This window comes from Streptomyces sp. NPDC045968 (assembly GCF_056430475.1).
This window is the reverse complement of the sequence record NZ_JBWKLF010000005.1, coordinates 390,589-446,527: the sequence shown is the minus strand read 5'-3', so window position 1 is coordinate 446,527 and position 55,939 is coordinate 390,589. Positions and strand designations below refer to the sequence as shown.

Here is a 55,939-nt window from a genome sequence, read left to right as displayed (position 1 = left end):
GTGAGCGACGTGCCTGAGAACGACCGGCCTGAGAACAACCGCTCTCGCAACGACCACCCTGCCGGCGACGGGTCCCGGCACGTGCTCCCCGAGATCACCGCCGCCGTGATCTGTGTCTGCCGGATGGGCATCTGAACCCCGCGGCCGTCGGCTGGACCCGGCGGCCCCTGCACCGTGCCGGCCTGCACGGCTGGGGCCGTACCAAACGCTGGGAGTACTGGGGGATCGTCACCCCCCGGCACATCGTGGGCCTGGACGCCTCGTCCCTGGACTACGCGGCCGTGAACGGCGTCTACGTCCTGGACCGGGAGACCGGCGTCGAGTACGCGATGGACGTCGTGGTGCCGTTCGCCCGTGGCGTGGTACTGCCGGATCGCTGCGGTTCGGGAACCGCGTCGGTGCACGGTGCCGGGGTGGACATCGTCATCGAGCAGCGGTCCGACGGCACCACGATCCGCGCGGAAGCGGCGTCCATCGGCGTCGGAATGGACCTGGAGATCCCGCTTCCTGAGGGGCACGAGTCGCTCGGTGTAGTGGTGCCGTGGTCGGCGAAGCAGTTCCAGTACACCGTCAAGGACCTCGGGCGGCCGGTGAGCGGGATCCTGCGTCTTGGCGGCTCCGGCGAGTTCGACCTCGACCCGGCCGACTCGTTCGCGGTCCTCGACCACGGCCGCGGCAGGCGGCCGTACCGGACCTCCTGGAACTGGGGCGCGGGTGCCGGCCCCGGCCGGGCGATCCAGCTCGGCGGGAAGTGGACGGACGGCACCGGCTCCACGGAGAACGGGCTGTTCGTCGACGGCCGGCTCCACAAGATCCACGAGGAGCTCGACTGGTCGTACGACCCCGCCGACTGGTTCCGTCCCTGGCGGATCACCGGACCGCGCGTCGAGGCGGACTTCCATCCCTTCCACGTGAAGACCGGCCGCACGGAACTCGGCCTGCTCGGCAACCGCACACGTCAGTGCTTCGGCGCATTCACCGGCCGCGCCCGTACGGACGACGGCCGGTGGATCACCCTGGACGGCCTGACCGGCTGGGCCGAGGAAGTGCACAACCGCTGGTGAGGCCTCTTTCATCGCCGGAGTGAGACGTTGTGGGACCGGTTCGCCAAGACGTTCGCCCCGCCCGCAGACGGACACCCTGACGGCGGACATCGAACGCCTCAAGAAGCCCGACCGGACGCTGCGTTCGCGACACGCGGCCGAGCAACGGGAGGCGCGCGCAACCATCGCCGCCTACGCCAACCACATCCAGGCTCTGTGCCTGCGAAACGCCGAACTCGAAGCGGAGAATGCCACCCTGCGCGAAGCCCTCCACCGCGGCGGCTCCGTGGCCTCCCTCCCCGTGACGCCTCGAATGCTGCCGCCGGAATGACTGCCGCGCCTCTACTTCCTGCGAGGGCTTCTATGCCCTTGATCAGGGAAAATAGGGCTGCCTTGAGGCCGGGTGCCGGGCAGTAGGCTGAAAGCTGATGTGCTGGCGATCTTCCGCTTCTACTCAGACGAGGAGATCGATTTCGACGTTGATCTGCGCGAGTTGCAGAGGCAGGAGCGACTTGAACTGTTCTGCGGCTTCTTGCGGGAGATCGGGCGGCGGTTGGGTAAGCCGGTGCTGATGCGCCCGGAGGGTGCCCATGGTCATCCGGTGCTCGGATCCGATGTCGAAGCAGATCGAGTCGTCCTCCTTGCGGAGCCACTGGTCAAGTGACTGCGGCTGAGGGCCGGAGTTCGTGGAGAGTGCGGAACAGCACCCGGTTCAGCCTCCGAGGCGGTGTGCAAGGTTGAGTAGATCTGGCGCGTGCAGCACCCGTCCGTCGAATCCTGGGAGAGGGACACGGAGCGGTTGGGTCCAGCGGGCGGGGATTGCATCCAGCCCGTAGTACGCCCCCGCGAGGCCTCCGGTCACCGCGGCGACGGTGTCCGTGTCACCACCGAGGTCGATCGCCGCGCGTATCGCGTCTTCGAAGCTGGCGGTGGTGCGCAAGGCCCAGACGGCTGAGCCCAGACAGGGCCAGACGGCACCGTTGAACTCGGTCGCCTGATCGGGGTGCCAGTCGGGCGCGAGGACGGTGGCGTAGCGGCCGCGGTGGTCGGGGTGGACAAGAGCCAGGACGTCCGCAAGCGCGGCGAGGGGGTCAATGTCCTCGAACGTGACACGGATGAGCTCGTGGAAGATCGCGGTGCCTTCCCAGGCCGCGCGGTCCCCGTGGGTGAGGGCAGCGATACGGCGGGCCGCCTCCATGGTGGCTTCTTGGCCGGCGGCCGCGAAGTGGACTGCGGAGGTCGACGCCCGCATCAAGGAGCCGTTTCCCGCCGCTCGTTGGTTGACCTGGAAGTGGATCGCGGCGGCGAGGTCCCAGGGCATGCCGTTGGTCAGGACGTCTTCGGTCTGCAAGCCGATGTCCTTCGGCTCTGATGCCGCCCACCGCTGGAAGCGGGCGAAGATGTCCGGCAGATCCAGCCCGCCCCGCTCCAGCAGCGACTCCGCGACCAAGACGGCCATCTGCGTGTCGTCAGTGGCCTCGCCGGGGTCCCAGCCACCACCTCCGCACATCTCGCCCCCGGCACCAGGCGCGGGAAACCGCGCAGAGAACGCTCCCTGGGGGCCAAACTCGAAGGGAGCGCCCAGAGCGTCGCCCACCGCTGAGCCGACGACCGCGCCGGCCGCTCGCTGAATCCGCTTCATTCGCGCAGGTTATCCGGGCCGTACCGACGGCCGCACGGCCCGATTGCCTTCCTCGGCTTCCCGAACCAACGGAGGTGAACGCGTCTCGTCTACGGAGGTGCACCGCCTGAGACACCTTGGGTCTGAGACACCCGTACAGGTCACATCACACCATCGAGCACCGTGCCGGCAGGCAGTGCCATTCCGGCAGACGCGAGATCCATCCAGTGGGAGGTGACGACGCGTCCGGACCGGGCGTACAGCACCCCGGTGTCCTCGGTGCGGCGCATCACCGTTCTGTGGCCGTACGCCTTCACTCGAACCACCAGCCCTTACCTTCGGGCAGCGTGGGGACGGCGCGGGCCAGGGCGACGTCGACAGGGAAATCCACACCCCGATTCTGTGGCCCGGGGGACGGCAGGGCACGCTCACATCGGCCGTACAGCCCACTGTCAGGGAGTGCTGCCCCGGGGCTATCGCAGGCTCTGGTCCGTGCCGCACTGGATGCAGCCCCGCGCGCCCGGCTGGGCCATCGCGGCCCGCCTCCTGCTCGGTCTCCACCTCAATGCCTCCGCCCTGCTGGGTGGCCTGCCAGCAGTCGGCTCGATGCACCGCCGTCCGGCGGATCTGTGAGTCGTACGCGTAGCGGTCGGGTACGACGACCCACTGCGTAGCTGGGCACAAGGGGCTGAGATACGTTTCCGCCCCACGGAGCCCTGGGGCCGCCGCCGCGTCGGCGGCTCCGACACTCCCGGCACGGCAACGGCCTACTGCGGCTCGGTCGCGATCTGGATCAGGTTGCCGCAGGTGTCGTCGAAGACGGCAGTGGTGACAGGGCCCATCTCCAGCGGCTCCTGGGTGAAGCGGACGCCTAGGCCGTGCAGGCGCCGGAACTCCGCGTTCACGTCGTCGACGGCGAACTGGGCGAGAGGGATGCCGTCCGCGACCAGCGCGTCGCGGTAGGTCTTGACGGCCGGGTGGCCCGCGGGCTCGAGGAGCAGTTCGGTGCCCGCGGGCTCGTCGGGCGAGACGACGGTCAGCCACCGGTCCTTCTCACCCAGCGGGACATCGTGCTTCTTCACGAAGCCGAGGATCTCCGTGTAGAAGTGCTCGGCCTTGGCCTGGTCGTCGACGAAGACGCTGGTCAGGTGGATCTTCATGGGGTGCTCTTCTCTGGTCGGGGCGCGTCGGGATGGAGCCATCGTTCAGCGATCCGCCGCAGCGGGGCCGTGTTCAGGTCGTGGAACTTGTAGCGACCCTCCCGCCTGGTCTCTATGAGCCCGGCGGCCTCCAGCACGGCGAGGTGCTGGGAGGCGGCCCGACGCGAGATGCCGAGCTGGTGCTTCATGCTCAGTCGGGAGCAGATCTCGAACAGTGTCTGTCCGGACCTCTCCGTGAGCTCGTCGAGGATCGTGCGACGGGTGGGGTCGGCCAGGGCTTTGAAAAGGTCGTCGGCCACGACCAAGGGATAGGCAACTATTCACTTGCCTATCAAGTCGAGTGCGTCGTGCCCCGGGCCGAACCCCCGTCCGGCCCCCTCCTGCATGGTGAGTACCCATGTAAATGCCGAGGGGCTCGTGGCTCGCGAAGCCACCGAGACCGGCGCCTCACTATGACCGCACAGGAGCGGCAGGCCCATGTACACAGGGTGCGGATCGCCCTCGTCCGGTTTGCGGTGATCCTCGAACTACGTGTCCCACAGACTGCCCGGACCGGCTCCGCCCCCTCCGCCGACGGAGCGGAGCCGGCCCTGGTCGCGCCACGCCCTCAGTTCGCAGCGTCGCTGTTGTCCTGGCCCAGGGCCGCGACTTCGTCGATCCAGCGTCGGACAACCTCCGCGAAGTCCACCCGGCCGACGTCGTGGTAGGCGGCGACATAGCGCAGGGCAGGCGGCTTGTCGTCCCAATGCCTCTGATGGATCGCGGCCCGGCGGACGTAGATCTCGCAGCCGACGGAGTTGCTGTGGAAGGTCAGTTCCAACTCCTGCGGCCCTTCATGGCCGTTCCGTCGGGTGAGCAGGAAGCTCTGCCGCAGATAGAGGAAGTACTCCGTGTCCGGGATCGTGGAGTCGACGATCCGCGTGGTCGTGCAGTCGTAGCCCTCGGCAGTGAAGGCGTCGAAGACGGCCGTGTGCAGGGGCCGCGCGGCAACACGCACAGGGTCGGCGTCCGTCCGGGTACTGATCCCCTCGGCCTCGACCTTGGTGTGCAAGGTCAGGGACACCCCGTGGAACTGCTGCCCGTTCACCTCGGACACCGGGGTCTCCCACCTGAGCCGCTGGCGGAACGGCGACCGCCGCTCGTCACCCTTCTTCAGGGTGAACCAGCCGCTCGCGGCGGTGGACGTGAACGAGTGGCCCTTGCCCTCGTCGCCGTCGTCCTTGCGGACGCCCGACGCATCGACGAATCCCTCCAGGTGGATCGACTGCACCTCCACATCACGATCGGGCGCGCGCAGCACCACCTCACCGGTGAGCATCCCTCCCGGTTCAACGGGATCGGACAGGATCACCGTGTCCACCTCGAGCGGCATCTCGCCCTTGTCGCCCCATAGACGTCTGAAAACCATGCGCGCAGGCTAACCTCACTGGCTCTCCCCCGGAAGGATCTTCCGGTACTCCGCTGCCTCTCTCCTGTAGCCGACTACCCCGCCGCCCCGCCATGCCGACAAGGTCCACATCTACGGCGGCCTCGTGACCACGCCTCAGCGGTGGCTGACCACGGGGCGCATCGTCCGCGCCCGTACCTGTCAGGACGAGGCGAGCAGCGTGAGGCGGGTCCACCTCACTCGAAGAGGAAGAAAGCTTCGCCCACCCCTCGGGCGGCGATCTGTGCACGTCCATCAGCGTGACACCGACGTTGTGGTACTCCCTCGCCGGGGGCACTGCCCCGTACCGGCCCACCAGACCGTCTACGTCGATCCGGGCCTCGACCTGACCCACCGCCGCGTGCTCAGCGCCGCACGCGCGCAGGACATCGACTACGCGCTCTGCGAGGAACTGCTGGCCGTCCTCTCGACCGCCATCCGCCGCACCACGACCGGGCCGAGCCGGCGCACAGGCCGTTCCCGGCATCCAGGACCGGTACTCCCCGGGCCCGGCATGTTCCTCATACTGGTGAAGAGGCATTGTTTGAGGTGTGCGGTATCAGGTGTCTGGCCTTGTTTATGAGAACGGGTTCTGGCCCAACTTCTGTGGACGGTGACTGTAAGTCAGCTCTTTCTTGCCGGATGGAAGGTGTGCGGGTGTGTCATGTGGTCCCGGAACAAGGGCGAGGTAACTGCCAAGGCTCTGTTGTCGAGGCCGGCGGCCACGTGATCGAGCCAGCGTTCATACCAAGCGAGAAAGTCTGGGGCTGAGGAGACGTTCGGGCCCCAGAAGCCGTCCGCGTTCCCGATGAGCATGCGTCCGGTGAGAGGGCCAGTCATGCCAATGAGGACGAGGTCGCTGCAGCCGCGTTCGATGACGTGCAGAAACAGGTCGCCGTGGCGTGTGGGGCGGTGTGCCCGAGTGAACCCTCTCGGGGCCCCGGAGGCGTCCTTGGGGTTCATAGTGAAGAGCTGGCAGTTCTCCAACGGAATCAGCCCGTAGTACGGAGAGGCCCCGCTATTGCCCAGGTTCGTAAGAAAGTCTCGATAGGGCTTGGGGAGCTCCACGTCGTGCTCGGTCTCGAAGGTGTCGATCCGGGCCTGAGGCAGGCATGGGCCGAGCCGGAATTCATGCCGTTCCTCACCGAAGGAATGGCTTCGGTTGAATGCGTAGGGGATGCGTGCCAGCTTGCGTCGCAGCCGCGGGATGCGGGAGTCCATGGACGCTCTTCTCTCGTCACCCGCAACCTACCGCACATGGAGGGGCGTCATCCGGCGAGAAGAACACGCTTCCGGAGCAGCTTGAAGCCGGCGCGTCCGTACATCTGCCGCTTGATCATTTTGATGCGGTTGACGTGGCCCTCGACGACACCTGAGCTCCAGGGCAGAGTGTGGTGTCGCTGAGGCAGCGTCGTAGCTGCTGGTCGTACTCGTTGGCTGTCTCAAAGTTCACCGCGTATGTACGTCCCCGCTTGGGTAGTTCGAGCGGGCTGGTCAGACGCCGGGTTGCAGTCCGGCGGATGAAGGAGCCAATCGCGACTCGCTGGGTCGGGTAGCTGGTGAACCAGTAGTCGAATTCCTCCTGGTTCAAGGAGCCCAATTGCTGTTCGCGCTCGTCGAGCCAGGTCAGAAACCTGATGGCGGCTTGGATGTCCTTGATGTCACCGGAGGCGGCGCCGTTCGAGTAGCGGTCTCGGGCCGCGCGGCGACGGGCGGCGCGGACCACATGCCACTCTGCGAACGGCCGGATGACTAGGGCCTGGTGGCCGGGCAGCACCGGGAGTGTGTGGGTCACCCATCGTTCCAGTCGGGCGAGGTGTTCATTGTGTTCGGGCAGGACGCTGGCGACGACCAGGAGGGAGCGGACGTGTCGGGCGGTGGTGCTCTGGGGGAAGGCGTCGAGCAGTTCGTGGGTGAGTGGCTCGGCCCGGCCGGCGAGCTGGGCGAGTGCCTTGGCGGAAGGGCTGCGGCGCAGCCAGCCCAGCGCTGACCAGGGCGTCAGCCATCGCCTGCAGGTGATCCGGGACGGCATCGTGGTCTCCGCTGAGGAGATCACGGACCCGCTCGGCCAGGACGCAGCGGGGGCACTGGCCATCGTCGAAGAGATCACCGGTCTGGCCGCACCCGGCGCAGCGTGTGGCGAGGTCATCGGTTTCGCAGCAGGTGGCGCATAGTCCGCTGCCGTCGGCGTGCGGCCGATCATGATGCGCCGGTCACCACATGAGGAGCAGGCCGCCGGCGTCGCACGCCGGGCCTGGTAGCAGCCCGAGCAGACGGGTCCAAGAGGCCAGATGGTCTTGGTGCGCCGGTCGTGGCCGCACATCCCGCAAGTACGGACTGGCCGCGGCCAGCAGGAGCGGCAGTGAAAGGCTCCGCTCCGCTGACTGACCTGCCCACCGTGACGCCACCGGCCGCAGACGCTGCACTCGCCCTTCAGGCCGCGGTAGCAGCGGATGCAGATTCCCGACTGCCCGTCGGTGGTACGCACCGCAATCTGCTCGGCCTCACCGCACACGCCGCACTGGCGCTTCGGCCCCTCGTAGCAGGCGCCGCAGACCGGGCCCGCTGGGGTCCGGGCGTTGACTTGCGCACCCGGCCGCAGCCGACGCACTTCTTCTTGGTCCTCGGCGCGCAATTGCAGCACAGCGCTGTCCCGTCCTCGCACCTGTGTCCGGGACGCCGCATCCGGTGGCACCCCGCGCACTCCGTGACGACCAGCGGATCAGTGCGGTGGCAGTGCCGGCAGATCGGCCCGTCCTGGCGGCGGGTGACGATCTGGTCGACCCGCCCGCAGCGCCCGCACGGGCGGAAGTTCGTCCGGGCATAGCACCAGCCGCAACAGCAGACCCCGAGCCTGTTGTTGGGGCCCATCAGAGGACGCTTCTCTTGCCCGCTGCCATCTATGCCGGTTTTTGGACCGACCGGCAAATGGAGGGGCTGCGGCGCCTGGCGGCGGCGGACGACGGGGGCTGATTATTCACCCGCCCACCGGTTGCGGTCATGCTCTAATCGCCGGATGACGAAGATCGAATCAGAGCTGATACGACGTTGGCTGAACGGCTGGACCGTGGCTCGCTCCCTGCCCGAGGCCGAGCCGGTCGAGTCCGCCGGGGACGGCCTGCGGTCCAAGTGCGACCAACCCGGCCGCGAGGTCGAGGTGTTCGCGCTCCGTGCGGACGAGGAGCCCGAGTCCTTGGCACGGCTGGCGGCGGCCGTCGCCGCCGCGAGGCAGACCACCTGGCTCACGGTACCTACGCTGTGCCCAGGCACCGTCGAAGCCGTCGTCGGCGCCGCCGGACTGGAGTTGCTCCACCGGTCCGAGTGGTTCATGACGACCGATCTGACCGAGCACCCGCAGCACGCGCCCGCCGCGCCGTACGAGCGTGAGGTCCGCACGGAGGGACCAGTCACGGTCGTCTCCCTCCATTACTCCTCCGGAGAGGTGGCGGCGCGCGGCACCATCGCCGTGGTCGGCGCCGATGCGATCGCCGATCGCATCGAGACGGACGCGGCGCACCGCCGACGCGGCCTGGGCCGCGCCATGATGAGCGCTCTAGCGGAGGCCGCCGTGGCCCAGGGCGCCCGTACCGGTCTTCTCATCGCCAGTGAGGAAGGCCAGCGCCTCTACTCCTCCCTCGGCTGGCACCACGAAGCCGACGTCCTGATCGCCCGGGGGCCGGCGGTTCCCTCCAACCGGTAGGACTGGCTCACACTGGCCGATCCGCCCTTACGCACAGCGCACTCCTGCGGATCCCACCGAGCTAATATCTCCGGATTTACTGCGATTGCCTGTTCCGGCTGTATTCCGGTTGGCCGCCAATCTCGGCTGCCCCTGTCAGAGACCATCCGCGGGAAGGCGAAACGCGCTGTCGTACGGGCCGGGCGGTATGTGGAGGGTGGCGGTGTCGTAGTCGCCGAAGCGGAGCACGTTGTCCCTACGGTGCGGGCTGAGCGCGGCGATGTCGTCGGGGTTCACCTCCCGGCCTTGGGCGGCCATTTGGCGCAGTGTGTCGGTCATGTCGACGGTGGTGGAGAAGATGATGCTGTTGGCCATCAGGTCGAGGAACTTGACGGCTTTCTCCTGGAGTTCGGGATCGCGGGAGCGCAGGTAGCCGCCTCCGCCGAAGTGCAGCCATTTCGTGTACCCGTTGTATGCCTCGGCCTTGTTCGTCGCCCTGGTGATCTGCTCCCGCAGCTGCGGGTCCGACAGGTAGCGGAGTAGGACGATCGTCCGGATGGCGCGGCCGACCTCGCGGAAGACCCGGTAGACCTGGTTCTTGCGGGAGTGGTTGTTCAGGCGCCGCAGGAGGGTGACGGAGGACACGGTGCCTTCGCGTACCGACAGGCCGACCTGTATGAGGTCCTTCCAGCCGCTCTCGATGAGCTGCCAGTCGATGCAGGTGCGCGGATCAGCGGAGAACAGCGCGTCGATATGCCGGTAGCACACCTGGGGATCGGGGCGGTGGAAGGTGAGGTCCTGGAAGTTCCGGATCCGCGGCAGCAGGTCGATGCCGAGCAGGTGGGCGAGCCCGAAGACCGGGAAGGACTGGTCCTGGGTGTCGGCGTGTACGGTGTCCGGCTTGACCTCCGACTCGTTCGCAAGGAGCGAGTCGATGAGGTAGACGGCCTCCCACACCCCGCAGGGGATGAACCGGGAGAAGAGCGCAACGTAGGTGTCGGAGACGAGATGGTGGGCGATCCCGCCGTAGCGGATCGAGGTCTCGGCGAGGAAGTTGTCGATGACGGTGTCCATCATGGTGCCGTCCACCGCCGCCACCGATTCGTCACCCCACGCCGCCGTCAGGTCCAGGCCGGCGTGGGCGTTGACGACGTCGGCCCCGCACCGGTTGAGGACCGGGATGGTGAAGTGGCGCTTCGCGATCGCGCCGAGTTCATGCGCGGCCACGCTGCCTCGCATGTGGCGTACTGCCTGGGCGGGGCCAAGCCCGGATCCGTAGACGAACGCGGTGGTCACGTAGCGCGGCAGGGGTTCCTTCAGCTTCGGCTCGCTGCCCGAGCGTGGGCCGGGCCGTTTCCACCAGTCCGTCCGGTGCGCCGCCCGCGCCAGATGTTCCAGCACGCTGCGAGCGGGAAGACGCTCGGAATGATCTTGTTCCAGCTTCTCCGCGGAGGCGGTGCGCTCGCCTGCTCTGCGTACAGCGAGGGAGGGGACGCCGGTGACCGGCTCGATGGTGAGGTCCTTGTTGTCCGGATACCCGGCGTCCACGGTTTCGGCGATCGTGGTAAGCCGCTCGCGCAGCCGAACGGTGAACTCGCTCGCGTTGGCCGGGATACCGGCCTGCTCGCAGAAGCCGGCGAGCTTGGGCTCGCACTGCTCCCAGGGCAGGAGCATGCGGGTCCGGTCACCGTAGTCCTCGGCGCCGATCACGGCGACATCACCGCAGCGCAGCTCCTCCACGAGACAGGCGAACACCATCGCCTCGAAATGGCGGCGGACCATCATCCCCGGCTGCTCGCGGGAGTAGACAGTGTTCAGCCACATCTTCGGCGCGAACGACAGGTCCAGCCGTACCAACTCCCCGTTCTCGTCCTTGCGGGTCGGATGCGTGTCCGCCACGAGGGGCCGGGTGAGGTGCTGGTGAGCGAGGACGTGGTCCAGCGCTTCCAGCACGCTGCGGTCGGTCGAGGTCGCGGTGAACGACAGACGGTGGGTGATCTTGAACATGGTCGGCCGGTCCGGCTTGAAGAAGCGCTCAACCAGCGCCGTGTAGTTGCCGCCCCGGTAGGCGTCCAGGGCCTCCAGCTCCGCCAGCTGGGCCTCGAACCCGCCCGCCGTCTCGATCGCAGCCCGGGCGTTCTTCAACGCCAGCAGGTCATCCAGCGACGCCTCCCCCTCCCACCCACCGAGGGCGGTCTCGCCGCTGCCGCGAAGGGCGGTCAGCACGTCCCGGAAGGTGGCCAGGAGCTGCTCGGTGGTCTCCTTCTGCCGCTACTCGATCTCCAGCAGCTCTTCCTGGGCCCGCTTGAGGTGTCGGGACATGCGCTTGGAGAGCATGACCACGGTCTCGTCCCGCACCGCCGCCTGCACCTGCGCCAGCAGGCACACGGTCATCGCGGTGTGGCTGGGCTCGGCAATGTCCTTCATCTCGCCCACCGACAGCACCTTCGCCTGCTCTGCCAGCGCGGCCACCTTCGCCGACGGTGTCTTCCCCACCCAGTAGACGGCATCCCCCAGCCCGTCCACTCTCTCCATCCGCTCCGCATGCGCCCTAAACCGTGACCATGTCGCCCGCCGGGCGGGCTGCTTGATCCACGCGCACAGGCTCTGGTACTCGCCCTCGACGACCTCCAGCATGCCTGCGACCCGCTGCCGCGCCGCGTCGCTCATGCGCGCGACGATCGCCTCGCACTGCGAGGCTTCCACCTCTGAGCGGATACGGGCAGCCATCCGGTCCAGGGTGGAAAACGCCGGCAGCTCCAGCCGCTCCTTCTGCCGGACCAGCTCCTCCGGCGCCACGTTCACCAGGTCCGCGGTATGCGCCTTCACCGGCGCCGCCGCCCGCATCGCTGCCTCCGCAACCGCGCGGGCCTCGCCCGGCTTGTGCCTCAGCCACCCTGACCCGACCCCCGCAGTCTTGCACCCGCCTTGACTGCCGAGTACCGCATTCACGTAGGCCGGTGTGATGTCGTCCGCTCCACAGGTCAGGCACTCGCAACGCCACTGTTGCCAGGCATCCGTACAGCGCTCCAGCGGTCTTGCCCGCGCTCGGTCATCTGCTGGGCCGCTCGTTCCGGTCTGATGGCTCTACGCGCGCAGTACTTGCAGGCGGAGATGCGACTGTTGCGTGCGTCACTCAGGCGCGGCTGAATGTCGGCGGGATCGCCCATCCATAGTCCTGGGCACAAAGCGTTCAGACAGCGGCAGCGTCAGGGCGCGTCAACTCCGGGGAAAAGCTCCAGGGGCTCGACACCTGCGGATCATCACCTTCACGGCGTCGTCGTGCGACTGGCTGCGTAGGTTAGAAGCGAGAGCACTTGTCGGTGGGTTTCGGCATCGCTCGGTATCCGTAGAGCGGATGAATGTCGATGAGATAGGAGCACTCGCTGTGGTGCGGTGGACCCGCTCTCTTACGGGTCCGATGTCGGCACGTACGCTGCGATCATGGATGACCCCGTGCTCACCGCCCGCGAACTGGTGCGGGACCGATTTCCCGCTGCCCGGGCGGCCTTCCTCGCCGGCAGCGTGCTGACCGACCGCCGGACGCCCACGTCTGATCTGGACATCGTGGTCCTCTTGGACGGACCGCCCGCCCCCATTCGGGAGAACCTGATATATCGGGGCTGGCCGGTGGAGCTGTTCGTGCAAACAGAGGCCGCCTGGCACAGTTTCGCCGACCAGGAGACCGCGAACCGGCGTTCGCCGCTGCTCGCCATGTGTGCTGACGGCATGCTCCTGGTAGACACGGATGGGCTGGGCGCTTCGCTCCAGGACGAGGCGCGAAGGCGTTGGGCTGCGGGCCCGCCCCTGCTCTCGGACCGTGAGCGTGACTACCAGCGGTACGTCCTGACGGACTTGCTCGATGACCTGTGTGGCTGCGCGGACCCTGCGGAGCGGGTGTACTTGGTCTCGCGCATGTTGCAGTGTGCCTCGGAGCTGGTCCTGCTGGTCAGCGGGCACTGGCTCGGCGGCGGCAAGTGGTTGTCGCGGCGGCTGGCTGCGGCCGACCCCGGGGTCCACCGCGCGTTGTCCGAAGCTGCCGCGCAGGCGATCGCCGGGGACGCGAAGGTCTTCGCCGAGGTCGTGGCAGAGGTGCTGGACAAGTCTGGCGGCCCCCTGTGGGACGGGTATGCCATCCGGTGAGTCGGTGGGGCGCGATCACGGCCACCACAGGGGTATGGCCGCGGTCAGCCGGCTGAGGCCCGTTGTTCGGCGCGGGCGCGGGTGGTGACGAGTCGGTAGGAGTCAGTGCCGGTCTCGATGATGTTGCCGCCGAAAGTGAGGCGGTCGACGATGGCCGCGCAGAGGCGGGGGTCGGTGAAGGTGGAGGTCTTGGTCCAGCCGGAGAACGACTCGTTCGAGGCGATCGCCACGCTGTTCCCCTCCCCTGATCTGATCCGGCAGCGTTGCCAGCGGTCGCAGAGCGCGTGACGCCGGGCCCGCTCCGTCGTTGCACAGCGCGAACTCATACCGGGCCCCGTGGGCGTCGTGGCTGATCCCCCGGGGCCCATGGTGTGTCCGGATCCGGCCGGGTGAGTCCTCTTCGGCCGCCGTGGCGGCGAGCCAGTCGGCGGCTTCGGCGTCGGTCATCAACAGGACCTGCGTCGGGTGGGCGGTGCCCTCCTTCACGACGTGGGCGCGGCCCGGGTGCGCGCTGCTCTTGGGGGCGGGGCCGGCTATCGGGGCGAGCTGCCGCCAGATGCCCTCACTGAACCGCGAGAGGACGAGGGTGGCGAACTGTTCGCGGGTGGCCGGGGCGAGGCCGCCGACGACCCGGCCGTTGTAGAGGGCGTAGATGCGGGAGCGGTGTCCCGCGTGCAGGACGTCCTCGAGCGCGGTGATGGCCGGGGACTTCTTCGGGTCCTTCTGCCGGAAGTTCTCCCAGTAGCTGGCGAGCTGCCGCAGGGTGGTGTCGGCCCGGTCCAGGACGACCACCAGGCGGGGCGCGTCGTCGAGGATGTCGTACCGGGCGGGTGGGTCTGCGCCTCGATGGGCGCCTTGCCCGCCTCCACCGCGATCTGCAGCTTCCGGTCAGCAACATAGCGCCTGACCATCGGATACGACACGTTCGCGCCGTGTTCCTCGACCAGCCGGTACGGCTCCTGGACCTTCCCCAGCATTGCCGCTTGAGAGTAGGTCTGAGCGCTGCGTGTGTCGTTCACTCTGACGGTCGCCGAGGGCTCGCGCGTGGCCGTGGGCGGGGTTCTGCTGGCCTTTAACCCACAGCACGAGAAGGTCGAGCCATGCCGAACGGCGGATCAGCGGGTCCCGGCGGTGAACGACCTGACGCGTCGAGCCCCGGTGAACGCTCCGAGCTGGAGCGGCTACAGGCACGTATCACCGCTTTGGAGGCCGACAAGAAGGCTCGGGCTCCGCGTCACCGGTGGCGGTCCTTCTTCTCCGGGTTGCTCATCGTCATTGGTTGCATTCTTGCCCCACTGGCCGCTGTCGCAGCCTGGACAGGGGATGAGATCGGCGACAGGGACAGTTACGTTGACACGGTCGGCCCGCTCGCTTCCGACCCCGACATCCAGGCGGCCGCCGCGATCCGGGTCACCAACGCGGTGATGGAACACATCGATCTGCCGACCCTGCTGGAGGGAGTGGCGCCGGCTGACCGGCCGCTCGCTGAGAAGGCCCTGGGTAAACTCGGCGGCTCACTGGAGAGCGCCGTCCGGAGCTTCGTCCACGAGAAGTCGGAGGAGATCGTCTCCTCCGACACCTTCGAGGACTTCTGGACCGATGCCAACCGTCGGATCCATGCAGCCGTTGACAAAGCCCTGACGGGTAGCGGTGACGGCGCAGTGAAGATCAACAACGACTCGGTCACCGTCGACCTCAGCCCAGTCGTCGACCAGGTCAAGCAGCGCCTCATCGACGACGGATTGACCGCGGCCTCGAAGGTCCCGGACGTGCACACCGACTTCACGGTGCTGCAAGCCGACGACGTCGGCAAGGTCAAGACGTACTTCCGGATCCTGCAGATGGCCGGGTTCTGGCTGCCCGCCCTTTCCGTGCTGCTCATTGCCGCCGGGGTCCTGCTGTCCGTGCACCGTCGCCGCATTCTCGTGGTGGCCGCGCTCGCTTTGGCCTTCGTCATGCTGCTGCTCGGCGGAGCCCTGACCCTCTTCCGCGTGGCGTACCTGAACGCGCTGCCGGAGACCGTCTCTCAGCCTGCTGCCGCGTCCGTCTACGACACGCTTACGCGCTACATGCGCACCATGGTCCGCGCGGCCGTGACGCTCGGCGTCGTTGTCGCCCTGGCTGCCTGGCTGAGCGGGCACGGTCGATGGGCGACGCTCGTACGGCAATCGTGGCGCTCCGGCATCGGCTCCGTCCGCGCCACCGCCGACCGGGCGGGTATGCGCACCGGTCCGGTCGGGCCGTTCATCCGGCGCCACCGCACATGGATCACCTGGGTCCTGGTCGGTCTGGCAGTGCTGGCGGCCATCTTGTGGAGCTACCCGTCCGCGCTGGTCATCACCGGCATCGCACTGGTCTGGCTCCTCGCGGTGGCCGTGGTGGAGTTCCTGGCGGGGAACCCGGAGGAAGGACACGCACGGACGGCTGATGTTTCGTCGGGGCAGCCGACCAGCTGAGGACGGCCCGTCTCCAGGAAGTGCGAAGGTACGTGCGGGGTGCTGGACTGGCACAGAGGGCTTCCCGTCGCCGTGCTGACGGCCGCCACCGCCTGCCGTCAGTGACCGGGGCAGGCCCGGACCTCGATCCGCTCGTGAGGAGTGGCCGTGAGCGAAGACCTTGCTGATCTGGAAGAGATGGGGCCTGTCTACTACCTGGTCGTCGAGTTCCCCGGCAACACAAGATGACGGGTGAGGGCTTCCCTCTCCTGCTCGACCTCGTCGAGGGCATCATCCGCATCCTTGACCTCGTCTTCGTCCGGAGGGACAGCGACGGGTCGGTTGCCGCGACAGAGCTGAGGGATCTCGGCGACGGGACCGATTTCTCCGTCTTCGAGGGCGCTTCGTCCGGACTGCTGGACGAGGAAGACATCAACGAAGCCGGTACCGCTCTGGAACCGGGCAATTCGGCGAGGATCATCGTGTACGAGAACGTCTGGGCCCCCTTCACTCAGGCCATGCGGCGCAGCGGTGCTCGACTCGTGACCAACGGCCGTATCCCCGTCCAGGCCCTGCTGGCCTCCCTCGAAGCCGCCGAGGCCGCGGGCACGCAGTCTGGGAGTTGATCGATGTGGTGATCGCAGCTGGAGCCGCCTGCGTCAGGCGACCAGCTCGTAGATGCTCGCAGCCGTCAGCCACAGGCCGGCGAGGAGGGAGAGCGTGACAATCAGCTGCTCCTGGTGCTGGCCCAGCCAGCTCCGCAGGGCGTTCAGCCGGGCTTCCGCGGCCGCAGGTGCCCAGACCGCGTACATCTCCATGACGATGAGGCTGAGTGTGGCCAGCAGGCAGTAGCCGGTCAGCGCGATCCAGTCGCCGGCGGTGGAGAGGTTCGCCTCAAGGGCCGTCGCCGCACCGGCGCCGACCAGTCCCCAGGGCTGCAGTAGCCACGCCAGACTGGCTGCCGCAACCCAGGAGGCGTTGTCGATCCGGGCAGCCCAGTGCGGTGGGCCGTGCGGGCGAGGCGGGCGGTGCCGCCGGTGCGCGCCGTACAGCACCAGCGCCAGACCGATGGCGAGTTTCGCGGCGATCGCGGCGGTCGAGGGCGCGCTGTGACGGGCCGGGGGCTGACCGCCGGTCAGCAACACCACGACGGCAATCACGGCGATCAGGTTGGCCAGCCACGACACGAGGAATGCCAGCCCCTGACGGACGCCGCGACGCGAGGAAAGCAGCAGGATGAAGGCGCTGTTGTGCAAGGGCCCCAGGGTGATAGCCGTACCGATCACCACCAGGTCGAGGACCATCGGACCAGTCTCTCCTGGGTGTCATGGCCGTCCGCCACCCAAGCAGTAGGGACCGGCCGGCACAGGGACGCGGCGCTGCCGCGATGCCGCATCCCGACTGTGCAGGCGGCGGCCTGGCAGGTCAAGCAGGCCACGCCCATTAAGCCTGCCAGTCCATTTGGGAAATGCATCGCCGGCTTACGTCTGCCTCGGATTCAACGAGGCCACCGAGACGCGATCCTGGGCACCACCAGGCATCTCTTCACAGCCCGAACCGCCTTTGCCTGGGCCTGTAACCCGCTAGGCCGTGTATCGAAAGTGGATCTCGGGCTGTGAATGATCACGGCTCATGGGTCGGGGAGATCTCACGTACGAGCAGTGAGCAGTGCTGGAGCCGTTATTGCCAAAGGATGCCAGGACGGGGCGACCACCCGTCTGGCCTCGTCGGCGGCTGATCGACGGCATACGGTTCCGGGTCAGGACCGGTGTGCCATGGCGGGTCGTCCCCGTCGAGTACGGACCTTACGACATCCAGGTCGCCCACCACGCTGGCCTCGCGGACACCCAGGCCCTGCCCCGGCTCATCACCAAGTTCGGCTGGCCCGGCCGCCGTCTGGTGGGCGACGCGGGCTCCGAGGCGGCCCTCGCCATCGCGCTACAGGCCGATCACGACAACCGCCTTCCAGACCACCTTGCTGACGATGCTGGCCGAGGCCGCCCGCCCCGGGGACGCCACGTCGGCCCAGTGGGCTCACCTGCGCGACCGATGTCTCGTCCCCAGCGACCCGCAGGAGTACGGCACGCAGTACTGGCTGCGCGACGGGCGGATCAGGCTGCATTCCGTTGTCGACCCCGGCGGCCTGGACGAACGGCGGGCCGACGTCGGACTGCCCGGCCAGCTCGCCCGACTGTCGGGACTGCTGGAGATGGACGGCCACATCACCGTCCCGCGGCCGGGCAGCTCCAACGACAACGCCATCTTCGTCCCCCCGGCGACCGCTGGTGGGAGTACCCGCAGGCGTGGGCGCCCTGGCACGCGTCGACGAACATCGCCGTCCGGCTCCGCGACGCCGACGGCACCCTCAGCTTCCGGCAGCTCAGCGCCGCCAGCATGAAGACCTGCTACTGGTCAGCCGAGCACCGCCTGACTGAGGCCCGGTGGTGCACCACTCTCGCCGAGCCCGGATAGCCTAGTAGGCCGTGCAGGCGCGTATTGGAACCCTCGGAATGGGTGGGTCTATTCGTCGAGGTACTGGTGTCTGGTGTCGGCGGGCGAGATGACGAGCTGGCCTTCGCGTACCTGCCACTCAGTCGTCCCATCGACTTCGTGGCTGGCAAGGAACAGGCCCCGGATGAGGTCTCCGTCGTCGTCGGAGGCCGGGATCCGGGCGATCTCTTGGAGCTGGTCCGTGAACCAGTCCAGGGCTGATGCGCGAATGTCGGCGCCGTAGAAGATGTAGCTGGTCCAGTTGACCTGCTGTCGCGGTGTGCTCCATCCCCCGGAGTAGTGATCGTCCGCGTGGGACGAGATGATCTCCTGGACGGTGGTGAGTTGCGTGTTATCGCACTCCAGCCATCCTCTGACCGACACGTAAACGCCCATCTTGTATGTCCTTTCTGTCGTTGTCAGTCCTGGTGCGTGAGCCGTCGGCTGACGTTTGCCGCGTAGGTTCCCCAGTCGTCAGCTACGGCTCGCTGCCATTTGACGGCGACGGTGATGTCGATGCCGAGAGTTCGGGCGAGGACCGCGGCGGGCAGTTCGGTGGCGAGCTGGAACAGGCGGTCGAGCGGGTCTCGGCGAGTCGGATGCCGAGTTTGCGGAGGCGTTCGCCCATGGCCCAGACGCTGATGGGTCGGCCGGACTGGCCGCCGGGGAACAGCCAGGGCGAATCCGTGCGTCCGAGGACGGCGTGACTGCCTCGAACCGAGACCTGCCGAACGGCCAACTCGGCGACCAGTTCCGGCAGTTCCACCGGGACATCGCCGAGTCGGATGCGGATCGCTCCATCAGCCTGCTCGATGTCGTCGATGGTAAGACGGGAGATCGCTGCGGGCCACTGGGCATAAAGGAGAAACAGCAGGCCGGCGAGGCGGTCCTCGGTCCGGATGGTGTCGTCGTGCAGGAGTCGGCGGGCTGTGGCCCAGCGGGCCTCGTCGTCCATGGGCCGGGAGGGGCCGTTCCATCTCAGGGCCGGGAAGCTGAGGTCGCGGCATCAACGAGCAGACCACCACCGATGTCGACGAGATCCTCGGCTGGCTGTGCCGGACGCGGGACGCAGTCGCGGATCGATCGTCTTCGTCTTCAGGAAGCGAGCCGCCGGTTGACGAGCCCAGCCTTCCTGCATCCCCTTGAACACACGACCGCTGCCGGGTCGAGGTGCACCACATTCCGGGCCAGAACAAGCCGCGCTGACCCTGCTGCCTCGGCAGTCACAGAGCTGTTGTAGCCAACGCAACATTGTTGCGGCAGCTTCCTTGGCCCCAGGTCACCGCTAGGAGTGAACTTCCGGCGAAGGGGGCCTCATCGCGATCGACCAGCAGTACGGCGAGCTAGGTGGGCAGTCAGCCGACCGGACCTGTTTCGGCGGCGAACTTCTTCATGCACTTGTCCTCGAATGCCACCAGGGTGACCACTCCGTCTGGGAGCTTCGTCCACGTCCGTTGGTACTCCGTGACCAGGGTCCAGCCGCGCTGCTTGAGGATGACCCGGACTTCGGAGATCACTCCGTCCTTGCCCTTGCTCTCCTCCCGCTCGCCGCGCTGCCGCCAGTCGCGCTCGTGGAGCTCGCCCACCACCGCCTCATAGCGGGCTACGTCGACCGCGGTGGTCTCGGTGCCGAAGCCCTTGAAACCGACGCTGCACGAGCCCACCAATCCGTCCGAAGCCTTCCTGGTACGGGTGTATGCCGGGTCGTTCGCCGGAGCGCCCGCGTCCGCGGCCGAGGTGTCGAGGTCCGCGCGCACAACCTCCCTCGTGAGCGGCCCGGTGCCCTTGGGTCGGGGCGACGCCGGGGCGGCTGCCGCCCCGGCGTCGGCGTCGCTCGTGCCGCAGCCCGCGGCTCCGAGCGCGATGACCGTTATCGCTACGGCGGCCCAGTTCGTTCTTCGCACAGTCGTACCCTCCCAGGTCACGGAGGACATGCGCCCCTGTGATCAAGGCAGGAGTGTGTCACTGATAGAGCTGTCCCGTCATCGGGTCGCCTTCCGGGCGTGGAGCCGGTCGGCGATCTCTGCGTCCATCGAGAGGGCCTGATGCCGGTCCCCCGCGCGGGCCGCGATGTAGGAGGAGTCAGAACTACCCGTTCTTGTCCTGCTCTCTGCGGCACAGCGGGAGGCTGGTCTGGTTGACACTGACCAGGCCGGTGGCCACCCGATGGAGCCGGTCCGTCAGCATCACTCGCAAGGCTTTGACAGCGGACGCGCGATCCACTGCCGAAGATCGGACGGGTACGCAATGTGCCAGAGCGTCCTCAGATCTCTGCTGCGCCGCCGGCGACGACGGCCGCTCAGTTCGTGTCGGCCACCGAAAAGTCGGGGGCTGTCTTGGCCGGGCCGGTGTCTGCAGACGGCCAGGCACAACTGAGCGACTCACCCACCCGCTTGGCGGTCGCTGTGCGGACGAGACCGCCGCTCGAGTACACCGACTCTGATGCCGCGCCAGTAATCGCTTCGTAGATCCGCTGGCCACGGTCTTTAGACCTTGCCCGCCTGGCCGCGGAAACCGGGCTGGTCATCACGGTCTGCCACCTACCGCCGGGCACGTCGAAGCGGAACAAGATCGAGCACCGCCTCTTCTCCCACATCACGATGAACTGGCGCGGACGCCCCCTGACCAGCCACGAAGTCATCCTCGAATCGATCGCCGCGACCACCACCCGCACCGGACTGCGGGTGAAGGCCGAGCTGGACACCAACGCCTACCCCACCGGCATCGGTGTCGGCGACGCGGAAATGGCAGCCCTGCCCTGACCCGGCACACCTTCCACGGTGAGTGGAACTATGTCCTGCACCCCCAGCCGAGCCCGACCATCCCGGCAGCCCGCAGCGGCCGGCCACCGACATCTCAGTCGCATCCGGCGCTGCTGGCCGACCCCGCACTGACCGGCCTGGCTCCGCACCAACTGCAGCACCTCGTTCGCGCCCTGGCCACAAAGGGCGACACCCGCCGCGGACGCCCACCCCGGCTCACCTTCGCCGACCAGGTCCTGGCTACCGTGCTGCATCTGCGCGTCAATCTGGCCGCAGAACCTCTTGCTGTGCTGTTCAACAGCAGCCGCACGGCAATGCACCGCACCCTGCTGAAGATCAGGCAACTGCTTGAAGCGCAGGGCATCACCCCACCGACCGCCCTGGCAGCCCTTCGAGCCAGAGTGGCCGCCCAAAGCAGCAGCCCCAACAGCAAGATCAAGACGACAGGTTAATGATCGGCAGACCCTTGGTCGCCGGTCGTGCCGTCGAGCATCTCGCGCAGGATGTCCAGGTGGCCGTAGTGGGGGTCTCCTCGGTGAGATGGAGGAGGATCCACCCGGATGATCCGTCAGATCTGACTGCAGTCGTCGTAGCCAGGGGTGACGGGCTTGAAGTAGTGGATGAGCGCGTCGCGGGTGTTCGGGCCGTAGACGCCGTCACCCGTGACGCCCGACCTGTTCTGCGCCCGGATCAGGGCCAGGCGGGTGTTCTCGCCGAAGTCGTTGTCCACGCTGAGGTTCTCGCGGTAGCACTTGTTCAGAGTGCGCTGGAGCGCGCCCACGGCGGAGCTGTTGGAGCCCTTGCTCATCTGGCACGTCCTGGTGACGCTGTTGCTGGTGCGGTACACGGGAATCTGCGCCTCACCCAGCCACTCGCCGAAGTTCAGGCGGACGGCGGTCGTCGAGTTGCACCAGCCAATGGCGGCGGCGGGTGTGGCGGTCAGGAGGGTGCCGCCCATGCCGGCCAGCACCATCGTGCCGGAGATGAAGGCCGCTTTCGTGCGGGTCATCCGGGTCCTTGCCATGCTGTTTCTCCTCTGTCACGTGCTTCGGTGGGTGAAGTGGTTCAGGGGGTGGGTCAGCCGTTCCCTCGCTGGGCCTGCGCCAGCCGACGCGCCCGTTTCCGCCGTTCCGGGGTGGCCGGGTCGTCCGGTGCCCCGGGGTGCGGAGCGTCGTGGCGGGCCGGACCGCCGCCGAACGCCGCGGTGAGGCGCCCGAGGGTGCGGGAGTCCGGCTTCACGTCGATCTGGAAGTGGTCCGCGGTGGCCGGTGACAGATCGAGGCCCCAGCGCACGGTGCCGTCGCAGTCCGCGAGGATGTCGCGCACGATCGCCGTCTGGTGCGGCCACAGGCCGTCGCCCGCGCCGGGGAGGACCAGCGCGGTCCCGGAGAGGCGGTTCGACGCGTAGGCGGTCCGCACGGCGCGGTCGGTGGCGTGGCCCAGGACGTCCGAGGCGGCGTGGAGCGGCATGACCTCGTAGTGCCAGCGCCGCGCCACATGCAGCAGGACGGCGGCCGCGTCCGCGTGCAGACGAACGGTGGCCGGGGAGCCCTCGATGCGGTACGACTCGACGGCGTCCGGGTCAATGATCCAGCCGTTGTCACTGCGGCCCGCGTCCCAGAGCCTCGCACGGGCGGGTGCGGCTGGTGTGGTGCGGGGCGCGGCGGTGGCGGGTTGCTGCGGCAGGGCCAGCAAAGCGGTGGCCGCTCCCGTGGCCACCAGGAGTGTGCGGCGGTCGATGGTCACGATGCGCCTCCTTCGGCGTCGACGCGGTCGGTGAGCGCCCAGCGGAAGCCGAGCAGGAAGGAGTTCAGTTCGGATGCGGGGATCGCCGTGGGGTACTGCTCGATATCGAGCCCTTCCTTCTCCATGGCGATGATGTTCACGCCGTACTGCCACGTCTGGTCACCGGTCAGCGCCCGCCTGGCCAGATCCTCGACCCGTACGTAGTCGGCGCCAAACCGGTTCGCGTAGAAGTTGCGCCAGCGCTCCTCCGCGTTGATCCCACCGGTCGACACCTGTGTGTAGTACTCGGAGACGGCCTCCGACATCCGCTGCCCGGACTGCAGGCGGCGGCTCAGGTTGAACGCGTCGGCGTCCTCGATGAAGTCGCTGTAGCCGAAGGTGGAGTCCACGTCGGTGCGGCCCAGCCGGTCCTGGCAGAACGCCAGACCGGTCGGGTAGGCGTCCCGGTTCTTGCGCCACTCGATGTAGAAGGTCAGCAGGTCGCCGCCCCAGCCTGCCATGTCGGCGAGGTTCGGGCTGTCGATGGAGACAGGGCGGCGGAGGAAGCCCTCGGTGGAGGCCATGAGGTGTTGGGTGGCGATCGGCTGCTGGGAGACCGGGTCGGTGAACTCCAGGATGTCCTTGTCGGAGATGCCCTTGCCCTTCACGTACGAGATCCAGACGTCGTCGATCGGACGCAGCAGGGCATCCCACACCACACCGTCGTACTCCCCGTGCCGGAGGAACTGGGTGACCAGCTGATTGCGGCTGATTCCCTCCTCGTTCCCGTAGGTATCAGCCGCGGCTTCGAGTTGCCTCAGACGGGCGGCGAACGTGTCGAGTTCCGGTGCCGGGGAGTTGACCGAACCGGATCCGGGGTCAGTCGACCCACGCCAGACGTCGTGGTCGAGATCCCGCACCCCGTCCCCGTCGAAGTCGAACTCGCGGATCTGGTTGATGGACCAGTTGCGCGGCAGCGGGTAGCCGAGGTTTCCGGAGAAGCCCCAGGACATGCCGCTGACGAAAGACCAGCGGGCACCGGTGTTGCGGGACACCTGCTCGCACACGTTCCGCGAGCCGTACACGCCGAACTGGTAGTAGTTGCCGTACTGGGAAAGCTTCGAGCGGACCCCCTTGAAGTACGGGATGATGTACTGGTTGATCTCGGTGCCGATGGCGTCGTAGTCGACCGCGAAGTAGATGCACGTGCCCCGGTTGAATCCGAAGCTCCGGGCCTTCTGGTACGCGTTCCAGCCGTCCAGTTCACCTCGCGCGTACGTGAACTCGCTTGCTGCGCCGCCGTAGTACTGGGAGATCGGGAACACGCGCAGTCCCGCGTCGAAGATCGTCTGGAGTTCGCCCGGCTTGATGACCTTGTCGAGCCAGCCATTGTCGCCCTCCTGCGGTTTCTCGTCCAGGTAGCGGCCGACGAGGCGGTATCCGGCGTTGTACAGAGCCTGACCGCGCTGCGGGGTGATCGTGGTGATGCCGTCGCATCCGGCGGCGGGCCGGGTCGGATCACCGGAGGAAATCAGCAACTGCGCCCAGGTCCGGTAGGTACCCGTGGCGTTGACCGGCCCCAGCAGGGAGAAGCGCTTGAAGGCGCGGAGCCATTCGCCGTGTTCGGTCGCGGTGAAGGAGAAGTCGTAGGGGTATTCACCGTAGTCCTCGTCGTACGTCGGCGAGTTGAACAGGCAGGCGGCCTTGAAGAGGTAGCCCAGTGGCGTGTCCAGGTCATCGGGCTCGACGTTGTGGTTCAACAGGCCGGCGATGGTCCCCTCGCCGAAGTATCCGGTAATGCCCGCCGGAGCGATGCCGATCTCATACTGGATGGCCATCATCAGGCCCTGCTGGACATCGCGCGAGTACACGCCGTCGCAGGGCACCAGGCTCATGGCGGGGATGCTGATTCCGAGTACGTAACGAGAGTTGAGTTGGCGTTGGATGCCCTGGACCAGGGTGTCACCGCCGGGCACCAGGCGGAACTGGTCCATGCGCAGTAGTGCCTTGGTCACGCGCGGCCACATGTCGGCGCTGATCGGGATCTCGGGCGGGCAGCCCATGCCGGCCCACAGGTCCATGAGCGAGCTCTGGGCGGTGGAGTCCCAGGTTTCGGGGGTCGCCGAGCCGTAGTAACCCTTGCACCACAGGGCGTAGTTGTAGATCCGGACGATGTTCCTGTTCGTCTCGGATCCGGGCCGGAGATTGCGGGACCGCACCTTGGCGTACGTGCCGGGGCCGAAGTTCTGCACGAGGGGCGAGATCCCGAGCTCGTGCTGGAGGGCTTGGGTGAGGCTGAGTACGGTGCCCCAGCCGGTGCTGCCGTCCTCGTCGCAGTCGAGGTACCCGTTCACGCCGCCATAGGTCGCGTTCACCCACTTCTGGGCCGCGAGCACGTTCGGATCGTTCATCGTTCCTCTCCTGGAGGTTCGGTCGGTTCCTGGACGTTCGGTCATGTACGGGCGGGGGTCGGGGCGCAGGCCGGACCGGAATTCCCCCGACGGCTCCGGTCCGGCCGCGGCACGACGGAGCCGACGCCCCCGTCCTCCGTGCCGGACAGAGCATCCGATGCCGCGCGTGCCGGGCGCCAGAGCCTTCCGGACGGTGGGGCGATCACGGGACGGGACGGCCGCTGCCTGCGGCGATACGGACCCGGGTGGGGTAGGAACGGGACGGGTGCGCATCGGTGCCGGTGTTCTGGCATGCTGACGCCCGGCGCAGCCGAAGACAGTTATGGGGGGACTATGGCGCGGTGGAAGGGCCTTTCGGAATCGCTCGATCCGCACCTGCGGCAGCTGGTCGTGCTGCTGCGTGAGCACAAGGACCGCAAGGGGCTGAGCATCGCGGCGCTCGCGGCCAGGACCGGATTCGGCAAGTCCTCCTGGGACCGGTATCTGAACGGCCGGGTGCTGCCTCCCGAGGAGGCCGTCGAAGGGCTTGCCCGGGTCTGTGACACGGAGGCCGCTCCGCTGCTGGAGCTGCGGGAACTGGCTGCCGCGGCGCCGGCCCCCGACGGACCGTCCGAAGGGGAGAGCGCCCCGGTGTCCCGTCTGCCCGTGCCCTGGCTCGCGATGCTGCTGTCCAGTGTCACCACGGCCCTCGTGATGCTGCTCGGACTCCTGCTCGTCGCCCCCTGGGAGGGTGCCACGAAGGCTGGGGGCAATGCCGAGAGAACCCCGCTCCCCGGCCCCGTCCACCCGAGCCTCGGTGTCTTCACCTACAAGGCCGGCACGACGTACGAGTGTCAGGTAGCGCGGGACACGGAGGACGGGCTGCTGTACGCCGGGTACAGCCGTACCCGGTCCGAGCAGCTCCAGCGTGATGCCTCCGGCTGGTCGGTGGTGGAGGCCCAGTGCCTCCTGGAGCACCGTGCCTTTTCGGCCGGCAGCGTCGACGGTGCCTTCGGGAACAACACGGACCGCGCGGTGCGGCGGCTCCAGGAGGCGGCGAAGATCGCGGTGGACGGAATTGCCGGGCCGGACACCTGGAAGGTGCTGCGGAAGTGACCGGGCGGGACATGCTGCCCGAGTGGGCGGGACTGTGCCGGACCCTGCGGGAGCTGCGTGCCGGTACGGGGCTGAGTCTCGCCGCCCTCGCCGCCAAGACGCCGTACAGCAAGTCGTCCTGGGAGCGGTATCTCAACGGGCGCACGCTGCCGCCCCGGCAGGCGGTCGAGCAGCTGTGCGCGCTGGCCGGGGCCGATCCCCGGCGCCCGCTCGCCCAGTGGGAGCTGGCCGAGACGGTGTGGAGCGGCCGGGCGGGAGAGGGACGGCAGAGCCCGGCGTACGACGAGGTGGCCGCCGCGCCCGCCCGCCGACCGCGCCCCTGGGTCCTCGGCGCCGCGATCCTTGTCGTCGTCGCCACCGCCGCGACGCTGGCGGTCCTGTTGCGCCCGGGGCCGTCCCCGGACCCGCTTCCCGCTGTCGATGTCCGGGCCACGGTGCAAGGCCCCGGCTGTCACGGTACTAGCTGTACCGGCAAGGACGCCGAGGACCTGGAGTGCTCCAACTTCGCCGAACCGCCCACCACCCTCGGCGAACAGCGGCTTGACGGGACCGTGGTGAAGGTACGCCACTCCGCCGTGTGTGAAACGGTCTGGGCCCGTATCGACCGGGGCAAAGAGGGGGACCTGGTGGAGGTCCTGGTGCCGGCTGTCCCGGCTCAACGGGTCGCCGTCAAAGACCGGTTCGATGCGACGGGCTCGGTCTCCACGCCCATGGCGGCAGCATCCGGTGCCGCGCTGCTCCAGGTCAGGGCCTGCCTGGTCCGGGCGGGCGAACGGCACTGCTTTACGGCGGCCCCGAGCTGAGTGACACCCGCGCCGGTCAGCGGGGGCCCGGGTCGGTCAGTGGCCTCCCCGGTTCTCCACGCACGGCCCCGTTCCCGGCTGCGGTTCGGCGTAGGCGCCGTGCACCTGGATGGTCAGTTCCTTCGCCGTCAGGCGGCCGGACACGCACACGTCCCCTGTGTGAACGCTATAGAGCCCGTCCCAGATGTAGACGCCGTGCTCCTTCCCGCAGCCGAGGTGTGCCAGTGCCGCCGTGATCCGCTTCTCGCTGACGTCGCCCTCCTTCCGGGCCTTCTCCAACTCGTACCGGATGCGCTTCGCCGACGCCTCGCCCTCGGCGCGCTTGTCGGGGCTGAGCTCGCCCGCCATGCGGTAGGCGTGGTTGTCGCCGTAGTTGGGCGGCCGGTCGTCGCTGTTTCCCTCGTGCGGTGCTCCGTTCGCGGAGGTCGCGGTGGGCGTGGGAGCGGACGTCCGCTTCGAGGGCGCCTCGGTGGGCTGGGCGCACTTCGGCCGGGGAGCGAACGACGGCTGCAGAACGGCTGATTGGGCCTGCTGCTGCCCGGCGTGTTCGGTGCCGCACGCGGTCACGGCGAGCGCCATGAGGGCCACTGCTGCGGCTGAACATCTGAGGCGTGTTCCGAGGTGTGGGGTGAGAGGCATGGCATGAGTCTCCGGGGCCGGGACTGTGCTTGGCATGAGTAGGAGTACTCCTGTTACGGCCGGGGGCCCGCCGGCTAAGACCTGTCCCGGAATTCGTGCCGGGCTGGTACGCCACTCCCCCAGGGCGGGAGGGGTCGGCTACCGGCCTTGGCGCTTGCGTTCGACGCCCGCCCCGGGAAGAGTTCCGTCCTGCGGACGCCGTTCGGGCGATGTATTGGGAGCAGGGGCAGAGAGATGTGTGTGATGGATGCGGCGGTCAAAGAGGCTGCCGTCGCTCGGTTCCTCCGCGAGTATCCGCAGATAGAGCGAGCTGCATGCGACCACCCCGCGCTGCTGGGCTGCGCCGATGTCGACTGGTCACAGATTCCTGGGTGCCCTGTGGGGGTCCCGGTCCTGCTCCGCGGCCTCTTGGATGAGGTAGCCGGCCCCGAGGCCCTGCCTGTGCTGGGCAATGTCTTGATGAACAGTGTCTTCCACGTGAGTGCCGTGATGCCGGCTGTCCTGCCCTTCCTGATTCGCCTGGCAGCCGTCCCTGACATCGCGGTGCGGCCCGGCCTGGTTGACCTCTTGGTCGTCGCCGCGGAGCTGTCTTCGCCCGTCGACACCGACGATGAACGCCAGGTGTTGCTGTTCGGGAAGGACTGCGATCACCCGGAACGCGAGTGGTGCAGGGCCGCCTTTGCCGCACATGCTTCTGCCCTACGCGCGTTGTCGGAGGACGACTCTCTTCCGGACGGACTGATCAGCGCCGACGACCGCGAGTGCCTGCTCAAGGCTATGGAACCGCAGCCATAGCCGTCCTGACTATCCGTAGGCCAGCACTGCCGCCCGTGAAAAAATCTTGCGGTGTCTGGTGTGATTACGGCGTCGGAGTCTTCCTGGATAGCCCCGTTCACCGGGCTGAGCCCGCGGCAGTTCGGCAAGCTGATCACCGCGCTGCGCCGCGAAGGAGCGGATGCGGTCCGCAGAGGACGACCGTGGAGCCTGCCGTTGGAGGACCGGGTTCTCCTCGTCGTCGCGTACTGGCGTACGGACCTGACCTTGCGGCAGCTCGCCCCACTGTTCGGGGTCTCGAAGTCAGCCGCCGACCGCATCATCGCCCACCTTGGGGCAGCCTTCGCGCTCCAGCCTCGTAAACGGTTCCGCAAGGACACTGGGCTGATCGTGGACGGCACGCTGGTCCCCACCCGCGACCACAGCATCGCCGAGCAGTCGAAGAACTACCGGTACTCCACCAATCACCAGGCTGTCATCGACGCAGATACCCGGCTCATCGTGTACGGCTCCTTCTGCGCACCAGAAACAGCCATCAGCACAGCACAAGGCCCAGTTTTCCTACAGGTCTATGGGTTGACCCACTGGGGCGGGGCTCTTCCGTCCGTGTCAGCCGGTCTTGCCGCCAGTGAGGGCGATGTCCAGGTGCGCGAGCAGCGTGTCGAGTGTGGCCAACTGTTGTGGTTCGAGACGGCCGAAGCGCTGGCGAAGTACGTGCGTGCCCGCTTCTTCCGCGGCCCTTAGTGCCGTGCGGCCGGTGTCAGTGATGGAGACGGTCTTGCGGCGGCGGTCCTCGGGGTCGCCGGTTCGGGCGACCATGCCGAGGCGCTCCAGGCCCTCCACGATCTGGGTGACGGAGCGCGGTGCCTGGCCGAGGGAGGCGGCCAGCTGCGCTTGGTGGAGCGCGCCGCAGCCGACCAGTGCCTGAAGCACCTTGGTGCGGGACAGGGACAGGCCGGCGGTCGCCAGCATGTGCTGGTCGACCTGTTCGCGCAGGCTGTACGCGAGGGCCAGGAAGGACAGTCCCACCTGCTCCGGGGTGTTGCCCGCCGTTGTTGATTCGTGCTGCTCCATGGTTCGGGTATCCTCGCACAACATAATCATGAGGTACCTCACGAAAGGGGTTGTGGGATGGATCGTCCCGTCGCCGTGATCACCGGAGCTACCTCCGGACTGGGCCGCATCGCCGCCTTCGAGCTGGCCCGTCAGGGCTACCGCATCGGCACCGTGGCCCGCTCCCGCAGCAAGGCGCAAGCCCTCGTCGCCGACCTGAGGGCGGTGACCGACGAGCCCGTCGACGTCTTCCACGCCGACCTCGGTCTGCTCTCCGACGCCCGCCGCGCGGGCGAGGAGATCGCCGCGCGCTATCCGAGCCTGGACGTCCTGGTCAACAACGCCGGCTTGCACGCCTTCGCGCAGCGTGTCACCACCGAGGGCCTCGCGGAGATGACGGCGGTGAACTACCTCGGCCCGTTCGTCCTGACCGAGGCGCTGACGGCGAAGCTTGGCGCCTCGGCGCCGTCCCGGATCGTCAACGTCGCCTCCGAAGCGGCCCAGCAGGCGAAAACGATCGCCCCGGCCGAGGATCTGCGGCGCACTGAGCCCTACACCCGGCGGGAGTCGATGTCCCTGTACGGGCGCACCAAGTTGATGACCATCATGTGGACGCAGGAACTCGCCCGCCGCCTGGATGCGGACAAGGTGACCGTGAACTGCTGCGACCCCGGCTGCAACGCCACCGGCCTGGGCCGGGACCTGCCCGGCTCCGCAGTCCTGCAGCGGGTGCTGAACACCCTGAGGATCGGCGATCCGCGCAAGGGCGCCGGCATCATCGTGCGACTCGCCACCGACCCGGCGCTCGCGGGCACCACCGGCGGCTACTTCTCCGCCCGCGACGCCCGTCCCCTGCAGTGCCCCGAGCCCGGCCGGGAGCCGCGCGTGCAGCGGGAGCTGTGGGACGCGACCGTGGCGCTTCTCGCCGCCCACCTGGCCGCCTGAGACCCGGGACGTCCGCCTCAAGGAGGACACCGCCCGGTACGGGGGTACCGTCCCGGCCGCAGATTCGTCCTCGCGCAGCTAATTTCGGCCGCACGCGACTTCTACGTTCATGGGCAGAGCCTGTCGGGCTCGCCCTCACACATCCGTTTTTTCCCTCCTGGTGGGAGTAATTTTCGTGGCCACCTTTCTCTACCGGCTCGGCCGGCTCGCCTTCCGGCGGCGCAGGCTGGTGCTGCTGGCGTGGATCGCGGTGCTCGTCGCCGCGGTCATCGGCGTCAGCAGCGTGTCGGGCAGTACGACGGACGACTTCACGCTTCCCGGAACTCAGTCGCAGCAGGCCATTGACCTGCTGGAGAAGGAGTTCCCGCAGGCTTCGGCCGGCGGCGCTACGGCCCGTGTGGTCATCGAGGCTCCGGACGAGCAGAAGCTGACGTCCGCCGCGCACAAGCAGGAGGTGGAGTCCCTGGTCGCCGACCTGCGCAAGGCACCGCAGGTGGCAAACGTCACCGACCCTTTCACCGCCGGCCTGGTCAGCTCCTCGGGCAGCATCGCTTATGCCCAGGTGACCTACGCCGTCCCGCAGGCCGATATCACTCCCGCCGCATCGGACGCCCTGCACCAGGTGGCGGACAAGGGCGAGCAGGCAAACCTGAAGATCAGCCTCGGCGGCAACGCGGTGCTGGAGGAGGAGCAGAGCAACGCGGCCGAACTGATCGGCCTGCTGGTCGCCGCCTTCGTCCTGGTCATCACCTTCGGTTCACTGGTCGCGGCCGGACTGCCCCTGGTGTCCGCGATCGTCGGCGTCGGCATCGCCCTGTGCGCCATCACCGTCGCCTCGTCGTTCGTCGACATGGCCTCCAACGCGCAGACCCTGGCGCTCATGCTGGGTCTGGCGGTGGCCATCGACTACGCCCTGTTCATCGTCTCCCGCTACCGCACAGAGCTGCGTGAGGGGCACACGCCCGAGGAAGCCGCCGGGCGTGCCGTGGGCACCGCGGGCTCGGCGGTGGTCTTCGCCGGTCTGACCGTCGTCATCGCGCTCGCCGGTTTGAGCGTCATCGGCATCGCGATGCTCACCACCATGGGCCTGGCCGCAGCCTTCGCCATCACCGTCGCCGTGCTTGGTCGCGCTCACCCTCCTGCCGGCCACTCTGGGCTTCACCGGCACCCGCGTGGCCCACGGCCGCCTCACCACACGCCGCGTGCGTGCCGAGCAGCACGGCCGGCGCGTCACGATGGGCGTTCGCTGGGGTCGCTTCGTCACCCGCCACCCCTGGAAGATGCTGCTGGCGTCGGTTATCGGCCTGGGTGTACTGGCCATCCCGGCACTCTCGCTGCGGCTGACCCTGCCCGACGACAGCATGGCCGCTCCCGGCAGCACCCAGCGCGTGGCCTACGACACGCTCAGCAAGGGTTTCGGGCCGGGCTTCAGTGGCCCGCTGACCATCGTCGTCGACGCTCGGGACAGCGACGACGCCAAGACCGCGGCCACGGACACCTCCGCCATGCTGGAGGGCCTCGGCGACGTCGCCACCGTGCGGCCCCCGGTCTTCAACGAGGCAGGTGACGTGGCCCTGATCACCGCGGTGCCGAGCAGTCCGCCCACCAGCCAGGAGACCGTCGACCTGGTCGGCGACATCCGCGACCGCAGCGACGCGGTGAAGAAGGACAGCGGCACGCAGGTGATGGTGACCGGCACGACCGCGCTCAACATCGACGTCTCCGCCAAGCTCGGCGAGGCCATGGTGCCTTACCTGGCCATCGTCGTCGGCCTCGCGCTGGGCCTGCTGCTTCTCGTATTCCGCTCGGTCCTGATCCCGATCAAGGCTGCGGCCGGCTTCCTGCTCAGCGTCGTCGCCACCCTCGGCGTGCTGGTCGCCGTGTTCCAATGGGGCTGGCTTAAGGACATCTTCGGCGTCGACGAGACCGCACCCATCGTCAGCCTGCTGCCCATCCTGCTGATCGGCGTGGTCTTCGGCCTGGCCATGGACTACGAGGTGTTCCTCGTCTCCGGGATGCGCGAGGCATACGTCCACGGCGCCGGCCCCACCGAAGCGATCGTCACCGGGTTCCGCCATGGCGCCCGCGTGGTCACCGCCGCCGCCATCATCATGATCTCGGTATTCGCCGGGTTCCTCCTCGACGACATCGCCCTGGTGAAATCCATCGGCATGGGCCTTGCCACCGCAGTCCTCTTCGACGCTTTCGTCATCCGCATGACCCTCGTCCCCGCGGTGATGACCCTGCTCGGCGCACGGGCCTGGGCACTTCCCCGCTGGCTCGACCACCTCCTGCCCAACGTCGACGTGGAGGGCGAGAAGCTCCGCCAAGTCCTGGCCGAACGCGACCGCCAGACCCGCATCCCCGCGCAGAACGGCCAGGAGCCGACGGCGCCCGCGCCCCTCGGGTAGGCACAGCCCCGGCACACCCCGACCCCGCCTGCCGGCCCCCATCCCCCGAGGGGCGGCAGGCGGTCCCCGGGGCCCGGACAGCACACCGTGCACCGCACAGCGGCTGTCCGGGCCCCTTGGCCCCCGCCCGCCGGTTCATGCTCCCCGAGGAGCGGCGGACGGCCTGCCCGGACAGCGAAAAGGCGCCCATCCATGAGCGAGCCGACCACCCGAGAACCCGTACGCAACACCTCGCCCCATGCTTCCCGGCTTCCGCAGTCATTGACCAGCGACCCCGACCACCGCGTCACGGTGTCGATCATCAGCGGGCTGGCCGCCTGGCGGATGCTCGACCGCGACCACCCCCGGCTGCGGTTGTGGGCCGTGCCCGTCTTCTGCGCCGTCCTCGGACTGCCCTCCCTACTCAACCCGGCCAACCGCGCCCACCTGCCCAGCGAGATCGTCCTCACCCTCGCCTACACGGTTCCGCTGCTGTGGCGGGAACGACGGCCCGGCCTGGTGTTCGCGATCACCACAGCCGCCTCCGTCCTCGCGCTGCCGCTGAACGTCCTCAACGGCGCCGACGCGGCCCGGATCGTCGCGCTCTACAACGTCGGCCGCTACGGTAGCCACCGCCAGCTGGTCCTCGCCTGCACGGTCACCGCCGCCCAGCTCGTTCTCTGGGTCGCGGCATTCTGGGGAAGCGGCCAACTGCAACACGCCAAGCGCCCGGAAGTCCTCACACTGCTGGCCATGCTCGCCGTGACCGCCTGCGCCGCACTGGCCCTCACCGGACGCCTGGCGAAGGCCTACATCGTGGCATTGGAGACCGAGAGCGACCAGCACACCCGCCTGGCCGCAGCCTCGGAACGCACTCGCGTCTCCCGCGAGATGCACGACATCCTCGGCCACACCCTCGCCGTCATCATCGGGCTCGCCGACGGAGCTGCCGCCCTGGCCAGGTCCCGCTCGGAGAAATCCGCCGACACCCTCGACCTCATCGGCGACAGCAGCCGCGAGGCCCTCGCGGAACTACGCCGCCTGCTCATCGTGGTCGACAACCCCGCGACACCGCGGGACACCACCCCGCTCGCACCGCAGCCGAACCTTCAGGACCTGCCCGCGCTACTCCACCGCGTCCGCGCCGCCGGCCCCACCGCCGACCTGCACACCAACGGGGACCTGACACCGCTCAGTCCCGGCCTTCAGCTCACCGTTTACCGCATCGTGCAGGAAGCCCTCACCAACACCCTCAAACATGCCGCGGCCGACACCGCCGTGTCCGTCGACCTGTACACAGATGAGGAATTGGTGCACATCACGGTGGAGGACACCGGCCCGACCCGTGCGGCGGACAGCGAACGGCACGGCAGGCACAGCGGGCAAGGCCTGGTCGGCATGCGCCACCGCGCCGCCCTCTACCAGGGCCGCATCAGCGCAGGCCCAACCCTCGCCGGCGGCTGGCGCGTCCACACGGTCCTGAGCACCTCCCACACCCTGCCCAGCGCCGCCACGGAGAAGCACCGCATATGACCACTGTCCTCATCGTCGACGACCAGACCCTGCAACGACTGGGCTTTCGCATGCTCCTTGAAGCACAGCCGGATATCTCAGTCGTCGGCGAAGCCTCCCAGGGTCAGGAGGCTGTCCGCCTGACCGCGGAACTGCGTCCCGACGTCGTCCTGATGGACGTCCGGATGCCCGGCGTCAACGGCATCGAGGCCACCCGCCGCATCGTCGAGTCCGGCGGCCGCTCGCGGGTCCTGGTCCTGACCACCTTCGACCTCGACGAGTACGCCTACGAGGCCCTGCGAGCCGGAGCGGCCGGCTTCTTCCTCAAGGACGCACGCCCCGAGGAACTCGTCGTCGGCATCCGGGCCGTGGCGGCTGGCGATAGCGTCATCTCCCCGAGCCTGACCCGCAGACTCATCGACGCCTTCACCACCTCGCACCCCCAACGGACGCCCGGCGCTCCGGTGCTCAGCCCCGCACAGCGGCGCCAACTGGCCGCCCTGACCGAACGCGAACGCGAAGTTCTCGCCGCCGTCGCCACGGGATGGTCCAACACCGAGATAGCCGCCCACCTCCACCTGGCCGAGTCGACGGTCAAATCCCACGTCAGCCGCATCCTGGCAAAGATCGATGTCCGCGACCGCGTACAGGCCGTCATCTTCGCCTACGACGTGGGCCTGGCCCGCCCCCAGTGAATTCGCGCAAGCAGGCAGATGAACCCCAGATGCCGCCGTCCGACAGGGCCGTCCCTCCGGCCGGGCGCCGCCGGACCCCGGACCAATCAACTCCAACTGTTTCATCTGCTCCGAACATGATCGGCCGGACAAGTCCTAGTCGCCACGGCGCCAGTGGGTCTCAGTCATCGTGCGGGGTGAGGGTGATGACGACCTCTGAGCCAATGATCTGGCGCGTGAGCGTGCAGTCCTGGGCTCCCTCGTCGTCGCCAGGCGTGAAGGCGCCGATGAGGGAGCCGAACAGCTCCGGGTCGGCTGAGCCCGATAGCAGCAACTGCAGAGCCCGTTCCGCGGCGGGCTGGAGAGCGTGCGGGCCCAGGCGCAGGCAGACCTCGTGCAGGTCAGCCAGCTCTCGTACCTCGAAGCCGTGCCGGAAGGTGCTGTCTGAGTAGGCCCGCGCCAGCTGTCGAAAAGCCGGATCGCCGCGTTCCAGCATTTTCACGGGCAGGTCGTTGAAGGTGTCCACCACATGCATGCAGGCCCACAGGGCCAGGGCAGCCACCTGGCCCTGTGGGCCTTCCCAGTTGTTCCAGCATGTCCTCGCGGCAGACGTCGCGGCCGTCCCGGGATGCGCCGTACAACCGAGCCATCGCAGTGCGGTCCACGTTCAGGTTGCCGCCCTGCCCATTCAGCCAAGTCGGGTCGTAGGGGGCCGGGCTGACCAGTTCGGCGGCGATGTCACGCTCATGACGGTGGTCGAGTAGTGGATGACCGACGTCGCCGCCGTGATCACCGCAGTGCGCCGTGTACTGCGGCCCGGAGGCCGGTTCGTCTTCAACATCGGCGGCGCGTTCGCCGGCATCACCCATCCCGACGCACAGGTCCCGCCTACCGGGCCCTCCCTCAGCGCGTTGATCCAGCAGATCGCCGCCCGGGACTACGGCATCGCCCCACCAGCGACCGCCCTCCCTCCGAAGCTACCGCTCCCCCGCTGTTCCTCACCGACACCGAGGACGCCATCGCCCTGGCCACGGCTAACGCCATCCCCACCACCGGCACCCCGCTGCCCGAGCGCGTCCACCAGATCCGCGTGGACGGCGGGTCGTACACCTACCCGGGGGCCGCCTCCCCCGCGCTGCGGGACGTCAGCTTGCGGGTGCGCCGCGGTGAGGTGACCGCGCTGGTGGGCGCGAACGGCTCCGGCAAGACCACCCTGACCAAGGTGCTGTCCGGGCTCCTGCTGCCCCCCGACGGCCAGATCTGGTGGCAGGACGCCGGCGGCAGCGACGAGGTCGAGCTCCGGGACGCCAACCGGGCCGAGATCTTCGCCCAGGTCGGCCTCCTCCCCCAGGACTTCCCGCGCTGGGAGATGACTGCCGCCGCGAACGTGACGATCGGCGCCGGCGACCCCTGCTGAACGGCGAGGACGACGCGACGGGGCTGCACATGGCCGCCGTGACGGAAGTCGAAGGCGACGAGCCTGGAGTGCCACGACGGCACCCCCTGATGCCGATGACGGATGAGGTCTTCGACGGCGTCACGGACGAACGGAGCGGTGGGGCTGTGACCTTGCACCGGGACCCTCACGCGCCGGCCACGGACCCGTACTTCGGCGTCCGCCTGTGGCTGGAGGCGGAAACCCGGCACGGGTGGGTATGGGCCTACAACCTGGAGCACCTGAACCCGCAGCGGCCGGCGCGCAACGCAATTCCGTCGGTGGCCCTAGGGGATGACGAGTAGCTTGCCGGTGGTACGCCGAGCCTCCAGATCGCGGTGAGCTTGGGCGACCTCGGCGAGCGGGTAGCGGGCCGTCACGGTGGTCTCAAGCACCTTGGTGCGCACCAATTCAAGCACGTCGGCGGCGCGCCGGAGCAGCTCGGACCGATCGGCGATGAAGTGCCCGAGGCTTGGCCGGATCAGGGTCAGAGAACCGCCCTGGGCGAGCCGGATGGGGTCGAAGGGCGGCACTGCACCACTCGCGGCGCCGAAGAGCACCAGGTGGCCGCGGGTTCGCAGGCTGGCGAGGCTCGCATCGAAGGTGTCCCTGCCGACACCGTCGAAGACGACAGGCAGGCCCTGGCCGCCATGGAGCCGCTTCACCTCGGCCGCGAGATCGTCCACTGCAGAGTAGAGGATCACCTCGGCGGCCCCGGCGCGCCGGGCCAGCTGGGCCTTCTCCGGTGTCGAGGTTGTGCCGATCACTCTGCCGCCGAGATGGGTGATGAGCTGGGTCAGCACAAGCCCCATGCCGCCGGCAGCAGCGTGCACGAGCACCGTGTCGCCTGGCTGGACCGGGTAGGCGTCCTTGACGAGGTAGTGCGCCGTCATGCCCTGCAGCAGCACGGCGGCGGCGGCCTCGAAGTCGACGCCGTCGGGCAGGGGCACGAGCCGGGAGGAGTCCACGACGGCCTGCTCGGCATAGGTGCCGGGAATCTCCACCCAGCCGACCCGGTCTCCCACAGCGACGTGGGTGACGCCGGGTCCAACCTCGAGGACCGTGCCCGCGCCCTCAGTGCCCGGAGTGAAGGGCAGCGGGAGGGTGTACCGGCCCTGGCGGTGGTATACGTCGAGGAAGTTGACGCCGGACGCGGCGACCTCCACGACCGCCTGGCCCGGGCCCGGTATCGGTTGATCAATGTCGACCAGTCGCAGCACCTCGGGACCGCCCACTTCGGAAACCTGAATCGCTCGCATGACCCCTCCTGAAACGGCTAACTTCCCTCACCAACTCCGGTCGTGGCGATCCGATTCCCGCTCGCGGTGAGGTGTCGTAGCCGTCTCGTGCCCACGTGGGAGAAGGGTGCCACCGACGGAATGGGCCTGCCCAGGTGACGAAACGCGGTCGACGGTCGGCCGGGCATCACGGCTCTGCCTGCGCTCGCACCGCAGCTGGCTCCCGTTAGCGGTCATCACCCAGGATCGCGGACACAGCTGCGCGGGATCTACGCCTGGCGGAAGCCACGTTCCTGCAGGTCAGTCAACTTCGTCGGTGGCCCACAACTCGCAATGGGCGAGAGAACAGGAGGTCGCCACAGAGCATGCGGCCTCACAGAAATCCTTGCCCGCGAACTCCGCGCCCGCGGCCGCCAGGTCGAAGTCGAGCACCTCCTCGGCCACCTTCCGCGAGTCCTCACAACGCCCGCCGACACCCGCACCGTCAACCCCGAGCAGGAGACCGCCTGATGAGTCGTCGCATGTTCAGCCGCTGCGCCACCACGCCCGGCACCGTCCCACCCGAGGGCCAGGCCGTCGTCGATGAATTCCGCGCGATGCTCGCCGCCATCCGCAACCCCGAACCCTGGACACCTGACCTCGCCCAGGACATCGCCGTGCGGGTCGGTCCGTTCATCGAGCGCGCGCACCCCACCCCGGTTACGAGCACGGCACCGAGTTGATCGCCGTCGCCCTGGTCCACCCCGACACCGGCCACGCCGAGGAAGCTCTCAAGGACTCCGGGCCGCCGAGGCCCAGTCCCAGCATCGAGCGGAGCAGATGGCCCTCGCGGCAGCCGTTCTCATCCTCCGGCAACCCGATGGCTAAGACCAGCCTGTCCCCGACAACGTCATCCCGCTCCGCCCGTCCGGCGATTAAGGAGAGCAATCCGTCACGCGGCGACGCCGAGTTCCTTGCGGGTCCGGTGTCTGAACTCGCGCACGGCCGGCTCGCGCAGACAAGGGGCGAGGGCCGTGTTGAACTCGCGGACGTAGTCCTTGGCCCGGGAGGACTGGACGCGGGCGAGAATGTCGACGGACCGGTTGCCGAGCTCCAGGCCGCGCGCCTGTGACGCCGTTGCAACTGTGGTCGGCGAGCCACTGCACTGGTCAATGAGGCCGGTGTCGTCGAACCGATGCACGACCGCCTTATACAGATGGCTTCGCACCCCAGCACGCGACCGGATCCTGAACGGCCGAGCGGCTCAATGGCCTGTGTTGCTCGTTCGGGTGAGTGCCCGTGCCCGTGTGGCGGGGTGCCCGTTGTCTGGTTGATGCGCCATTTCGTGGAAGCCGGGGCTGACTCTAAAGGGTCGTGGCGAGGCGCAACCTTTTACTGAGAGGCGTGTGTGAGCACCATCGAGGACTGGCTGACCAGCGTTCCCATGGAGAAGTTCGGTGGGGCGCCGGAGACAATTCCTCCGGCCGGGGGCTTGCTGTGAGCGCCGCGCAGATCGCCGTCACCGGCGTGGGGATGATCACCCCCGCCGGGGCGGACGTGAACGAGACCTGGCACAGGGTCTGCGAAGGGGCTTCAACTGCCGCGGCCGTCAGTCCCGAGTTGGCCGGGCTCCCGGTTGAATTCTGTTGCTCGGTTCCCGAGTTGGATGTAGGCAGGTTAGGGCGTCGCAACGTCCTCCGGCTGGACCGGTTCACCCAGCTCGCGTTGCTGGCTGCGCGCGAGGCCGTGGACGACGCCGGGCTGGACACCGGGACGTGGGACGGGGCCCGGGTCGGTGTGGTCATCGGGTGCGGCATTGGCGGCGTGGGCACGTGGGAGAAGCAGCATGCCCGGCTGCGGGAGCACGGCGCGAGCACCGTCTCGCCGCTGTTCATTCCGATGCTGATCCCGAACATGGTGGCTGGGGAGATCGCCCTGGCCCACGGTGCGCGTGGTCCCAGCCTGGTGACGTCGACCGCATGCGCTTCGGGTGCGACGGCGATCGCCACCGCCCGCGACCTCCTGCTGGCCAACCGCTGCGACATCGTGATCGCCGGCGGGACCGAGGCACCGAACACCCCGTTGACGACGACCGGTTTCGCGAACCTGGGTGCCCTGTCCCGAGCTCAGGACCCCACCACAGCGTCCCGGCCCTTCGACGTCGACCGCGACGGTTTCGTGATGGCCGAGGCCGCCGGTGTCCTGGTCCTGGAACGCGTGGATGACGCGGCTGCACGCGGGCACCGGCCCCGCGCGCTGCTGGCGGGCTGCGGGATGACGACCGATGCCCACCATCCGACGTCCCCTCATCCCGAGGGACTCGGGGCGGTCCGGGCGATACGCGCGGCGCTGGACGACGCAGGACTCGCGCCGCGGGATGTGGAGCATGTCAACGCCCATGGCACCGCTACGCCCCTCAACGACGTTGTCGAGTCCCGGGTGATCAACCAGGTTCTGCCCCACCGGCCTCTGGTGACCTCCGCCAAGGGAGTTCTGGGCCACTCCTTGGGGGCCGCCGGTGCTGTCGAGGCCGTGCTGACCGTGCTGAGCGTGCAGCACTCCGTCGTCCCGCCCACCGCCAACCTCGACAGCCCTGACCCTGCCCTCGACCTCAACCTGGTCGGTAAGGCCGTCCGACAACAGCCCATCGGCGTTGCACTGAGTAATTCCTTCGGGTTTGGGGGACACAACGTGGTCCTGGCCTTCTGCAGACCATGACGTGCCCGGTGGCGCCGGATTTTCTCCCAACCCGCCGATTACCAAACATCCCGAGGATCGTTGCTCAGAGTGACGTATGAGCGGCCGTGGTGGCGTTCACAAACGGACGGCGAGCGGAGCGGCAGTGGGAACGAATGGTGTCGACGGAAGCGGCCCAGCCACCATGACGGAGCCGCACACGGCAACCAGGTCCCCGTCCACGGCACCTGTCTTGCCAGAGGCGGGTGCCGTGGACGGTGCGGGCGGGCTGGCGCCGGGCATGGACCGTGTGATGCTCGAATGGGAACGCCGTCACCCTCGCGATGGATACGTCATCGGGGCGCTGCTGCGGTTGCGGGGCCGCAGGCCCACACGGGAGCGTCTGCTGGCCTGGGCCGCGGCCCGGGTTCCGCTGGTGCCCGCTCTCGCCGAGCACCTGGACGGGCCGGTGCGCCGGGAGCGGTGGACCCCCTTCGGCAGCTTCGACATCGCCTCACACGTCCACGTCGCCGACGGCCCGGGGGCGCTGCCCGCCGGGGAGTGGGCGGTGAACCTGCCAGTCCCCGTGGACCGGCCGCGTTGGGGCCTGTGGCTGCTGCCCGACAGCGACGGCGAGGACGGATACTCGCTCGTTTACCGCGTCCATCACGCGGCCCAGGACGGCCTGGCGATGGTCCACACGCTGGAGTGTTTGTTCGGGGCGGCCGAGCCTGCCGGGACCGTGATCCCGCCGTCGAGCGGCCCGGGGACCGCAGCGGCGGCCGGAGCCAACCGAGTGATGGCCGTCGCGGATGTTCCGGCGGCGGCGCTGCGTGAGATCGCCCGCGAGGCGGGCTGCAGCGACCACGACGTGTATCTCGCTGCTCTCGCGGGCGCCTTGCGCGTGTGGCTCGGGGCAGGCGGATGCGACCGTCCCGTTGCGGTGCGCATGCCGTTCAGCGTGCGGATGCCCTCCGATCGCCGGGACCGGGGGAACCATGCGGGACATACCCGGATTCTGCTGCCGGTCGACGAACCCTCGGCCGGCCGGAGGCTTGCCCTGGTCGCCGGGAGAACCGCCGCCTGGAAGGGGCGCTCGGCCCGGGAGCGCACCCGCCGGGTCCAGGACCGTATGCCCGACCGCATGCTGCTGGAGGAGTTCTCAGCATTCTCCGACGCCGACGACTCCCTCGCCACAGCGACCTCCATCCGGTTTCGCCGTCCTTTGGTGTTCGACGGCGATCCGGTCACCGGCGTCACCGGACTGCCCCCGCTGCACGGCGACCACGTGTTCACCAGCGGGCTGTGCGTCCACGGGGCGCGGACGACTGTCTGCTTCACCGCCCGGGCACAGGACCGCCATGTCCTCGAATTGGCCGGCCTGTGGGAGAACGCGGTCGCCGAACTCGCCGCCGCCCGACCCTAACCGTCGCCGCCTCGAGAGAGACCACCGTGCCCTATACCCGCTCCACCGTCCTGCTCACCGGCGCCACCGGCGTAATCGGCTCACGCCTGATCACCGCCCTTACCGACCGCCACCACGTCATCGCACTGATCCACCGCCGCCAACCAGAAGGCCCCCACACCTGCGTGACGGGGGACCTGACGGCCGACCGACTGGGCCTGGACACCGGCCAGTACCGCGAACTGGCGCACAACACCGATGTGATCGTGCACTGCGGGGGCCAGACCGACTTCGCCCAGCACACCCTGGACACCTTCGACGAGGTCAACGCGGACGGCACCCGCCGCATCATGGAGCTCGCCCGAGCTGCCGGGGCGCCGGTGCTCCTGCTGTCCTCCATGGCCGCCGTGATGGAAGTCGAAGGCGACGACCTCACCGCCCGCAGCCTGCGCGCCTACGCCCAGTCCAAGCGCCGTGCCGAGGAAGCCGCCGCCAGTACCCACCCAGTCGCCATCGTCCGCTGTCCCACGCTGTTCGCGCCCCGCAACAGCATCGACACGCCCGCCCACCAGTTCCCGCACATCTGGTTCCGCGCCCTGCTGCGCGGCCAGGGCCGCAACCTGCCCGTCTCGCCCGACCACTGGTGCGACGTCATCCCGCTGGAGACACTCGTCGCCTACCTGTCCGCCCTGACCGACGCCCTGCTGAACGGCGAGGACGACGCGACGGGGCTGCACTGGGCGATGGCCGGCCCGGCCCGGCTGACCGCCGGCGAACTCGCCAGGGTCTGCACCGAGTTCCTCGCCGAAGTGGGGCTGCCCGCCGGAGACCCGATCCTCGCCGACCCCACCAGCACCCGTACCCGTTTCACCGGCATGGGCCGCCTCGCGCAGCTCTCCCTCCAGGCCCCCCAGCAGCCGCCCTACCCCTCGGACCTCGACCGCTACCTGCCGCGGCCCCTCACCCTCGCCGTGATCCTCGACGCCCTCCACCACAACCTCCGCCTCACCGCAGCCGCACAACCCATTCCCGCCGCGACGGCATCCGGCCGCTGACCTCACCCGCTGCCTTCCCGGCACCGGCCACAACACATCCGACAGACGAACCGAGGAGCCCCCGTGTACGAGACCCTGACGCGCATGCTGATCGAGGACTTCCAGCAGGACCCCGCCAAGATCCGCCCCGACACGACGTTCCGCGAACTCGACATGGACTCCCTCTCCCTCGCCGAACTCGCCGTCATGATCGAAAACGCCACCGGCCGCATCATCGCCCTCACCGACCAGGACACCACCCTGGCCCAGGCCGCCGAGCTGTACGCCTCCGCAGGAACGCCGGCCTCCTGACGTGACCGCCACCGCCACCGCGCCCGCGACGGCGCTCGCCATGCGCGCCACCGGGCACCTCATGCGCATGCACCGCGCCGTCGACGCCGCCCCCCACCACGAGGCCCTGCGCCGCCTGGGCCCCGTCCTGCCCACCCTGTGGGGAGGAGTCCTGGTCGCTGACCCCGCGCTGGTCCGCGAGGTCCTGGCCGACCCCGTCTTCCACCTGCGCGACACCGCATGGCGCGACGCCCACACCCCCGGCTGGCGCCGCCACGAAAGCCTCGTCTTCCTGTGCCGCTCGATGATGCTGCTCAACCCGCCCTTCCACACCCACCTGCGCCGCTCCCTCAATGGCCTCTTCGGCGCCCGCTCCGTCAACGCCCTTGCCCCGCACATCGAGCGGATCACCCGCGAACGCCTCGACGCGCTGGAACACGACATCCACGCCCGCGGCGAGGCCGACTTCACCACCCTGGTCGCCGGACTCATGCCCTCACAGGTCATGTGCGCCTGGGCCGGCCTGCCCGAGGACGACGCACCGCTCCTGGCCGGCTTCAGCGATCGCTTCGCCGCCGCGCATAACGTCGCCAGCGACGCCGAACTCCACGACGCCGACCGTGTCACCAGCGACATCCGCGCCTACTGGCACGCCCACATCGACCGCCTGCGCACCCGCCCGGGCGACGACCGCATCTCCACCTGGCTCACTGACCCCAGGCTCACCGCCGACCTCCCCGACAACGAGACCCTCGCCGCGACCCTCGCGCTGTTGTTCTTCGCTGCGCACGAGACGACCGCCGTCGCCCTCGCCTACGCCGGCGCCGCCCTCGCTGAATACCCCGACCAGGCCGCGGTACTGCGCGAGAACCCCGATCGCGCGGCCGCGGCCGTCGAGAACCTGCTGTGCGCGCACCCGCCCGTCAGCTTGACCCAGCGCGGCGCCTTCCAGCGGACCACACTGGCCTCGCACACCATCCAGGCCGGCGAGAGCGTCTACCTCCTCCTCACCCCCGACAACGACCACCACACCCGCAGCACCCGCTTCGCCACCACGCCACCCCCCGCGGCCTCCCACCACGCAGTCTTCGGCGCGGGCGCGCACTACTGCATCGGCGCCCAGGTCGCCCGCCAGGAACTCGCCACCGTCCTGCCCGCACTCGCCCACCGCTTCCCCGGCCTGCGACTGGCCCGACCGGTCACCGTCCCCCGCGGCAGCAGAGCCCGCCGCGGCGCACCCCAGGTCCACCTCACCGACCACCCTGAAGGCAGCCGAGGCAGCCAGTGACGTCCATGAACACTTCCCTGCACAGCGCAACGCCAGGCGGCCTCAACTGGATCGAGGAAATGGAGCCGGTGGTAGGCGGGCTGTTGGACCGTCACCTCACGGTCGCCAAGGAATGGTTCCCCCACCAGTACGTCCCCTGGCGGGCGGGCACCGACTTCGACGGACCGCTGGACGGGACACCGTGGCAGGACGCTCACTCGGCACTCGATCCCCTGGCACGCTCGGCACTGGTGCTGAGCCTGCTGACGGAGGACAACCTGCCCACCTACCACCACGAGCTGGCAAGCATCGTGGGCCGCGACGGCGCCTGGGGAAACTGGCTGCACCGCTGGACGGCGGAGGAGGACCGGCACTCGATCGCGCTGCGCTCCTACATCCACGCGACCCGGGCGGTGGACCCCGTCGCCCTGGAACGCGCACGGATGACGCACATGTCGACGCCGATGCCTGGCTTCTTCCCACGCGGAGTGCGCGGTATCGCCTACGTCCTGGTCCAGGAACTGGCAACACGGGTCGCTCACCGCAGCACGGGTCTCAACACCGCCGAGCCGGTGTGCGCGCAGCTGTTCGGCCGGATCGCCGCGGACGAGAACCTGCACATGGTCTTCTACCGCGACCTCTACGAGCAGATCTTCGACCTGATCCCCGACGAGGCGATGGAAGGGCTGCGCTGGGCGGTGTGCGACTACCGGATGCCCGGCCAGCCGATCCCAGGATTCGCCGCCATGTCACTGAGTCTGGCCATGGCCGGCTGGTACGACCCCCAGATGTTCCTCGACTCCGTGCTCGCACCGATCATGCGGGCCTTGCGGGTCATGGACCGCACGGACCTCAGCTCGGCGGGCGAGGCGCACCGCGAAGCACTGGCCGAGCACCTTGAGCGACTGCGGGTACGGGCCGGGCGCTTTGAGGAGCGACGCCAGGAGCACCGGCCCAACGGTGCAGGCGAACCAGTCACGACCGGCTGACCCGCCACCAACCGCCCTGCGGGCTGTGGACCAAACCAACGGCCACCTCGCCAAACGCCGTCAGGGCCCTCAAGCCATCATCGAAGACGTACGAGCGGAGACCACATGCCGACATGGCGCACATCAGCAGGCGATGACCACCCGCCCCGCACGGTGCGTCTGGGAGCGGCGGACCAGGCGCTGCTCGCCGGGCCGGCCGGCCGGCCGGTTCCCATCGTGGCGCTGTTCGACTTCGACGGCCCCGCCCCCTCCGTAGAGGGGCTGCGCGCACGCGTCGCCGAGCGCGCCGAACACCTGCCCGCCCTCCGCTACCGCATCGGCGACGGTGGAAGAACCGCGGAATGGAGCGACCGGCTCGACATCGACCGGCACGTCCGGGTGCTGTCCGCGGGCGGCGACGCAAGCCACGTCGGGGCCGAACTCCTCCTCAACCAAGGACCGCCAGCCGGCAAGGACCGCCCGCCGTGGAACATCGTGCTGATCCCCCGTCCCGGCGAATACAGCCTGGCCTTCCACGGCGACCACGGCCTCTACGACGGCGGCGTCGCCGCCCTTGTGCTCGCCCTACTCGACGATAACCCGACAGCCGGTCCGCCCCTGCCTCTGCCCAGGCGGCCCCCGGCGGCCGGGCTCACCAGTGCGCTGGCACAGCAGATCGCCCTCCTACGCGCCTCACGGCCGACTCCTGCCTTCAGCTCGCCCCAAGGGCCAACCCGCAAGGTGCGTTACGCCGACGTCGCCCTGACGTATCTGCGAGATCTGGCCCGCACGCATCATGTGAGCGTCAACGACATCTACCTCGCGGCGCTCGCGCACGCCGTACACCTATGGAGGGGCGAGCAGTCCGACGTGGCGCATCCACCGGTGGTCACCGGCATGCCCATGTCCTTCCGCCGGCCCGGCGAGGAAGGAGCGGTCGGCAACCGCATGGCCCTGGCGCGGGTCGTCCTGCCGTGCGACGAGCCCTCACCCCTGCGGGCCCTGCGCCTGGTCGCAGCGCAGACCGCCCGCCACAAGCGCCTGCGCCAGCACGATGCCCTGCGAGTGCTGTCCGCGCTCACCCCGGGCGGCGCCACGAAGCGCCTGTTCGGACGACTCGGAAACCCCCTGACCGCCAGCAATGTCGTGCTCGGCGGGCCTCTGACCTACCGTGGTAACGCCGCCCGCGCCGCCTACGGCGTCACCGACACCCTCGGGCCCGACCAGTGCTACACCTGCCTGATCAGCTACCAGAACACAGCCAGACTCAGCGTCGTCCACCACGCCGGGACCCCCGTCGGCCCGCTGCTCCCCGACCTGTGGCGGACCGCGCTTCAGGCCATCGAACACGCCAATGATCCACCGGTGGACAGCTCTGATGCCCTTCAGCGAGGAGTACGGGCGTGACCGGCACCTGAGAAGGGCGGCCGGCTTCCTTCACCGTGACAGGGAGGTCTCCGCGACGACGGTCGCCGCCTTCCGGTCCGCCTCGGCAGCCGGAGAAAGTGCGCGTACGTACAGCGAAGGCGGCCATGCCCAGGGCCGCCATCCCCAAAGCCCATCCGGCACCCAGCAACAGACAGCTCCAGGGCACCACCTGCAGCTCCGCTGCCGCGACCGAGCTCTGCACCGCGCCGTAAGCCGGCAGGTATCGCACGAGGACGCTGTCCGCGTTCGGGTTGATCAGGGGATTCTGCAGCAGCAGGTCGATGGCGCTGATCAGGATCGCCAGGAACATCCCCGCCAGCTCACTGCGCAGCACAGCCGCCAGGACGATGCCGATACCACCGTAGATCAGAGAGCCGGTGAACAATCCTGCGGCGAACACCACGGGCTGCTCCGGCCGCCAGAACACATGCACCCACGCCGTGGCGTACACCGCGACGACGGCGGACACCAGGACGAGCGAGGCGCACTTCGCCAGCGCGAGGCACGATCGCGGGTAACCGGCCTGCACCAGACGCCGGTCGAAGAGCGCCGAGCGGGCCGTGGCCACGAACATCATGAACGCCACCACCAACGCGAGGGTCTGCAGCGCCCCGGTCACCTGGGTCAGGAGGTTGCCGTCCATGACCAGGTAGGCGCCGACCGGACGGACGTAGAACCGCAACGGGTCCCTGGCCACGACCTCGAAGGTCAGCGTCATCCACAGCGGTACGAACAGGATCACGATGAGCAACGCCAGCCTGTTGCGGGCCTGTTCGACGATCGCGAACCGCATCGCTGTACCGAAACACGACCACCAGCGCCTCACACCGACACCCCGCCCGTTCCGGCCCCGTCCATCTCGCTCAGAACCCCCGCGTCGAGGCGGTACAACGTGTCCAGCCGAGCCGCATCGTAAGCGAGATGGGAGACCACCAGCACCGCACAGCCCCGGTCCCGCAGCGTCGCCGCCAGATCCCAGAACCGCAGATAGGTCTCCCAGTCGAAACCCTGGTACGGCTCGTCCAGAAGCAGCACCTGCGGATCATGCATCAACGCCAGGACCAGGTTGAGCTTCTGCCGGGTGCCGCCGCTGAGCACCTCAAGGCGCTCGCCCCGATAGCCCGTGCAGTTCAACTGTTCAAGCAACTCGAAGGCCCGGTCCAGACTGTCCAGGCCATAGGCCGCCTGGAAGAACCGCAGATGCTGCTCGACCGAATACGCGCCGTGCAGCACAGCGTCCTGAGGGCAACTGCCCACCACCCCAACGCACTCCACCACACCCGCGTCCGGAGCCAGGTCGCCCACCAGGATGCGCAGCAGCGTGCTCTTGCCCGCGCCGTTCTCGCCCACGATGCCCACCAGCTGCCCCGGGGTCAGATCCAGCGACACCCCACGCAGGACCGGGCCCCTGCGATAGCTCTTGCATACATCCCGGATACGAAGAACTGGCTGGCTCGACGTCACGACGCGACCCTGATGCAACGCTCGTAGCCGACGGCCAACCACCCGCGCCGCCCATGCGCAGTCTGCTCCAACGCAGTCACCATCCCGTCCTGGCAGCGTGTCAGCCAACACGATCAAAACGACACGACCCGGCATGAGTGACGGGCAGGGCGTCAATTCCCCGCAAGGAGCCCTTTCCATTTGTCCCCGTAGTTGGTGAACGTGCTCTACGCCGATTCCTCGGCATGGACCGACGAACCGGTGAGTAGACCGGCACAGATCCCCACCCTCACGACTGCTGCCGCACCGGACATCTTCAACTTGACGCTCATATCCCGCACGCCTCTCGCTACGTCCTGTGCCCACCCTCGACCGGGAAGACCGATCGGGAGGATCAAGAATGACTACGGCATCTCGGTGTTCTTCGACTCGTACGGCGCCTCGCCGGTCGGCTTCTACGGTCGCGAGGGTCTGGCCGACCAGGCGGGCACGGACCAGGAAGCAGTGGTTTCAGCGGGCTGGTTCTGACCTACGTCGTCCGCAGTGAGGCACGGGTCGAGGAGATCATGGCAAAGGCCCAGACGGCCGGGGCCACGATCCTCAAGTCCGCCGGTGCTCTGCCGTGGGGCGGGTATGGCGGCACCTTCGCCGACCCGGATGGCTGTATCTGGAGTCTCGGCTACAGCGCCCCGGGAACCGACCAGCCCTACGCCGAGTAGCCACGATCCCCTGCCTCACAGCCCTCCAGGACACGGCGATGGTCCCGGTGTGGGAAGTGGGAGCGGTTATCGGAGCCGGGCGGACCGGATCCGCGGCGAGCCGGCAGAACAACAGGAGAGAGATCATGAAGTTTTGGGCCCACGTCGAGCCACCCGAGCCCATGCGGGGCCTGGAAGTTCCGCCCGAGGTTGTAGCAGCGCTCGGCGGGGGCGCACGGCCGCCAGTGACGATCACGATCAACGGGCATTCCTGGAAGAGCCGTGTCGCCATCACGCGAGGCCGCCACCTGCTCGGCCTCAGCAACGCCAACCGGCACGCCGCGGGTGTCGCGGTCGGCGAGGAGGCCGAGGTCGAGTTGCAGCTCGACACCGAGCCGCGCGTCGTCGTCGAGCCTGCGGACTTCGCCCAGGCTCTGGACGACGACCCCGTCGCCCGCGCCGCCTACGACAACCTTGTGTACAGCCACAAGCGCGAGCATGTGCGCGCCATCGAGAGCGCGAAGAAGCCCGAGACGCGCCGAAGGCGTGTCGAGAAGACGACCCGCGGCAGGCGTTGGTGCAGCCCCTCGTCCCAGCGGTCGTCGAGGTAGGGCTTGCACTCGTCCAGAACGGAGGCTCGGTCGAACTGCTGACTCCCGAACGGATCGAACAGTTGCCCACGGTCCGGTTCCGATGGCCGTGATGGGCGCCGTCGTCACCGCTGCCGCCGCGCTCGCAATCGGCTATCCGCTCGCACGGCTGCGCCCGTCGCGGCAGGTGAGTGACTGGACGGCCGATCACCCCGACCAGCAGTACGCATCAGCCACGGCGACATCGTCTCATCCTGATCATGCTGCGAGGGCTGCCTGCCTCTGGCGGGACATATCTCGGTCGCCCGGACAGATTCGGCATGAGAGCCTCACGCCCGTGGCTACTGAATCCTGCTGGTGAATCCCTGCCGTCGCCTGCGGTCAGGTGAAATTGGGAAAGAGTTGCGCTGTTTGTCCCAGCGGCATGCCCCCCACGGCGCGCTCGCGAGAGCGTTGAGGAGGCGCGAGCTGAACAGCCAGCCTCGCCAATACCCTGCCAGAAAGCGTAGGTTCGCCAACTCCGTCGGCGTTGGCTCACTCCAGAGCTCATAGCGCAACCGCGTGCTCCGACCAGCTCTCGCGTCCAGCCCCGTTGGTCACCCGGACAGCCAGGCTGTCTCGCCAACTGTTCGGTTTCACGTCGACGATCACCACACCATGCCTGGTCACCGGCAGGAAGCCCGGCACGGTTTCCCGATCTCGCTGTCGACCACCGCCTTCAGTAGAACGGCTGGGCGACGATGTGCCGGACGCGGACATCGAAATCGGCGTAAAGGAGCTCTGAACCCGGTGGCACATCACCGGACCCTGATCCCGGTGAGCCTCCCATGCCCTCCAGTCGGCCTCACCGACGGACACCTGTCGGATCAGCAGCTTCTCCGTCTGCCCGGGACGCCGCGCCTGAGTCGGGCCCGAACCCCCTGACGATCAGCCACCCGGCCAGCCCCAGCTCCCAGGCGAACACCGGGAGCGCGGCGGCCGACCCCGCCACGGAGAGCTGCTCGTAGGCCCCGAACATCACGGCGACGGCCGACGCGCAGATCAGCGGCCCGCCGACCAACCCGAGCACGGCGATGAAGCGCGGCACGAGCCGTGCGCGGTACGCCAGGTACGCAAGCAGGACGGTGTTCAGGCCGAGGGCGATGTTGGGCCCGAGCAGGAACGTCCACTCGTGCACGGCCGCCAGCGCGACGTCGGCGCCGGCCGCCGCCGTCCCCGCGTCCCGCCGCAGGGTGACGAGCGCCAGGACGGCGACGATCCCGAGGGCGATGACGGCCGCCTCCAGCAGCCGCCCGAAGGCGTACCCGAGCGCGAGCCCCTCGCCGTGGCGCCGTAGGACGGGGAACAGCGCCGCCCCGGTACCGGCCACCGCCACCACCAGCACCACCTCGCAGAGCACCCCGAGCAGCGCCCACGTGTCGGCGCCCTGCGCCAGCCGGCCGTCCGCCGCGCCCAGCAGGGGGCGGTACAGAACCGCCCCGGCTATCGCGGCGGCCTCGGTCAGCAGGAACAGTGACCCGGCGGCCACCGCGGTTCTTCGGTCCGGACTCATCTTTTTCTCGTACCCCTCGATCGGTGATGGTGTACGCCGTACACCTGCCAGCAACCCTAGGTGTACGACGTACACTCGTCAAGGAGAGGGCACTGTCGAGGAAGGAAGGGGCCGAACCGGAATGACCCGGCAGGAAGCCACGAACACGCAACGGATCCCCCTGAACAGGGACCGCGTCCTGCGCGCCGCCGTCGCGCTCGCCGACGCCACCGGCATCGACACGCTCAGCATGCGCAGGCTCGCGCAGGAGCTGAACGTCGTACCGATGGCGCTCTACAAGCACGTGGCCAACAAGGAGGAGCTGCTCGACGGCATGGCCGACGCCGTCGTCGGCGAGATCGACCCGCCGACTACGGGCGCCGACTGGCAGCGCGTGGTCCGCGAGCGGATCCTCTCGGCCCGGCGGGTCCTGCTGCGCCACCCCTGGGCGGCCCGGGTCATCGAGTCGCGGAGCGGCCCCACCCCGGCCGTGCTGGCTTACCTGGACTCGATGGCCGGGAGCTTCCGGGCCGGCGGCCTCACCGCCGACCTCACGCACCACGTCATGCACGCGATGGGCAGCCGCCTGCTCGGCTTCAGCCAGGAACTGTTCGACACCTCGGGCCCCTCCGGCCCACCGGACCCCGGGCTGGCGGCGCGCTACCCCCACATCGCGGAACTGGCCGCGACCGCCGCACACGACGGGGGCTCCACGGTCGGTGGCGGCTGCGACGACCAGTTCGAGTTCGAATTCGCCCTGGACCTCCTCCTGGACGGCTTCGAAAGCCTCCGCCGCCAGAACTGGACGTCCGCACGGAAGGTGTAGCGGGCGGGGGGGGCGAGGGCGGGGGCTGATCCAGCGTCGAAGAGGAGGGAGGGAAACCCAGCCGAGCCGGGGCCAGTGGTTGCGCGCGGGCCCGCGTGCGCTCGGCGGCATACCTTCACACCCCCCGCCGCCCACGCGGACACCACGCTCTGCATCAACCAGGTCGAGCGGGCGCCGCAAGGCGGGGAGGCCCCGGACTCCATTCGGATGACCAAGGAACTCGCACCCCAAAGCAGTTCCCCACAGGGCGCCCAGCTGCTGGAACGCCTGAGCTTGTCGTTTATCGTCCCGGTGTCGAACGGCCTATGAACCTGCGCCGAGTTGACGCAGTTCAGCGGACATGCGGGCGGCCTTCACCCGATTGTGCGCTCCGCCCAAGGAGCGCACGTGACCATGACGACGGCCGTGGAGTCGGGTCTGTTGGATGAGGCTGAGAGTGAGCCCTTTCCATCCTGTCGTTGAGCTGGCCTGACGTAGGGGGACAACGGTCTGGGCGAGAGCGGTCATGAGGGTGGCAGAGCATCAAAGATTGCATAGGAGCCGTTATGTCTTAAGGCGACGGTGGGCTGTTCGTTGGCTCCCCCGCGCCCCGACGTGTGGAGAGCCAGGCTGTGAGCGCATCCCGGCGATAGGCTCCTGCTGTACAGCGCTGGAGCACACTTCGAAAAGCTCCGAGCATGGGTGTGGTGTGAGCTGGGTCGACCGCAACTGGCCGCTGCTGAAACACGTCACGCAATTCCATACCGCCGTTTTCCCTGCCACGCGCGGGATGGTCGGGCACCGACTTCCAGGAAGACGCAGGTACGGCTCGGCGCAGCACACCACTTCGCGCGAGCGCGCGAGGCAGTCTCGCCGAGCCTCGACGCTCTGGTTCACCACTGCGGACGAGGAGGCTGAACACACCCCTGACTTCCCTGACTTCTTGGTTCTGACCTCTGGGGGTGCGCTCTTGGTGGACCTGCAGCCAGCGCACCTGAAATCAAGCAGCGCGACGCTCCGAAGTTCGGTGCCGTGGCCCAGGCGGCAGCAGTGGCGGGGTGGGACTACATCGTGGTGACGGGCTGGCGCCGCCGCGTGATGACTGGGCTCGGTGCGCTCTCTGCACGATGCCGTCCGCCGGAGGACCGGTTCGGGCACCCGTGTGCTGCCTACCGCTTGCGCAACAGCGCGCAGACGAAGTTCTCCTCCACGGTCCGCAGCCGCTCCAGCAGTTCCGGCTTGTTCGTCTTGTTGACCTGGGTGGTGAGGGAGACGGTCAGCGACCTCTTGCCGTCCGGGGTGGCTGCGACCAGCTGCGTGTAGCCGGGGAAGTTGCCCGTGTGGCCGTACACCACGCCGCAGCGGGTGGTGTACCGGAAGATAGCCAGACCGGCTTTGTTCTTGCCGGGACCCGCGGGTTCGGATGCACCATTCACCCAGCTCAGCTGCTGACGACGTGTCCGGTCGGAGATCAGCCTTCCGCCGGCGTAGCCGCGGATGAAGGCCGTCATGTCCTTCGGAGTCGAGATGATCCCGCCCGATGCCCACACGCCCGACGCACTCAGTACCTCGCTGATGTCCTCGGGCGGGTTCGGCGGGGCGACGTCGTAGCCGTGCATGTAGGGCTCGGGCATCCGGTAGCCCTGCGGCAGGCTGGTGCTGCGCAGATCCAAGGGGCGGTACACGAGCTGGGCGAGCAGATCTTCGTAGCGGCAGCCTGTCACCGCCTCCGCCATCAGAGCCACGGCGATGTTGTCGGAGTTGGAGTAGGTGTATCGCGCCCCCGGACGGAACCCCAACGGCTCGTCGGCCACGAAGTCCAGCAGTCGGCGGGAGTCGAAGTGGTGGCGCGGGTTCTCGGTCACCAGGGCCAGGAACTCCGGGTCCGCGGTGTAGTCCGGCAGTCCGCTGGTGTGGTTCAGGAGCTGCCGCAGCGTCACCCGATGCCATGCACGCGGCAGCCGGGGAAGCACCTTGCCGATGGTGTCGTTCAGACGCAGCTTCCCGCGGTCGACAAGCTGGAGGGAGACCGCGCCGCTGTACGCCTTGGCCGTACTGGCGATGCGCATGTGGTCGGTGACCTTGATCGGGCGGCCGGTGCCGGTCTCGGCAACGCCGGCCCGGTAGACCTCAGTGCGGGACTCGCGCTTGAGGACGGCAATCGCTCCGGGCGGTCCGCCGGGCGCGGTGGTCAGTTCCTGCAACTGCCGTCGCAGTGCGCGGTTGTCGTCGGCGGGGACATCTGCGGCTTGGGCGGCCGGGCCATACACCAGCCCGGCCATGCAGGCAGCGGCCAGCAGAGCGACAAGGGGGAGGCGGGCCTTCGGGGAGCGGGGAATGAGCACTGAAGGACTCCTGAGACGTGAGCGCGGTGGGACGTCCAGCTTTACCCGTCGGTCAGCAACCTGCGCGCCGCTCTGCTCCAACCAGCCGAGAGGTACGCGGGCGCCGCCGATGCCCGCGCAGAGCTTCCGCTTCCCTGATGCGTACCCACGACCCCACGGCCACTGCCGCCCATATCACCTCGCCGAAACCCCTCATCTTCGCCCTGACCGCCTACCCCCCCAGCCAAATCCTGGTGTGTGGTCTGCTGCGGATTGCCAGATCAACCCGTGGCGGAGGAGGGCGGCAGTCCGCGCGCCCCGTTGGTCTTGGCCCGGGTGAGCTTGGCTCCGGCCAGCTGTGCGCCCCGCAGGTCAGCATTGGTGAGGTCTGCTCCGGTCAGGTTCACACCGCGCAGGTCAGCGTCCGTCAAATCGGCGCCGGCCAAGTCAGCGTTCGTCAAGTTCGCGCTTTCCGTAACGGTGCCAGAGAGGATCTTGGCTTGCAGCGACTTGTCGGCAGCGCTGAACTTCGCGCCGTGAAGATGAGCCCCGGCCAGGGACGCACCCGTGAGGTTGGCATCAACCAGGATCGCCCGTGCGAGGTTGCATCCGGCCAGACTTGTGCCTGTGAGATCCGCATCCCAGAGCACCGCATCGGCCAGATTTGACGGTTCGGTGGGGATCGGCGCGTCCGGTGCCCCCAGTACCGCCTCGCGCAGGATCCCGCTGCTGAGATCCGCACCGGTCAGATCCGTCTCAAGAATATTCGCGCGGGTCAGGTCTGTTCCGTTCAGCTGGGCATCGCTGAGGTCTGTGCGCAGCAATTGTGCTCCGCTCAGGTTGGCCTCGCTGACGAATGCGCTCCGCAGGTCCACTCCGGAAAACGTTGCATGTCGCAGGTCTGCACCCTCCATGTTCGCGTAGCTGAATGGGGAACGCGTGCTGGGTAATTCGCCGCCCTCGGGGATCTTTGCGATGTCTCTGACGTCCCAGGTGGACAACCACAGACCCCGGAGGTCTGTCCGATTCCAGTCGAGCAGAGCACCCCGGTCGTGGCGAGGAGGGCGGTGGGCCAGCACGTTCATCACAGCCGCCACATCAGTGGACGGGCGGATTTTTAGTGCCTCCTCCATGTCCTTGGGCTCCTTCGCGAAGCCGGTGACCGGAAGGGCTGCGTGGCGTCGTACGTACGCCGAGAGGACCGAGACGATCCGGGACTGATCGCGAGGTGAGTCCTGCATGATGCGCTCCAGCGCATAGATCCCCCCGAAGCGCACGTCCAACGACTGCGACCCGAGGTTGGTGATCGCATCGTTGAAACGACTCGTGAGTTGTCCCTGTTCGGCGACTCGTACCTCTCTCCACGTGAACAGCAGTGCCAACACTGCGGCCAGGCCGGGCAGTGTGGCCGCCATGAGCACAATCCATTGAGACCATCCCGAACCGCGGGCATCGTGCACACCCGCTCCGCGCCGGCGGCGCCTCTGTCTGGCCTCGCGCCTGTACGCGATCCGATTCAGCCATCGACGACGCGTAGTTCCCCTCACCGGTCCATGGCAATCGACGGATCCCGAAACGGGCTGACGCCACACCGTCGAGGCACCCGATCGAGGCAGATGGCGGCTCAGACGGTACGGACAGGCGGACAGGCAGACAGGCAGACAGGCGGACAGAAGCCAAGATCATGAACCATCCCCTGTTGGCCTCGGCTGAGACACGTCGAAGGGATAGCGGACCCGGGGCAGTGAGAGGTCGTAGGCCGACGTCGAACCGTAGACCCACACCGGGCGTGAAACCGCTCGGCGCCGTCTCCGGGCAACGCGACCACATACCCGACCACGGTGCCGTGGCCGTTGAGTCCCCCGCGCGCCCCTACTCCCCCGTCGCGCAGCCGGTTCAGGAAATCGATGTTGCCCGTAGCGTGCGCGACGGCCTCGCGCACGGTGCGCTGGAGAGACTCGCAGGCGCTCTCGGTCAGGCCGCGGCGGGCTGCTTTCTCCGCTTCGCCGGTGGCCGGCCAGCGGCGGGCGGTGCGGTCCAAGGGCGA

54 protein-coding genes and 8 pseudogenes are annotated in these 55,939 nt (G+C 68.5%); 34 read left to right on the top strand and 28 right to left on the bottom strand.

The window, feature by feature from the left end; all coding sequences use genetic code 11:
* From AC07FA_RS17840 to AC07FA_RS17825, 4 genes and pseudogenes are all read left to right on the top strand, one after another.
* The gene (locus AC07FA_RS17840) at positions 1-135 is read left to right on the top strand and encodes a hypothetical protein (RefSeq protein WP_479076483.1); all 135 of its coding nucleotides are present in this window, start codon (positions 1-3) and stop codon (positions 133-135) included.
* The gene (locus tag AC07FA_RS17835) at positions 111-1,064 is read left to right on the top strand and encodes a DUF2804 domain-containing protein (protein WP_479076610.1); all 954 of its coding nucleotides are present in this window, start codon (positions 111-113) and stop codon (positions 1,062-1,064) included. Before AC07FA_RS17840 ends, AC07FA_RS17835 begins: the two co-directional genes overlap by 25 nt.
* Before the next feature lie 19 nt (positions 1,065-1,083).
* Positions 1,084-1,374, top strand: coding sequence for a hypothetical protein (locus AC07FA_RS17830; RefSeq protein ID WP_479076482.1), 291 nt, complete (start codon positions 1,084-1,086; stop codon positions 1,372-1,374).
* A 93-nt stretch (positions 1,375-1,467) separates the two neighbouring features.
* A pseudogene (locus AC07FA_RS17825) lies at positions 1,468-1,707 on the top strand (hypothetical protein); the annotation flags it as partial.
* A 48-nt stretch (positions 1,708-1,755) separates the two neighbouring features.
* Here the strand turns inward: AC07FA_RS17825 and AC07FA_RS17820 are convergent.
* On the bottom strand, positions 1,756-2,685 hold the full coding sequence (locus AC07FA_RS17820; protein WP_479076480.1) for an ADP-ribosylglycohydrolase family protein: 930 nt from the start codon (positions 2,683-2,685) through the stop codon (positions 1,756-1,758).
* A gap of 140 nt (positions 2,686-2,825) precedes the next feature.
* Entirely contained in the window at positions 2,826-2,990 is a 165-nt protein-coding gene (locus tag AC07FA_RS17815; RefSeq protein WP_479076478.1) for a hypothetical protein, read from the bottom strand.
* 166 nt (positions 2,991-3,156) lie between these two features.
* Here AC07FA_RS17815 and AC07FA_RS17810 point away from each other — a divergent pair, with 166 nt between their 5' ends.
* On the top strand, positions 3,157-3,297 hold the full coding sequence (locus AC07FA_RS17810; protein WP_479076477.1) for a hypothetical protein: 141 nt from the start codon (positions 3,157-3,159) through the stop codon (positions 3,295-3,297).
* 134 nt (positions 3,298-3,431) lie between these two features.
* On the opposite strand, the gene AC07FA_RS17805 is transcribed toward AC07FA_RS17810, so the two are convergent.
* From AC07FA_RS17805 to AC07FA_RS17785, 5 genes are all read right to left on the bottom strand, one after another.
* The gene (locus AC07FA_RS17805; RefSeq protein WP_479076475.1) at positions 3,432-3,824 is read right to left on the bottom strand and encodes a VOC family protein; all 393 of its coding nucleotides are present in this window, start codon (positions 3,822-3,824) and stop codon (positions 3,432-3,434) included.
* Positions 3,821-4,123: an ArsR/SmtB family transcription factor gene (locus AC07FA_RS17800; protein WP_479076473.1), complete on the bottom strand. Its 303-nt coding sequence runs from the start codon at positions 4,121-4,123 to the stop codon at positions 3,821-3,823. Before AC07FA_RS17800 ends, AC07FA_RS17805 begins: the two co-directional genes overlap by 4 nt.
* A gap of 308 nt (positions 4,124-4,431) precedes the next feature.
* A complete protein-coding gene (locus AC07FA_RS17795; RefSeq protein WP_479076472.1) occupies positions 4,432-5,232 on the bottom strand; it encodes a sporulation protein in 801 nt (266 codons plus the stop codon).
* A gap of 642 nt (positions 5,233-5,874) precedes the next feature.
* A complete protein-coding gene (locus tag AC07FA_RS17790; protein WP_479076470.1) occupies positions 5,875-6,471 on the bottom strand; it encodes an SMI1/KNR4 family protein in 597 nt (198 codons plus the stop codon).
* Between the two features lie 115 nt (positions 6,472-6,586).
* Positions 6,587-7,282 (bottom strand): hypothetical protein, encoded by a 696-nt coding sequence (locus tag AC07FA_RS17785; protein WP_479076469.1) that lies wholly within the window; start codon positions 7,280-7,282, stop codon positions 6,587-6,589.
* Position 7,283: 1 nt separating this feature from the next.
* On the opposite strand from AC07FA_RS17785, the gene AC07FA_RS17780 reads away from it, so the two are divergent.
* Together AC07FA_RS17780 and AC07FA_RS17775 are read left to right on the top strand one after the other, a co-directional pair.
* Positions 7,284-7,424, top strand: coding sequence for a hypothetical protein (locus AC07FA_RS17780; protein WP_479076467.1), 141 nt, complete (start codon positions 7,284-7,286; stop codon positions 7,422-7,424).
* An 842-nt stretch (positions 7,425-8,266) separates the two neighbouring features.
* Entirely contained in the window at positions 8,267-8,950 is a 684-nt protein-coding gene (locus AC07FA_RS17775) for a GNAT family N-acetyltransferase (protein ID WP_479076465.1), read from the top strand.
* A 135-nt stretch (positions 8,951-9,085) separates the two neighbouring features.
* Here the strand turns inward: AC07FA_RS17775 and AC07FA_RS17770 are convergent, their stop codons facing one another.
* On the bottom strand, positions 9,086-11,155 hold the full coding sequence (locus tag AC07FA_RS17770) for a transposase (protein WP_479076463.1): 2,070 nt from the start codon (positions 11,153-11,155) through the stop codon (positions 9,086-9,088).
* Positions 11,156-11,200: 45 nt separating this feature from the next.
* The gene (locus AC07FA_RS17765; protein WP_479076462.1) at positions 11,201-11,758 is read right to left on the bottom strand and encodes a hypothetical protein; all 558 of its coding nucleotides are present in this window, start codon (positions 11,756-11,758) and stop codon (positions 11,201-11,203) included.
* 615 nt (positions 11,759-12,373) lie between these two features.
* On the opposite strand from AC07FA_RS17765, the gene AC07FA_RS17760 reads away from it, so the two are divergent.
* Positions 12,374-13,072, top strand: a complete 699-nt coding sequence (locus AC07FA_RS17760) for a nucleotidyltransferase domain-containing protein (RefSeq protein WP_479076461.1) — start codon at positions 12,374-12,376, stop codon at positions 13,070-13,072.
* Between the two features lie 44 nt (positions 13,073-13,116).
* Here AC07FA_RS17760 and AC07FA_RS17755 read toward each other — a convergent pair.
* Positions 13,117-13,314, bottom strand: a pseudogene (locus AC07FA_RS17755) (ATP-binding protein); the annotation flags it as partial.
* Between the two features lie 858 nt (positions 13,315-14,172).
* On the opposite strand from AC07FA_RS17755, the gene AC07FA_RS17750 reads away from it, so the two are divergent.
* Positions 14,173-15,528, top strand: a complete 1,356-nt coding sequence (locus tag AC07FA_RS17750; protein WP_479076460.1) for a hypothetical protein — start codon at positions 14,173-14,175, stop codon at positions 15,526-15,528.
* Between the two features lie 177 nt (positions 15,529-15,705).
* Positions 15,706-16,133 (top strand): annotated as a pseudogene (locus tag AC07FA_RS17745) (DUF6325 family protein).
* A gap of 33 nt (positions 16,134-16,166) precedes the next feature.
* Here AC07FA_RS17745 and AC07FA_RS17740 read toward each other — a convergent pair.
* Entirely contained in the window at positions 16,167-16,811 is a 645-nt protein-coding gene (locus AC07FA_RS17740; RefSeq protein ID WP_479076458.1) for a GAP family protein, read from the bottom strand.
* Between the two features lie 364 nt (positions 16,812-17,175).
* Here AC07FA_RS17740 and AC07FA_RS17735 point away from each other — a divergent pair.
* Together AC07FA_RS17735 and AC07FA_RS17730 are read left to right on the top strand one after the other, a co-directional pair.
* Positions 17,176-17,307: pseudogene (locus AC07FA_RS17735) on the top strand (transposase); the annotation flags it as partial.
* The gene (locus AC07FA_RS17730; protein WP_479076456.1) at positions 17,276-17,905 is read left to right on the top strand and encodes a DUF6624 domain-containing protein; all 630 of its coding nucleotides are present in this window, start codon (positions 17,276-17,278) and stop codon (positions 17,903-17,905) included. The pseudogene AC07FA_RS17735 and the gene AC07FA_RS17730, both read left to right, overlap by 32 nt.
* A 122-nt stretch (positions 17,906-18,027) precedes the next feature.
* Here AC07FA_RS17730 and AC07FA_RS17725 read toward each other — a convergent pair whose 3' ends face one another.
* From AC07FA_RS17725 to AC07FA_RS17715, 3 genes are all read right to left on the bottom strand, one after another.
* Positions 18,028-18,393, bottom strand: a complete 366-nt coding sequence (locus tag AC07FA_RS17725) for a hypothetical protein (protein ID WP_479076455.1) — start codon at positions 18,391-18,393, stop codon at positions 18,028-18,030.
* Between the two features lie 82 nt (positions 18,394-18,475).
* Positions 18,476-18,952, bottom strand: a complete 477-nt coding sequence (locus AC07FA_RS17720; protein WP_479076453.1) for a hypothetical protein — start codon at positions 18,950-18,952, stop codon at positions 18,476-18,478.
* A 400-nt stretch (positions 18,953-19,352) separates the two neighbouring features.
* A complete protein-coding gene (locus AC07FA_RS17715) occupies positions 19,353-19,901 on the bottom strand; it encodes a hypothetical protein (RefSeq protein ID WP_479076451.1) in 549 nt (182 codons plus the stop codon).
* 582 nt (positions 19,902-20,483) lie between these two features.
* Here AC07FA_RS17715 and AC07FA_RS17710 point away from each other — a divergent pair.
* Positions 20,484-21,211 (top strand): annotated as a pseudogene (locus AC07FA_RS17710) (ISAzo13-like element transposase-related protein); the annotation flags it as partial.
* Here AC07FA_RS17710 and AC07FA_RS17705 read toward each other — a convergent pair.
* The 4 genes and pseudogenes from AC07FA_RS17705 to AC07FA_RS17690 all read right to left on the bottom strand — a co-directional run.
* Positions 21,208-21,314: pseudogene (locus AC07FA_RS17705) on the bottom strand (mycothiol transferase); the annotation flags it as partial. The pseudogenes AC07FA_RS17710 and AC07FA_RS17705 overlap by 4 nt on opposite strands.
* A 13-nt stretch (positions 21,315-21,327) precedes the next feature.
* The gene (locus AC07FA_RS17700) at positions 21,328-21,783 is read right to left on the bottom strand and encodes a peptidoglycan-binding domain-containing protein (RefSeq protein WP_479076450.1); all 456 of its coding nucleotides are present in this window, start codon (positions 21,781-21,783) and stop codon (positions 21,328-21,330) included.
* 53 nt (positions 21,784-21,836) lie between these two features.
* Entirely contained in the window at positions 21,837-22,505 is a 669-nt protein-coding gene (locus AC07FA_RS17695; RefSeq protein WP_479076448.1) for a hypothetical protein, read from the bottom strand.
* Positions 22,502-24,895 carry a glycoside hydrolase domain-containing protein gene (locus tag AC07FA_RS17690; RefSeq protein ID WP_479076446.1) on the bottom strand — a complete coding sequence of 798 codons (2,394 nt, stop codon included), beginning with the start codon at positions 24,893-24,895 and terminating at the stop codon, positions 22,502-22,504. Before AC07FA_RS17690 ends, AC07FA_RS17695 begins: the two co-directional genes overlap by 4 nt.
* A gap of 333 nt (positions 24,896-25,228) precedes the next feature.
* Here AC07FA_RS17690 and AC07FA_RS17685 point away from each other — a divergent pair, with 333 nt between their 5' ends.
* A complete protein-coding gene (locus AC07FA_RS17685; RefSeq protein WP_479076444.1) occupies positions 25,229-25,990 on the top strand; it encodes a helix-turn-helix domain-containing protein in 762 nt (253 codons plus the stop codon).
* The gene (locus AC07FA_RS17680) at positions 25,987-26,793 is read left to right on the top strand and encodes a helix-turn-helix domain-containing protein (protein ID WP_479076443.1); all 807 of its coding nucleotides are present in this window, start codon (positions 25,987-25,989) and stop codon (positions 26,791-26,793) included. Before AC07FA_RS17685 ends, AC07FA_RS17680 begins: the two co-directional genes overlap by 4 nt.
* A gap of 36 nt (positions 26,794-26,829) precedes the next feature.
* Here AC07FA_RS17680 and AC07FA_RS17675 read toward each other — a convergent pair whose 3' ends face one another.
* Complete coding sequence (locus AC07FA_RS17675; protein ID WP_479076442.1) at positions 26,830-27,372, bottom strand: hypothetical protein; 543 nt, start codon at positions 27,370-27,372, stop codon at positions 26,830-26,832.
* Between the two features lie 207 nt (positions 27,373-27,579).
* Between AC07FA_RS17675 and AC07FA_RS17670 the strand changes: the two genes are divergently transcribed.
* Both AC07FA_RS17670 and AC07FA_RS17665 read left to right on the top strand, forming a co-directional pair.
* Positions 27,580-28,227 carry a hypothetical protein gene (locus tag AC07FA_RS17670; RefSeq protein ID WP_479076440.1) on the top strand — a complete coding sequence of 216 codons (648 nt, stop codon included), beginning with the start codon at positions 27,580-27,582 and terminating at the stop codon, positions 28,225-28,227.
* A gap of 51 nt (positions 28,228-28,278) precedes the next feature.
* Positions 28,279-28,710, top strand: a pseudogene (locus tag AC07FA_RS17665) (transposase family protein); the annotation flags it as partial.
* 105 nt (positions 28,711-28,815) lie between these two features.
* On the opposite strand, the gene AC07FA_RS17660 reads toward AC07FA_RS17665, so the two are convergent.
* Positions 28,816-29,280: a MarR family winged helix-turn-helix transcriptional regulator gene (locus AC07FA_RS17660; protein WP_479076439.1), complete on the bottom strand. Its 465-nt coding sequence runs from the start codon at positions 29,278-29,280 to the stop codon at positions 28,816-28,818.
* A 57-nt stretch (positions 29,281-29,337) separates the two neighbouring features.
* Between AC07FA_RS17660 and AC07FA_RS17655 the strand changes: the two genes are divergently transcribed.
* From AC07FA_RS17655 to AC07FA_RS17640, 4 genes and pseudogenes are all read left to right on the top strand, one after another.
* On the top strand, positions 29,338-30,204 hold the full coding sequence (locus AC07FA_RS17655; protein ID WP_479076437.1) for an SDR family NAD(P)-dependent oxidoreductase: 867 nt from the start codon (positions 29,338-29,340) through the stop codon (positions 30,202-30,204).
* Between the two features lie 175 nt (positions 30,205-30,379).
* Positions 30,380-32,615, top strand: a pseudogene (locus AC07FA_RS17650) (MMPL family transporter).
* Between the two features lie 192 nt (positions 32,616-32,807).
* Positions 32,808-34,127, top strand: coding sequence for a sensor histidine kinase (locus AC07FA_RS17645; protein WP_479076436.1), 1,320 nt, complete (start codon positions 32,808-32,810; stop codon positions 34,125-34,127).
* Complete coding sequence (locus tag AC07FA_RS17640) at positions 34,124-34,801, top strand: response regulator (protein ID WP_479076435.1); 678 nt, start codon at positions 34,124-34,126, stop codon at positions 34,799-34,801. The genes AC07FA_RS17645 and AC07FA_RS17640 overlap by 4 nt, the downstream gene beginning before the upstream one ends.
* A 160-nt stretch (positions 34,802-34,961) precedes the next feature.
* On the opposite strand, the gene AC07FA_RS17635 is transcribed toward AC07FA_RS17640, so the two are convergent.
* The gene (locus AC07FA_RS17635; RefSeq protein WP_479076434.1) at positions 34,962-35,342 is read right to left on the bottom strand and encodes a hypothetical protein; all 381 of its coding nucleotides are present in this window, start codon (positions 35,340-35,342) and stop codon (positions 34,962-34,964) included.
* Between the two features lie 528 nt (positions 35,343-35,870).
* Here AC07FA_RS17635 and AC07FA_RS17630 point away from each other — a divergent pair.
* Together AC07FA_RS17630 and AC07FA_RS17625 are read left to right on the top strand one after the other, a co-directional pair.
* Positions 35,871-36,197 (top strand): ATP-binding cassette domain-containing protein, encoded by a 327-nt coding sequence (locus tag AC07FA_RS17630; protein ID WP_479076432.1) that lies wholly within the window; start codon positions 35,871-35,873, stop codon positions 36,195-36,197.
* A 29-nt stretch (positions 36,198-36,226) separates the two neighbouring features.
* Complete coding sequence (locus AC07FA_RS17625) at positions 36,227-36,520, top strand: hypothetical protein (protein ID WP_479076431.1); 294 nt, start codon at positions 36,227-36,229, stop codon at positions 36,518-36,520.
* On the opposite strand, the gene AC07FA_RS17620 is transcribed toward AC07FA_RS17625, so the two are convergent.
* Together AC07FA_RS17620 and AC07FA_RS17615 are read right to left on the bottom strand one after the other, a co-directional pair.
* On the bottom strand, positions 36,503-37,474 hold the full coding sequence (locus AC07FA_RS17620) for a quinone oxidoreductase family protein (protein WP_479076430.1): 972 nt from the start codon (positions 37,472-37,474) through the stop codon (positions 36,503-36,505). The genes AC07FA_RS17625 and AC07FA_RS17620 overlap by 18 nt on opposite strands.
* Positions 37,475-37,753: 279 nt before the next feature.
* The gene (locus tag AC07FA_RS17615) at positions 37,754-37,897 is read right to left on the bottom strand and encodes a hypothetical protein (protein ID WP_479076429.1); all 144 of its coding nucleotides are present in this window, start codon (positions 37,895-37,897) and stop codon (positions 37,754-37,756) included.
* 65 nt (positions 37,898-37,962) lie between these two features.
* Here AC07FA_RS17615 and AC07FA_RS17610 point away from each other — a divergent pair, with 65 nt between their 5' ends.
* Positions 37,963-38,175, top strand: coding sequence for a hypothetical protein (locus tag AC07FA_RS17610; protein ID WP_479076427.1), 213 nt, complete (start codon positions 37,963-37,965; stop codon positions 38,173-38,175).
* Between the two features lie 209 nt (positions 38,176-38,384).
* Here the strand turns inward: AC07FA_RS17610 and AC07FA_RS17605 are convergent, their stop codons facing one another.
* Entirely contained in the window at positions 38,385-38,633 is a 249-nt protein-coding gene (locus AC07FA_RS17605) for a hypothetical protein (RefSeq protein WP_479076426.1), read from the bottom strand.
* 296 nt (positions 38,634-38,929) lie between these two features.
* Here AC07FA_RS17605 and AC07FA_RS17600 point away from each other — a divergent pair, with 296 nt between their 5' ends.
* The 7 genes from AC07FA_RS17600 to AC07FA_RS17570 all read left to right on the top strand — a co-directional run bounded on the left by AC07FA_RS17600 (position 38,930) and on the right by AC07FA_RS17570 (position 46,480).
* Positions 38,930-40,150, top strand: coding sequence for a beta-ketoacyl-[acyl-carrier-protein] synthase family protein (locus tag AC07FA_RS17600; RefSeq protein ID WP_479076424.1), 1,221 nt, complete (start codon positions 38,930-38,932; stop codon positions 40,148-40,150).
* A gap of 229 nt (positions 40,151-40,379) precedes the next feature.
* Positions 40,380-41,534 (top strand): hypothetical protein, encoded by a 1,155-nt coding sequence (locus tag AC07FA_RS17595; protein WP_479076422.1) that lies wholly within the window; start codon positions 40,380-40,382, stop codon positions 41,532-41,534.
* 26 nt (positions 41,535-41,560) lie between these two features.
* Positions 41,561-42,568: an SDR family oxidoreductase gene (locus AC07FA_RS17590; RefSeq protein WP_479076420.1), complete on the top strand. Its 1,008-nt coding sequence runs from the start codon at positions 41,561-41,563 to the stop codon at positions 42,566-42,568.
* Between the two features lie 63 nt (positions 42,569-42,631).
* Entirely contained in the window at positions 42,632-42,859 is a 228-nt protein-coding gene (locus AC07FA_RS17585) for an acyl carrier protein (RefSeq protein ID WP_479076418.1), read from the top strand.
* Position 42,860: 1 nt separating this feature from the next.
* Positions 42,861-44,126, top strand: a complete 1,266-nt coding sequence (locus tag AC07FA_RS17580) for a cytochrome P450 (RefSeq protein WP_479076416.1) — start codon at positions 42,861-42,863, stop codon at positions 44,124-44,126.
* A 5-nt stretch (positions 44,127-44,131) separates the two neighbouring features.
* Positions 44,132-45,094 carry an acyl-ACP desaturase gene (locus AC07FA_RS17575; RefSeq protein ID WP_479076414.1) on the top strand — a complete coding sequence of 321 codons (963 nt, stop codon included), beginning with the start codon at positions 44,132-44,134 and terminating at the stop codon, positions 45,092-45,094.
* Between the two features lie 105 nt (positions 45,095-45,199).
* Entirely contained in the window at positions 45,200-46,480 is a 1,281-nt protein-coding gene (locus tag AC07FA_RS17570; RefSeq protein WP_479076412.1) for a WS/DGAT domain-containing protein, read from the top strand.
* Positions 46,481-47,323: 843 nt separating this feature from the next.
* On the opposite strand, the gene AC07FA_RS17565 is transcribed toward AC07FA_RS17570, so the two are convergent.
* On the bottom strand, positions 47,324-47,965 hold the full coding sequence (locus AC07FA_RS17565) for an ATP-binding cassette domain-containing protein (protein WP_479076411.1): 642 nt from the start codon (positions 47,963-47,965) through the stop codon (positions 47,324-47,326).
* 545 nt (positions 47,966-48,510) lie between these two features.
* Here AC07FA_RS17565 and AC07FA_RS17560 point away from each other — a divergent pair.
* Entirely contained in the window at positions 48,511-48,663 is a 153-nt protein-coding gene (locus AC07FA_RS17560) for a hypothetical protein (RefSeq protein ID WP_479076410.1), read from the top strand.
* Positions 48,664-48,788: 125 nt separating this feature from the next.
* Positions 48,789-49,253 (top strand): YdeI/OmpD-associated family protein, encoded by a 465-nt coding sequence (locus tag AC07FA_RS17555; RefSeq protein ID WP_479076409.1) that lies wholly within the window; start codon positions 48,789-48,791, stop codon positions 49,251-49,253.
* A gap of 823 nt (positions 49,254-50,076) precedes the next feature.
* On the opposite strand, the gene AC07FA_RS17550 is transcribed toward AC07FA_RS17555, so the two are convergent.
* The gene (locus AC07FA_RS17550) at positions 50,077-50,784 is read right to left on the bottom strand and encodes a DUF4386 domain-containing protein (RefSeq protein WP_479076407.1); all 708 of its coding nucleotides are present in this window, start codon (positions 50,782-50,784) and stop codon (positions 50,077-50,079) included.
* A gap of 121 nt (positions 50,785-50,905) precedes the next feature.
* Between AC07FA_RS17550 and AC07FA_RS17545 the strand changes: the two genes are divergently transcribed.
* Positions 50,906-51,589 carry a TetR/AcrR family transcriptional regulator gene (locus tag AC07FA_RS17545; protein WP_479076406.1) on the top strand — a complete coding sequence of 228 codons (684 nt, stop codon included), beginning with the start codon at positions 50,906-50,908 and terminating at the stop codon, positions 51,587-51,589.
* Between the two features lie 1,148 nt (positions 51,590-52,737).
* On the opposite strand, the gene AC07FA_RS17540 is transcribed toward AC07FA_RS17545, so the two are convergent.
* Positions 52,738-53,907, bottom strand: coding sequence for a serine hydrolase domain-containing protein (locus AC07FA_RS17540; RefSeq protein ID WP_479076609.1), 1,170 nt, complete (start codon positions 53,905-53,907; stop codon positions 52,738-52,740).
* A gap of 266 nt (positions 53,908-54,173) precedes the next feature.
* A complete protein-coding gene (locus AC07FA_RS17535; protein WP_479076405.1) occupies positions 54,174-55,307 on the bottom strand; it encodes a pentapeptide repeat-containing protein in 1,134 nt (377 codons plus the stop codon).
* Positions 55,308-55,939: the final 632 nt, after the last annotated feature.

What these genes read in the sequence shown, in the direction of transcription:
- AC07FA_RS17645 (WP_479076436.1), top strand. Translation starts at nt 32,808, where the DNA reads ATGAGCGAGCCGACCACCCGAGAACCCGTACGCAACACCTCGCCCCAT.
- AC07FA_RS17790 (WP_479076470.1), bottom strand. Translation starts at nt 6,471, where the DNA reads ATGGACTCCCGCATCCCGCGGCTGCGACGCAAGCTGGCACGCATCCCC.
- AC07FA_RS17675 (WP_479076442.1), bottom strand. Translation starts at nt 27,372, where the DNA reads ATGGCGCTCGCCGTGACCGCGTGCGGCACCGAACACGCCGGGCAGCAG.
- AC07FA_RS17560 (WP_479076410.1), top strand. Translation starts at nt 48,511, where the DNA reads ATGGCAAAGGCCCAGACGGCCGGGGCCACGATCCTCAAGTCCGCCGGT.
- AC07FA_RS17555 (WP_479076409.1), top strand. Translation starts at nt 48,789, where the DNA reads ATGAAGTTTTGGGCCCACGTCGAGCCACCCGAGCCCATGCGGGGCCTG.
- AC07FA_RS17700 (WP_479076450.1), bottom strand. Translation starts at nt 21,783, where the DNA reads ATGGCAAGGACCCGGATGACCCGCACGAAAGCGGCCTTCATCTCCGGC.
- AC07FA_RS17640 (WP_479076435.1), top strand. Translation starts at nt 34,124, where the DNA reads ATGACCACTGTCCTCATCGTCGACGACCAGACCCTGCAACGACTGGGC.
- AC07FA_RS17620 (WP_479076430.1), bottom strand. Translation starts at nt 37,474, where the DNA reads ATGCGAGCGATTCAGGTTTCCGAAGTGGGCGGTCCCGAGGTGCTGCGA.
- AC07FA_RS17805 (WP_479076475.1), bottom strand. Translation starts at nt 3,824, where the DNA reads ATGAAGATCCACCTGACCAGCGTCTTCGTCGACGACCAGGCCAAGGCC.
- AC07FA_RS17625 (WP_479076431.1), top strand. Translation starts at nt 36,227, where the DNA reads ATGGCCGCCGTGACGGAAGTCGAAGGCGACGAGCCTGGAGTGCCACGA.
- AC07FA_RS17685 (WP_479076444.1), top strand. Translation starts at nt 25,229, where the DNA reads ATGGCGCGGTGGAAGGGCCTTTCGGAATCGCTCGATCCGCACCTGCGG.
- AC07FA_RS17610 (WP_479076427.1), top strand. Translation starts at nt 37,963, where the DNA reads ATGAGTCGTCGCATGTTCAGCCGCTGCGCCACCACGCCCGGCACCGTC.
- AC07FA_RS17535 (WP_479076405.1), bottom strand. Translation starts at nt 55,307, where the DNA reads ATGGCGGCCACACTGCCCGGCCTGGCCGCAGTGTTGGCACTGCTGTTC.
- AC07FA_RS17575 (WP_479076414.1), top strand. Translation starts at nt 44,132, where the DNA reads ATGAACACTTCCCTGCACAGCGCAACGCCAGGCGGCCTCAACTGGATC.
- AC07FA_RS17820 (WP_479076480.1), bottom strand. Translation starts at nt 2,685, where the DNA reads ATGAAGCGGATTCAGCGAGCGGCCGGCGCGGTCGTCGGCTCAGCGGTG.
- AC07FA_RS17785 (WP_479076469.1), bottom strand. Translation starts at nt 7,282, where the DNA reads ATGCCGTCCCGGATCACCTGCAGGCGATGGCTGACGCCCTGGTCAGCG.
- AC07FA_RS17725 (WP_479076455.1), bottom strand. Translation starts at nt 18,393, where the DNA reads ATGGGCGTTTACGTGTCGGTCAGAGGATGGCTGGAGTGCGATAACACG.
- AC07FA_RS17660 (WP_479076439.1), bottom strand. Translation starts at nt 29,280, where the DNA reads ATGGAGCAGCACGAATCAACAACGGCGGGCAACACCCCGGAGCAGGTG.
- AC07FA_RS17545 (WP_479076406.1), top strand. Translation starts at nt 50,906, where the DNA reads ATGACCCGGCAGGAAGCCACGAACACGCAACGGATCCCCCTGAACAGG.
- AC07FA_RS17740 (WP_479076458.1), bottom strand. Translation starts at nt 16,811, where the DNA reads ATGGTCCTCGACCTGGTGGTGATCGGTACGGCTATCACCCTGGGGCCC.
- AC07FA_RS17570 (WP_479076412.1), top strand. Translation starts at nt 45,200, where the DNA reads ATGCCGACATGGCGCACATCAGCAGGCGATGACCACCCGCCCCGCACG.
- AC07FA_RS17750 (WP_479076460.1), top strand. Translation starts at nt 14,173, where the DNA reads ATGCCGAACGGCGGATCAGCGGGTCCCGGCGGTGAACGACCTGACGCG.
- AC07FA_RS17775 (WP_479076465.1), top strand. Translation starts at nt 8,267, where the DNA reads ATGACGAAGATCGAATCAGAGCTGATACGACGTTGGCTGAACGGCTGG.
- AC07FA_RS17550 (WP_479076407.1), bottom strand. Translation starts at nt 50,784, where the DNA reads ATGAGTCCGGACCGAAGAACCGCGGTGGCCGCCGGGTCACTGTTCCTG.
- AC07FA_RS17760 (WP_479076461.1), top strand. Translation starts at nt 12,374, where the DNA reads ATGGATGACCCCGTGCTCACCGCCCGCGAACTGGTGCGGGACCGATTT.
- AC07FA_RS17655 (WP_479076437.1), top strand. Translation starts at nt 29,338, where the DNA reads ATGGATCGTCCCGTCGCCGTGATCACCGGAGCTACCTCCGGACTGGGC.
- AC07FA_RS17795 (WP_479076472.1), bottom strand. Translation starts at nt 5,232, where the DNA reads ATGGTTTTCAGACGTCTATGGGGCGACAAGGGCGAGATGCCGCTCGAG.
- AC07FA_RS17690 (WP_479076446.1), bottom strand. Translation starts at nt 24,895, where the DNA reads ATGAACGATCCGAACGTGCTCGCGGCCCAGAAGTGGGTGAACGCGACC.
- AC07FA_RS17720 (WP_479076453.1), bottom strand. Translation starts at nt 18,952, where the DNA reads ATGGACGACGAGGCCCGCTGGGCCACAGCCCGCCGACTCCTGCACGAC.